Source organism: Eubacterium uniforme (assembly GCF_900167115.1).
GTDB lineage: Bacteria > Bacillota > Clostridia > Lachnospirales > Lachnospiraceae > Eubacterium_S > Eubacterium_S uniforme.
Genome location: NZ_FUXZ01000006.1, coordinates 57672 through 112527, shown reverse-complemented (window position 1 = coordinate 112527; position 54856 = coordinate 57672). Strand labels below are relative to the sequence as shown.

The 54856-nt window shown below is 32.1% G+C and carries 34 protein-coding genes (1 of these 34 running past the window's edge); all 34 read left to right on the top strand.

Annotation, left to right across the window (positions count from 1 at the left end):
• Positions 1-173: 173 nt before the first annotated feature.
• On the top strand, positions 174-1445 hold the full coding sequence (thiH, locus tag B5D16_RS05585) for a 2-iminoacetate synthase ThiH (RefSeq protein ID WP_078765993.1): 1272 nt from the start codon (positions 174-176) through the stop codon (positions 1443-1445).
• Between the two features lie 68 nt (positions 1446-1513).
• Complete coding sequence (locus B5D16_RS05580; protein ID WP_159444294.1) at positions 1514-2230, top strand: thiamine phosphate synthase; 717 nt, start codon at positions 1514-1516, stop codon at positions 2228-2230.
• A gap of 195 nt (positions 2231-2425) precedes the next feature.
• Entirely contained in the window at positions 2426-4213 is a 1788-nt protein-coding gene (locus B5D16_RS05575) for a PP2C family protein-serine/threonine phosphatase (RefSeq protein ID WP_159444293.1), read from the top strand.
• An 8-nt stretch (positions 4214-4221) separates the two neighbouring features.
• Positions 4222-4881: a hypothetical protein gene (locus tag B5D16_RS05570; RefSeq protein WP_078765990.1), complete on the top strand. Its 660-nt coding sequence runs from the start codon at positions 4222-4224 to the stop codon at positions 4879-4881.
• 96 nt (positions 4882-4977) lie between these two features.
• Positions 4978-6084, top strand: a complete 1107-nt coding sequence (locus tag B5D16_RS05565) for a tRNA dihydrouridine synthase (protein WP_159444292.1) — start codon at positions 4978-4980, stop codon at positions 6082-6084.
• 98 nt (positions 6085-6182) lie between these two features.
• Entirely contained in the window at positions 6183-7358 is a 1176-nt protein-coding gene (locus B5D16_RS05560) for an iron-containing alcohol dehydrogenase (RefSeq protein ID WP_078765988.1), read from the top strand.
• A gap of 148 nt (positions 7359-7506) precedes the next feature.
• A complete protein-coding gene (locus B5D16_RS05555) occupies positions 7507-8736 on the top strand; it encodes an RtcB family protein (protein ID WP_078765987.1) in 1230 nt (409 codons plus the stop codon).
• Between the two features lie 109 nt (positions 8737-8845).
• A complete protein-coding gene (locus tag B5D16_RS05550; protein WP_078765986.1) occupies positions 8846-10072 on the top strand; it encodes a WYL domain-containing protein in 1227 nt (408 codons plus the stop codon).
• 14 nt (positions 10073-10086) lie between these two features.
• Positions 10087-10995 carry a WYL domain-containing protein gene (locus tag B5D16_RS05545; protein WP_078765985.1) on the top strand — a complete coding sequence of 303 codons (909 nt, stop codon included), beginning with the start codon at positions 10087-10089 and terminating at the stop codon, positions 10993-10995.
• A gap of 395 nt (positions 10996-11390) precedes the next feature.
• The gene (locus B5D16_RS05540) at positions 11391-13454 is read left to right on the top strand and encodes a hypothetical protein (protein ID WP_078765984.1); all 2064 of its coding nucleotides are present in this window, start codon (positions 11391-11393) and stop codon (positions 13452-13454) included.
• A gap of 357 nt (positions 13455-13811) precedes the next feature.
• Entirely contained in the window at positions 13812-15584 is a 1773-nt protein-coding gene (locus B5D16_RS05535) for a leucine-rich repeat domain-containing protein (protein WP_078765983.1), read from the top strand.
• Between the two features lie 153 nt (positions 15585-15737).
• Positions 15738-16739, top strand: coding sequence for a leucine-rich repeat protein (locus B5D16_RS05530; RefSeq protein WP_078765982.1), 1002 nt, complete (start codon positions 15738-15740; stop codon positions 16737-16739).
• Between the two features lie 466 nt (positions 16740-17205).
• Complete coding sequence (locus tag B5D16_RS05525; protein WP_078765981.1) at positions 17206-18240, top strand: hypothetical protein; 1035 nt, start codon at positions 17206-17208, stop codon at positions 18238-18240.
• Between the two features lie 157 nt (positions 18241-18397).
• Positions 18398-19450 (top strand): hypothetical protein, encoded by a 1053-nt coding sequence (locus B5D16_RS05520; RefSeq protein WP_078765980.1) that lies wholly within the window; start codon positions 18398-18400, stop codon positions 19448-19450.
• 239 nt (positions 19451-19689) lie between these two features.
• Entirely contained in the window at positions 19690-20988 is a 1299-nt protein-coding gene (locus B5D16_RS05515; RefSeq protein ID WP_078765979.1) for a hypothetical protein, read from the top strand.
• A 362-nt stretch (positions 20989-21350) separates the two neighbouring features.
• A complete protein-coding gene (locus B5D16_RS05510; protein WP_078765978.1) occupies positions 21351-22226 on the top strand; it encodes an SPL family radical SAM protein in 876 nt (291 codons plus the stop codon).
• A 31-nt stretch (positions 22227-22257) separates the two neighbouring features.
• Positions 22258-22917, top strand: coding sequence for a GDSL-type esterase/lipase family protein (locus tag B5D16_RS05505; RefSeq protein ID WP_078765977.1), 660 nt, complete (start codon positions 22258-22260; stop codon positions 22915-22917).
• Between the two features lie 217 nt (positions 22918-23134).
• Positions 23135-24436 carry an ATP-binding protein gene (locus B5D16_RS05500; RefSeq protein WP_078765976.1) on the top strand — a complete coding sequence of 434 codons (1302 nt, stop codon included), beginning with the start codon at positions 23135-23137 and terminating at the stop codon, positions 24434-24436.
• A gap of 75 nt (positions 24437-24511) precedes the next feature.
• Positions 24512-25528, top strand: a complete 1017-nt coding sequence (gene rhuM / locus B5D16_RS05495) for a virulence RhuM family protein (protein ID WP_078765975.1) — start codon at positions 24512-24514, stop codon at positions 25526-25528.
• Between the two features lie 57 nt (positions 25529-25585).
• Entirely contained in the window at positions 25586-26092 is a 507-nt protein-coding gene (locus tag B5D16_RS05490) for a GNAT family N-acetyltransferase (RefSeq protein WP_242942995.1), read from the top strand.
• A gap of 50 nt (positions 26093-26142) precedes the next feature.
• Positions 26143-26949, top strand: a complete 807-nt coding sequence (locus B5D16_RS05485; protein ID WP_078765973.1) for a hypothetical protein — start codon at positions 26143-26145, stop codon at positions 26947-26949.
• 212 nt (positions 26950-27161) lie between these two features.
• Positions 27162-28484 (top strand): hypothetical protein, encoded by a 1323-nt coding sequence (locus B5D16_RS12370; protein ID WP_143405049.1) that lies wholly within the window; start codon positions 27162-27164, stop codon positions 28482-28484.
• Between the two features lie 76 nt (positions 28485-28560).
• Positions 28561-31410 carry a DEAD/DEAH box helicase gene (locus B5D16_RS05470; RefSeq protein ID WP_078765971.1) on the top strand — a complete coding sequence of 950 codons (2850 nt, stop codon included), beginning with the start codon at positions 28561-28563 and terminating at the stop codon, positions 31408-31410.
• Position 31411: 1 nt separating this feature from the next.
• Positions 31412-36148: an Eco57I restriction-modification methylase domain-containing protein gene (locus B5D16_RS05465; RefSeq protein WP_242942994.1), complete on the top strand. Its 4737-nt coding sequence runs from the start codon at positions 31412-31414 to the stop codon at positions 36146-36148.
• Positions 36149-36199: 51 nt separating this feature from the next.
• Positions 36200-42550 carry a DEAD/DEAH box helicase gene (locus B5D16_RS05460; protein WP_078765970.1) on the top strand — a complete coding sequence of 2117 codons (6351 nt, stop codon included), beginning with the start codon at positions 36200-36202 and terminating at the stop codon, positions 42548-42550.
• Complete coding sequence (locus tag B5D16_RS05455; protein WP_078765969.1) at positions 42543-44642, top strand: UvrD-helicase domain-containing protein; 2100 nt, start codon at positions 42543-42545, stop codon at positions 44640-44642. The genes B5D16_RS05460 and B5D16_RS05455 overlap by 8 nt, the downstream gene beginning before the upstream one ends.
• A 38-nt stretch (positions 44643-44680) precedes the next feature.
• Entirely contained in the window at positions 44681-46258 is a 1578-nt protein-coding gene (locus B5D16_RS05450) for an ATP-dependent nuclease (protein WP_078765968.1), read from the top strand.
• The gene (locus B5D16_RS05445; protein WP_078765967.1) at positions 46243-47361 is read left to right on the top strand and encodes a UvrD-helicase domain-containing protein; all 1119 of its coding nucleotides are present in this window, start codon (positions 46243-46245) and stop codon (positions 47359-47361) included. Before B5D16_RS05450 ends, B5D16_RS05445 begins: the two co-directional genes overlap by 16 nt.
• A gap of 8 nt (positions 47362-47369) precedes the next feature.
• Entirely contained in the window at positions 47370-47786 is a 417-nt protein-coding gene (locus B5D16_RS05440; protein WP_078765966.1) for a hypothetical protein, read from the top strand.
• Positions 47787-47890: 104 nt separating this feature from the next.
• Complete coding sequence (locus tag B5D16_RS05435) at positions 47891-49933, top strand: hypothetical protein (protein ID WP_078765965.1); 2043 nt, start codon at positions 47891-47893, stop codon at positions 49931-49933.
• Positions 49934-49986: 53 nt separating this feature from the next.
• Complete coding sequence (locus B5D16_RS05430; RefSeq protein WP_078765964.1) at positions 49987-50844, top strand: hypothetical protein; 858 nt, start codon at positions 49987-49989, stop codon at positions 50842-50844.
• A 26-nt stretch (positions 50845-50870) separates the two neighbouring features.
• Positions 50871-52838: an AAA family ATPase gene (locus tag B5D16_RS05425; RefSeq protein ID WP_078766072.1), complete on the top strand. Its 1968-nt coding sequence runs from the start codon at positions 50871-50873 to the stop codon at positions 52836-52838.
• Complete coding sequence (gene mcrC, locus B5D16_RS05420; protein WP_078765963.1) at positions 52831-53898, top strand: 5-methylcytosine-specific restriction endonuclease system specificity protein McrC; 1068 nt, start codon at positions 52831-52833, stop codon at positions 53896-53898. Before B5D16_RS05425 ends, mcrC begins: the two co-directional genes overlap by 8 nt.
• Positions 53899-54012: 114 nt before the next feature.
• Positions 54013-54856 carry the 5' portion of an AAA family ATPase gene (locus B5D16_RS05415; RefSeq protein ID WP_159444291.1) on the top strand. It continues 518 nt past the right edge of the window, so the window shows 844 of its 1362 coding nt (coding positions 1-844); it begins with the start codon at positions 54013-54015; its stop codon lies off the right edge, out of view.

Sequence of the window (54856 nt, the reverse complement as noted above, 5' to 3'; positions counted from 1 at the left end):
AGTGTGGGCTTGAGAATATTCTTACTTTTTTGGAAAAATACTTAAAAAGTAAGAAAAGCAACTTGCTAATGATGAGTAGAGGTCGAGAAAAGCCTACTTTTGAATGAAAACAACCTAAAAGTAGTCAAAACAAATCAAATATAAAAAATAAAACAAAAACGGAAGTAAACAAAATGGAAAATAACAAAAAAGTAGATAATAATTATTTTATAGATTCAGACAAACTATCTGAAAAGGCATTGGAGAAAAAACATAAATTAGAAAATTGTCCTGAGTGTAGAACTAATCATATGGAATACATGGAAGGTATGGAGCGTATAGAGTCAGACATTTATGATAAGGTTTTATCTTCAATGGAAGAATATGATTATGATAAATATACAGCTATAGATGTTAAAAGAGCGCTTGATAAAGATACTTGTTCAATTGAGGATTTTAGAGCACTTTTATCACCGGCGGCAGCACCGTTTTTAGAGTTGATGGCAAAAAAAGCACGACTTGAAACACAGAAACATTTCGGTAATACTGTGTATCTTTTTACGCCACTTTATATAGCGAATTACTGTGAAAATTACTGTGTATACTGTGGCTTTAATTGTTACAATGATATTAACAGGGTTAAGCTTGATATGGAGCATATCGAGCACGAGATGAAGATTATTGCTGATAGCGGTATGGAAGAAATTCTTATTCTTACAGGTGAGAGTAGAGCCATGAGTGATGTTAAGTATATAGGCGAAGCATGTAAAATCGCCAGCAAATACTTCCGTATGGTTGGAGTTGAAATCTACCCTGTAAACACTGATGAATATAAGTATCTTCATGAATGTGGCGTTGATTATGTTACAGTTTTTCAGGAAACATATAATAGTGATAGATATGAAGAGTTACACTTGTTAGGTCATAAGAGAGTATTTCCATATAGATTTGAAGCACAGGAACGTGCGCTTATGGCAGGCATGAGAGGTGTTGCAGGATCCGCACTTTTAGGACTTTCTGATTTTAGAAAGGATGCATACGCAAGTGCACTTCATATGTATTATTTACAGAAGAAGTATCCACATGCAGAGATTTCACTTTCATGTCCAAGACTTCGTCCAATTGTAAATAATGAGGCAATTAATCCACTTGATGTATATGAAAAGGAATTATGCCAGATTCTTTGCGCATATAGAATCTTCCTTCCTTTCTGTGGAATTACAGTTTCTTCAAGAGAAAGTAAGGAATTTAGAAATGGTATAGTTAAAATCGCAGCAACTAAGGTTTCTGCAGGTGTTTCAACAGGTATAGGTGATCATGAGAGCAAATACACTGGAAAGGAAAGTGAAGAAGTAGAAGGCGATGAACAGTTTGAAATAAATGATACAAGATCATTTGCTGATATGTATGAAGATATGTCAAACGAGGGTATGCAGCCAGTACTTAATGACTACTTATATGTGTAGTTGATTTAATTTATTAGATGATAATTTGAAGCATATATGGTAGTGTAAATACAGAAATGGATGTTGATATGTTTAAAATATTTTGTATAACAAATAGAAAATTATGCAAAGATGATTTTGTGCAAACAATTGAAAGAGTTGTTAGTGAATATAAGTCTTTACAAGTGATTGAGAAAGCTCTAGAAAAAGAAATTTCCTTGGGAAAAAATGAATTACTAGTTAGTAGTAATATGAAACTAACTGATGAAGATGGATTGAAAGAATCTACATTTGAAAATATTGGTGAAGGTATGACTAATTCTAATCTTCCAAAGCCTGATATGCTTATCCTACGTGAAAAGGATTTATCAGAAGACGAGTACTATGAACTTGCAAAAAAGATAAAGCCTATGTGTGATAAGGCAGGGGTTGAATTAGTTATTCATACGTATGTAAATGTTGCTAAGAAGCTTGGAGTTAAGAGTATACATCTTCCTCTTGATAAATATATTATGTTAACCGAAGAGGATAAACAACTCTTTGATAATATTGGGACATCAGTGCATTCATTAGATGATTTAGAAAAGGCAATTAGTTTGGGAGCTAATTATGTTTTAGCAGGTCATATATATGATACTGATTGCAAGAAGGGACTTCCAGGTAGAGGACTTGAATTTTTACAGGAAATATGTAGCAATGTTAGGGTACCTGTGATTGCTATTGGTGGTATAAACATGGACAGACTTAAAGAAGTTAAGGATGTTGGTGCTAGTGGCGCTGCGATTATGAGTGGGTATATGAATTAAGGAAAAATTAAATAATGATAGACATAAAAAATAGCTCCGCGTGGGGCTATTTTTTATGTTATTAAATTCTTGTTATATAGATTTTGTTGGAGTATAATAGACACTATAAGAAACGGAAGAATAAATATAAAGGGTAATTCTTTTGCTTCATATGGGGTCTGCAACTAAAAAATGTATTTCACTTGGGGGTGTAATATGAGCAAAATAGAGAAGGGTAAGGAAGTTGTAGTAGCTTCTAATGAATTGGAATTTAAAAAAGTAAAGGGAAGATTAGCCTTAAGGCTGACATTTGGTGTGTTCTTGCTTTCGATGGTATTTGCTGCATTATCTGTTATAGTGTGTACGAGGGTTTATAGAAAAAATCTTTTGGAGCAGATTGCATCGGATAACTGTGTTATAGCACAGGGAATATCAGATTCAATTAGCCAGAAAGTTGATTGTACAGTATACGCGGATAAATTGGTAAGAATTTTTAAGAGTATGACTAAGGAAGAATTGGAGAATCAGTATGCTGAAGGGTATAGAAGTAAGTTCGCGGTATATGAGAATAACGAAGATTTAGAATTTATTAAGACTTCACTTAGAGGATTTAAAAAAGCAACTGATATAAGAGATGCTTATATTTTTACATATGATCCTGAAAGTGAGAATTGTATATATTTAGCGGATCCTGACGTTACGGATAATAGATGTCTAGTTGGAGAACATGAGTATGTTACACCTGAAAACTTTGCAGGATATTTAAAATCAAATGAAAATGATCCTTATACTACCATTTATCATAGTTTAGGTGAAAAGGTTATGACTACTGGAGTTGGTATATATGGTAGTGGTGGACATAAGTGCGTTGTCTTACTTGATGTTACAATTGATAGTATTGATGTAAAAACAAAGAATTTTGCAATTATTTATATGAGTATGATGGTTGTTGTTTCAATAATCATAGCTGTTATAGCTGGATTTGTTGCTACATATAAGCTGGTTCGTCCGATTAATAAAATTGCAAAAGCTTCAATGGAATATGTTAACGACAAGCAGGAGTATATTCAGAATAGAAAGCTTGCTGCTATTAAGAAAAATAAAAATATTAAGGTTGATAAGGTTGGGGAACATTTCTCGAAACTAAAAATTAGAACTGGGGATGAAATTGAAAATCTTGCTAATAGTTTAAAGGTTATGGAGAAAGACCTTAAGACCTATGAAAAAGATTTAAATAAAATTACAGCTGAAAAGGAAAGAATTAGTGCTGAACTTAATCTTGCAACTAACATTCAGGCTGATGCACTTCCCAGCAATTTTCCAGTATTTACTGAGAGAAAAGAATTTGATATTTATGCGAAGATGACACCTGCTAAGGAAGTAGGCGGTGATTTTTATGATTTCTTTTTGATTGATAATGATCATCTTGGACTTGTTATGGCGGATGTTTCAGGCAAGGGAGTCCCAGCTGCTCTCTTTATGATGAATGCAAAGAACCTGATTAAGAATTATGCGATGCTTGGATTTGGACCAGCTGAAACACTTCATCAAGTTAACTTAAGAATATGTGAAAGTAATGATGCAGACCTTTTTGTAACAGTATGGTTTGGTATCTTAGATATTAATACAGGTATTATTACTGCAGCAAATGCAGGGCACGATTATCCAGCTGTTATGCATGAGGGAGGAGCATTTGCTCTAGATGAGAATGTTCATGGTATGGTTGTAGGCCTTATGGATATGGCCAAGTTCACTGATTATGAAATTAAACTTGAGCCAGGAAGCAAGATTTTCCTTTATACGGATGGTGTTCCTGAGGCTACAAGAAATGATAAAAAGATGTACGGTCTTGACCGTATGATTAAGACGCTTTCTCTTAATAGGGAATTGAATCCTGAAAATCTTATTAGAATAGTAAGAGAGGATGTTGATGAGTTCGTAGAGGATGCAGACCAGTTTGATGATATCACAATGCTTTGCGTACATTATAAGGGGATAGAATAAAGGTATATATGATTAAAAGATTTGAAAAAACATATGGAAGATATGTATTAAACGTTAATGGAAGTGATAGATATGCATATTCACATTCTGATAGTAGTGATTTATATGATTTGAAAGAATGGCAAGAATATGGAGGATATCAAGGCTCTATAATAATGATTTATGATTTGCTTACGGGAAAGGTTTATGAACCATTTGCTAAGAAGAAAAATGTGATGTATGGAAATCCAATATTTGTGGATGGCTATTTGTATTTTCTAAAAGCAGATTATGATGAAAAAGAAGTATTTTTATATAAGTGTTTACCAGAAACTTTATTAGAAGTCGTAACAACGCTTAATATTTCGGAAGTTAATCTTTACAATCTTTGTATATGTGGAGAGAAAGTAAATATAATTCATCAGGATTTGAATGAATTTAAGTCTTATTACCCTGATAAATTTTCATTTAAATTTGAGGATGAACATGAGTCGGTTTTTGCTATAAGTGATGGCAAAGTTTATTGTGAGACTTGGGTTGAAGAAGACTGGGATGATGAAAATAATCGAGCAGGTGATAATTATAAATTTTATAACATGGTAAGAGTGAGAGATTTTAATGGAAATTTAATTTCTGAAGAAATAGGCGCGATTCACCAGGCCATGGATGGAACATATTGGATAGTTTGATAAAACATGGAATTTACAGGTTTTTGATAGAACTTTTTTATATTTGTTGTAATAATATGCTAGTGTTTATATCAGAGAGTAAAAAGGATGTGCAGTATGAAGAGGATTTATATGGCGCCGATGGAAGGTGTTACAACATATGTTTATAGAAATGTATATAATAAATATTTTAAAGGTGTGGATAGATATTTCACACCTTTTGTTGCGAGCAGTAAGTTAAAAGGCAGGGAGAAAAGTGAGGTCTCAAGAGAAACTAATAAGTGTGAAAATTTGATTCCTCAGGTACTTACAAATAATGTTAATACTTTTTGCTTGATTGTTAATCAGTTAAAGAATATGGGATATGATGAGGTTAACATAAATCTGGGATGCCCTTCAAAGACAGTTACTGTTAAAGGACGTGGAGCAGGCATGCTTTCAGATACATATGCCTTGGAAAAATTTTTAGATGAAGTATTTGAAAAGACAGATTTAAAGATATCAATTAAAACAAGACTTGGAATATCATCCATGAATGAATGGGAAGATATTTTGAAAGTTTATCAGAAGTTTCCATTAAGTGAACTTATAGTACATGCAAGACTTTTAGATGAATTATATGGAGGAAGCGCTCATATAGATGCATTTAAATTAGCTCAGGATATGATGGAAGTTCCATTGTGTTTTAATGGAGACATTAGAGATGTTGATTCCTTTAAAAGAGTAGTTGATGCGAGTAGCGGAGATTGTAGTGAAGATAGTAATTTTAATGGAAAAAAGAAAACTAATAATTTCAATGCCGTTATGCTAGGTAGAGGGTTTATTGGGAATCCTTGGCTCGCAGAGGAGATTAAGGGAAGTTTCTTGAACTATGATGATAGGTTAGATAATAAATTTAGAGTGGGCGGTAAACTAGATGATTATGAGAATTTAGATAGTTCTAATGATTCTAGTGAACTTACGATATCTAATAGATTGAAAATATTTAAAGATTTTCATGATGATCTTCTTTCTGAATACATTAAAGTTATGCCAGGAGAAACTCCTGTTTTATTTAAGATGAAAGAACTTTGGGCATACTGGTTATTTGAAGGAGAAGAGATTTCTAAGATTCTTCCAGGTATTAATGAAGTATTTAATGGTGATTTAAAGAAAGTAATTAAAGAGATTAGAAAAGCTGATAGTGTTGCTAAGTATAGAAGCGTGGTAGGAATGTTGTTTTAGAAGTTGAATAACCATAACGGTAAATACTTGTTGTGTAAGTACAAAACCATATGATAGAATAATAGCAGAGGGTTTAATACATTATAAAGGAGATATATATGGAGAATTTTGCGTTTTATTCACCTACACAGTTTGTGTTTGGTAAGGACACAGAAAGCGAAGCAGGAAAACTAGTTAAGAGATTCGGAGGAAGTAAAGTATTACTTCATTTTGGTGGTGGAAGTGTTGTTAAATCAGGACTTCTTGATAGAGTTAAAAAATCACTTGATGCTGAAGGAATCTCTTATGTTGAACTTGGCGGAGTTATGCCAAATCCAAGAAGTGGATTAGTTTATGAAGGAATTGATTTATGTAAGAAAGAAGGCGTTGACTTTGTTCTTGCAGTAGGTGGCGGATCTACAATTGATTCTGCTAAGGCAATTGCAGCAGGTGTTGTATACGATGGAGATTTCTGGGATTTCTATAGAGGAAAGCGTATTGAAGAAGCTCTTCCAGTTGGTACAATTCTTACAATTGCAGCAGCAGGTAGTGAAGGTAGTCCAGATTCAGTTATTACATATGAAGATGGTATGTATAAGAGAGGTGCAAGTGGAGATGCTATTAGACCTAAATTTAGTATCTTAAATCCAGCTCTTACACAGACATTACCACCATATCAGACAGCAGCTGGTATTACAGATATTATGGCTCATTTATATGAGAGATATCTAACAAATTCAAAAGATGTTGAAGTTACTGATAGAATGATTGAAGCATTACTTCTTACTATGGTTCATGAAGGACCTAGAGTAATTGAAAATCCTAATAATTATGAGGCAAGAGCTAACATTATGTGGGCTGGAACAATGGCTCATAATAACTGTTGCGGTGTTGGTAGAAGTCAGGATTGGTTAAGTCATACAATCGAGCATGAACTTTCAGCACTTTATGATTGTGCTCATGGTGCAGGTCTTGCAGTAACAATGCCAGCAGTATTTAAATATGAACTTTCACATGATGTAATGAGATTTGCAAAAGTTGCAGTTAGGGTATGGGGATGTCAGATGGATTTTGATCATCCTGAAAGAACAGCCCTTGAGGGTATTAATGCATTTAAGAATTTCTTATCATCAATTGGTATGCCAGTTACATTTGGCGAACTTGGTGCTAAGGAAGAAGATATTCCAAAACTTGTTGATGTACTTTGTAATGGTGATGGAAGAACTGGTTCAATCTCAGGTTTCATTACATTGAACGAAGAAGAATGTGCAAAGATTTATAAGATGATGATGTAATTGTTTTAGCCGCAGGGTATTATCCCTGCGGTTTTTATGATTTCGCAACTTTTTTTCCGTGATATATTTATGCATGTAATATAGAATGTGTGTATGGTATCGATGAGAAGGAAAGGAGAATGGTGAGGTACTCACCACAAATAGGATTATGTTAGAGATTAAAGGTAAATATGCAACAGCAATATGTTATGCGAAAGTTATAGAGGATGAAGCTATTGAACAGATAAAGAGAATGTGTGATTACGAACTTACTGAGGGTAGTGAAATAAGAATTATGCCTGACGTTCACGCTGGTAAGGGATGTACAATTGGTACAACAATGACGATTGCAGGTAAGGCTTGCCCAAATGTGGTTGGTGTTGATATCGGTTGTGGTATGTACACAGTTAAGTTAAAAAATAAAGAACTTGATTTTGAAAAGATTGATGAGGCCTGCCATTTCATTCCATCAGGAATGAATGTATGGGAAGGTAGAATGGAAAGATTTGATTTATCAGACCTTAAATGCTACAGAGCTCTTAGAGATACAAGAAGACTTGAAAAATCCCTTGGAACTCTTGGTGGTGGTAACCACTTTATAGAGGTAGATCAGGCGAACGATGGAACATACTACCTCGTAATTCATTCAGGAAGTAGAAATCTTGGAAAGCAGGTTGCTGAAATATATCAGCAAATAGCCATCGATTTACATTCAGGTAAGGAGCAGTATTATATTGATAGAGATAGAATTATTGAAGAGTATAAGGCTGCTGGCAAAAGAAAAGAGATAGAGGGCGAACTTAAAAAGTTAAAGAAAGAGTATGAGGATAATGCGTTACTTATACCTGCAGATATATGCTGGTTATATGGTAAGTTTTTAGATGATTATTTACATGATGTTAAGATATGCCAGGCATTTGCTAAGAGAAGCAGAGAGCGTATGGCTGAGATTATCTTAGATAGAACTGGAATGGAGGCAGTAGAGAGCTTTCATACAATTCATAACTACATCGATACTGATGAGATGATTTTAAGAAAGGGTGCTATCGCAGCGCATGAGGGTGAGAAAGTTTTAATTCCTATTAACATGAGGGACGGTTCTGTAATTGCAGTCGGTCGCGGATGTAAGGATTGGAACTATTCAGCTCCACATGGCGCAGGTCGTATAATGTCAAGATCAAAAGCTAAGGATTCTCTTAGCATGGATGAGTACAAAGAGACTATGAAGGGTATTTATACTACTTCAGTTAATGAAAGCACACTTGATGAGGCACCTATGGCATATAAGTCTCTTGAGGACATCATTGATGTTATCAGAGATTCTGTAGACATCATTGAGGTTATGAAACCTGTATTTAACTTTAAGGCAAGCGATGACTTACCTTGGAAAAAGAAATAGAGAATCACGCATCTACCCGGATGCGTGGTTCTTTTTGATACGAAAATTGCTATTGCAATGGAGCAAACCGTGTGCCATAATTTTAGTAAATATTTATTGGAGTAAAACAATGGCTTATAGTGAGTTGGTTAAGAATTTTAATAGAATAAGGGAATACATGCGAGAGTTCTACGTTTATGGTTTTAAGAGCCGTGATGAGTATATAAATAAGAGTAGCAGAACTTATGATGATGAAAAGCGTAGAATGGAGAGCATACTTGGAGATTACATGCAGTTTAGAACATCTGCTGAAGGTAAGAATATTTTCTTGTCGATAGATAGTAGGATTTCAGAGCATAATCCTCTTTATAAGGCGTGGAAAACAAAGAGCTTTACGGATGGCGATATTACACTGCATTTTATTGTGATGGACATTTTTAAGGAAGCAGAAGGTGCTCTTACCATGAATGAAATCATGGAGAATATTGATGATTACCTTTGTGAGTTTGAAAATCCGAGAACATATGATGAATCGACAGTTCGAAAAAAGTTAAAAGAATATGTTAGTATCGGATTGCTACTAACTAAGAAAGAAGGAAGAACGGTTCTTTATGAACTAGCCGAAGATGCGGAGGTTTATGATGCTGACATTCTAAATTTCTTTTCAGAGATTATGCCTGTTGGAGTTATAGGTTCATTTATTCTTGATAAGGATGAAGAACAAGAGCAGATATTTAGATTTAAGCATCACTACATAACTGGTTCGCTTGATAGCGAGATTATGTGTAATTTATTCATGGCTATCAGGGATCAGAAAGAGTGCACTATTGAGTTGATTAATAGGAATGGCGATAATATTGGAAAGAAAGAAGTTGTTCCATTAAAGGTTTTAATTAGTGCAGCTACTGGAAGACAGTATGTACTTGTGTATATCGAAGACATAAAGAGGATACAGACATATAGACTTGATTCTATTGTGTCCGTAAAAATTGGAAAAGTTGTTGAAAACTTTGAAGAATATAAGAGCAAGTTAGATGGCATGCTTCCTAATATGTGGGGCGTTAGTACCCAGAGTTTCGATGGTAATCGAATGGAACATGTTGAGTTTACTATTAAGTTTGAAGATGATGAAGAGTATATATTTAATAGATTAGAAAGAGAAAAAAGATGTGGTAATGTTGAAAGAATAGATAATAATACTGCAAAGTTTTCCTGTGATGTTTTTGATTCATCAGAACTTGTTCCATGGATTAGAACATTTATCTGTAGAATTACAGACATTAAGTTTTCAAACAGGAATATAGAAAAAAGATTTCTAAAGGATTTAGAGTGGATGTATGAACAATATGATATATAAGGATGGAAAGATAAATGATTTTTAGTGAGTTATATGGTGCATATTATAATGCAGTAGCAAATATCATAAAAGAAGCACTAGATCATCCTGTTAAAAGTGCGGATATAAGAAGAATAGTTGAAAAGCATGCATACCTTGAAAGTGCACTTAATATTGAGCCTGCACTTCTTGAGGAAAAGTGGCAGCTCCTTAAAAAGGATGGAACAACCATTATTGAAAATGATCCAACCATGCCTCTAACAATTATTCAAAAAAGATTTTTGAAGGCTATTTCAATGGATAAGAGAATTAGGTTGTTCACTGATAAAGTTATTGATTATGATGTAGAACCACTTTTTACAGAGGATGATTACATTGTATTTGACAAGTATTTAGATGGCGATGACTTTGAGGATGAAAACTACATTAAGAATTTTAGAACGATTCTTGATGCAATTCATAATCAGTATTTAATTGAGATTAATACGATTAATCGTAAGGGTAATCCACTTAAGCAGATTATGGTTCCAAAGTATCTTGAATTTTCAGAAAAGGATGATAAGTTCAGGGTTTATGGAAATGGCAGAAGGGGCAGAGTCGTAGCAAATGTCGGTAAAATCATAAGCTGCAAAAAGTATGATGGCGAGTATGAAGTGACTGATAAAGAGATTGTGAATGATAAGTCGGAAGTTATCTTTGAACTTGAAGATAAGAGAAAGGCACTTGATAGAGTTTTACTTCATTTTGCTCACTTTGAAAAGGAAGTTGAAAAAATAGATACAGATAAGTATAGAGTTAAGATAGTTTATAATACTGAAGATGAAACAGAGATGGTTATCAGAATTCTTTCATATGGTCCGATGATTAAGGTTGTTGAGCCTGCACGATTTGTTTTTCTTATTAAGGAAAGACTGATAAGACAAAGGAATTTGATGAAGAAATAATGTAGACAAAATCAAAGAAGGATAAAATAACGAAGATAGAATTAAATAATAATAGAATGAAAATTTTTGCCTTCCTTACTGAAAACAGTAAGGAGGGTATTTTCATATCTTAAATACATCGTAATCTTATTAAATTCTTCGCAACTTTTTTTCCGTGATTAAATTTTAGGAGTTTGTTATCATAAGGCCATAAGATTTGACAGCTAGTTACATTTACTGCTTGTTGGTGTCGTCGGTTCGAATCCGACCAGGTGCAATGCATCTGTAGCTCAGTTGGTAGAGCACAGGAATAATGTGATAATACGTTAAGTCAAATATAGCTAGTCGGGCTTACTTCTAGAGTCCAATATGTTAGGTTACATAGTCCGACAATTACATATTATTTGGAGGGAAACATGAATACTTTATTTATTGATTACTTATTTACAAAAAGAATTTTAGTTAATACTAATGAAAATCAGAATACAAACGAAGATACAAGATTTGAAGCAATGGTTGCACTTGGCCATCTCTTCGGAATTAAGATTGTTTCAGGTATGGAATTAGTTTCAAAGGAAATGATTGAAGATGCTTCAAGAAATCTTGGAGTGGATGTACCAAAGCCATTTTATAGAGGCTTTCCAAAAAGCGTAAGAAAACTTACAAAGCAGAGACTCTTATTTGATCAGATGTTACATTACTTAAAGACATATGGCTTGGGTGATTTTAGTGAAACTGATCATTCAAGATTTGAAGAAGATTATGAGAGAGTGGCATTTGCTGAAGATGTGAAAATCAAAGAGTTTAAGGTTGTAGGTGAAAAGGAAGCTTATGCTTTACTTGGAGAATACGTTGATAATATGCTTGCAGGTACAAGACCACTTAACGATGTTCAGTTTAGCGTTGTGCTTGCTTATATTACTGAAGTTAATGCTGATGTTGAGAGAATTGCATCTAAGAATACATGCGTTAAGTTATTGCTTAACACACGTGATTATAGACTCGCTAAATTCCTTAATTTATCAGATGTTGTAAAACTTGTTGATGAATTAAATTTTGAAGTTTATAAAAATACAAATATTAAGAAGTTAAATTTAAAGAATGTTGATAGAAAATTTATAACTAATGTTATTGATGAGATTATAGCAAATGGCAACTGCGACATTGTAAACTGTTATGAAAAGAAAAAGATTTTCAATGGTTTACTTCATCACATTCATTATGTTCCAAAGACTGAGGATGCAAAGGAATTTGTTGATTGCATGAGAAATGCTGGTAACAATTCTGTGTACTCAAGATTTGAAAAAATGATGGATGAAGGGGACATTAAGAGTGCTGTTGATGTATTGAAGAATGGTAAGGGTAGCGGTGCTATTCTTAGAAATCTTAATTACATTATAAGTAGATGTCAGAATAAGGAAGATGTTGTATATACTCTTGAAAACCTTGATAGCAGAAATGGTTTGGTATTATTGCAGCTTTTATTTAAGTATGTAAATAAGAGTGTGGATGAACTTAATATGAGAAGAGTATTCAAATTTACTAAGTTCAACCTTATGAAGGTTCATAAAGAAACAGAAAATGAATATGCTAAGAGAAAAAGTTTCATTGATGAAGAGAATGCCCGAATCATAGTTTCATATATAGAAAAATTACTTAAAGAAAAGTTTGAAAATAAACTTGGAAAAGTATATATTGATTCAAATATGAAAAACTATGCTTTGCCAATTTCTGAGGCTACTTCAAATTTAGGTTTCGGTGTTCTTACAAGAGGTTCAAGAATAAGTATTGGAAACAGTAAGGTAGTTAGAGCTTTTACATACTGGGAAAAGGTTCATGATATTGACCTTTCAGTTATAGGTTTTGATGAAAATGGTAATGCTACAGAGTTCTCATGGAGAACAATGTGGAATAATCAGTCAGATGCCATAACATACTCAGGAGATGAAACTAGTGGCTACAATGGTGGTTCTGAATACTTTGACATAAACATTAATGCAATGAAGAAATTATATCCAAACATGAGATATATGGTATTCTGCGATAATGTTTTTAGTAACAAGAATTTCTCTAAGTGTTTCTGCAAGGCTGGTTTCATGCAGAGGGACGAAGTGAATTCTGGTGAGATCTATGAACCAAAGACTGTTGAGTCATCATTTCTTATAGATTGCGATAGCAGATTTGCGTACCTTTTTGGAATTGATTTATTAACTAGAGAATTAATCTGGCTTAATATGTCAAGATCAAGTCAGTCTGCAGTTGCTGGAGCGAATGATAATACTTTTATTCTTGAGGCATTTAGAATTACTGATGTCATGAATATGGATAAGTTCTTTAGAATGCTTGCAGCAGAAGTTGTATATAATATTGAGGATGCCGATGTTATTGTAACTGATAAAAAATCTATTTATGTTGATAGTAGCAAAACGATTATAAGAGAGTACGATCATGAAAAAATGATTGCTCTTATGAATGAATAAGAATGTGCAAAAATCTATAAGATGATAATGTAGATTTATCGTCGCAAAGTATATATGATTTTATATACACTTTGCGGCGATTTTTTAGCCATTGCAGGTTGTATATAATAAATACGCTTTGTGGTGGCTTTTTTTATTATAAGAATTTTTAGATAAAGCTTATATAATCGTGGACTTTAGGAAACTAAAAAAAATATTTAGTATTATTTTAGATAAAGGATTTCATATGATTTATAGTATGATATACTGATTAATGAGGTAATTATTTTCCGCATAAGCCATTAAAATATATGGAAGAATCTTGATAGGAGTATAGGGGTTATGGGAAAGTAAAATAATTAATTATTAGGAGGTTTTATGAAAATTAAAAAATTAATGGCAACGGCATTAGCATGTGTTATGACATTAGAATTAGGTGTTGTTAATGATGTAAAAGTTCATGCGGATCCAGTTAAAGTGGCACCTGCTATGAAAATTGTTGCAACACAACCTGCACATGGAAATAAGCCTATTTATAATGGTTATTTTTCTGTTGAAGGAATTGAAGAAGGAGATAAAACATTTGATGGCGCATATTATGTAGATGATAAGGAAACAAAGTGGTATACGTATAAAGGAAACTCAAATGTTGATACAACTAGTATTACTGGATGGAATGTTTCTGATTGGAGAGAAATGACTGAAACTGAAACATTTATTAAGGGTAAAATCTATGCTTCATATGTAAGAGTTGAGTCAAATGCAGGATTTGAAGTTCCAAGTGAAGATGAATACTATTGTACTAACAAGTTTGGTCGTATCTTAGATATTACTTTTTGGAATGATTATGAAGCAGTAGGTATGACAACAGTATATAAATGTGGATCAGCAGTAACAGGTATTTATCTAAATGTTGCAAAGGAACCAGTAGTTGGGAAAACAGCTGGAGAATTAAGTAAATTTTATTTTGATTCAGATCCTGCAGGTGCATTTAAAAAAGATATTTTAGATACTCTTACAGATAGTTCACTAGGAACAGATTCTGATGATTCAATTTGGGAAGTATCTGAAGATGGTAAAGAATATAGAACAATGCTTTGTGGAGAAAAATTTGAATATGGAAAGTATTATAGATATAATCCACTTTTCTTCTTTATGGCAGTATTGATACCAACGGCATTTTTTGACGATGTGGCCGATGAAAATGTAGTAACTAATTTTTCTGAAAATGTAGTGTTATATGTAAATAATGTTCCTTTAGATAAAGATTCTGAAGATTATTTAGTTATGGATTTTGGCCAGTTAAAAGGCACTATTTCTAAGGTTGAAATGAAAGTTAAGGAACCAGTTGCAGGTGAAAAACCAGACTATTCATTAGAATTTGTTGGTGAAGATAAGGATAAATTAGAAGGTTTACTTTTACCTGGTTGGACAAGATCAGTTGAATGGTATGCATATAATGAGACAACTAAAAAATATGATACGAAGATGAAGGAAACTGATACATTTGAAGAAGGTAAACAGTATCAAGTTATAACTTCATATACAGGTAAAAAAGGTTGCGAAATCAAGTCAGGAGCTAAATATTTCATTAATGGAGAGGAAGTAAAATATGATGCAACAGTAGCAATGTTTGGTGTTGCTCGTGTATTTACTGCTAAAAAGAAAGAAGCTCCTAAAACTGAAGTAAAGAAGGATGAAGTTAAGGTTCCTGAAGTAGGTGCAGTTATTTCTGATGGCAAGTGCAGTTATAAGGTTATAACTAAAGCTTCAGCAAATACTCCAGGCGAAGTTGAAATTAGCGAAATCAAAAACAAGAATGCAAAATCAGTTGTCATTTCTGATACAGTTGCTATTGATGGTTTAACATATAAAGTTACATCAATTAAGGCAAAAGCATTCATGAATAACAAGAAACTTAAGAAGGTTGTTATTGGTAAGAATGTTAAGAAGATTGGTGCTAAGGCATTCTTTGGATGTACAAGTCTTAAGAGTGTAAACATTAAATCAAAGATTCTTAAAAAAGTTGGTAAGAAAGCTTTCTACAGAAAGAAGGGAAAGAAGATAACATTCACTGTTCCTAAGAAGAAAAAGAAAGCTTATAAGAAACTTTTAAAGGGTGCAAAGACTAATAAGTATAAAGTAAAATAATAAAAAAATTTCGTCGCAAAGTTATATGTTATATATACTTTGCGGCGTTTTTTATTTAGCGTAAAGTTATATAAAACTTTTACAATATATTAAATGGTGGTATAATGGGCTAGTATTTATTATAGACTAAAATTTTTACTAGGAGGTAGAAAATTGAAAAAAATTATGTCGGTGCTTTTAGCACTTGTGATGATTGTGGAACTTGGTTTTGTAGGTGGAACAGAAGCTTATGCAAAGGGCAATTCAAAAAAGGGAGCTATGTTAAAAAACATATACTTTGAATATCCAAAGAATCCAGTTGCTGGAAAAACTGCAGGAGAACTTAGTGATGTTACTATTACTTCTGACCCAGCAGGAGCATTCAGTGCTACATTCATTGCAGAATTAGAAAAGCAATTGGAAGAATTAAAGAAGGCTAAAGAGTATTCAGCTTGGATGGTTTCAAATGACGGTAAAAAATATACTGTTATGAAACCGGATGAAAAATTTGAAAATGGTAAATATTATGGTTATAATCCAAATATTGTTATTGTTGTTGTTTATTCCATGGTTTTAGATTTTAAGGCAACATGTAATACTAAAGTTGTAGCTGGTTATAATGATGATGCGGCTATATATATTAATGGTTGCTTTATGGATGAGGATTTGATTTTTTCAACTGTTCCTCTAGGAAAACTTGAAGAAGGCAAGGTTTTTGACAATAGCGATTTATTTACAAATGTTGCTGAAGTAGGTTCTACTATTACAGATGGCAAGTATGTATACAAGGTTAAAACAAAAGCTGCTTACAACAAGGTTGGCGAAGTAGAAGTAGTTAAAGCTAAAAAGAAATTTAAGACTATGGATATTGCTGAAACAGTGAAGTTTGGAGGCATTAACTATTCTGTTAACTCAATTGGAGCAAATGCTTTTAAAAACAATAAGAAACTTAGAAAAGTTACTATTAATTCGTATATTAAAACAATTGGTGCTAAGTCATTTTATGGATGTAAGAAGCTTACTAAGGTTGTAATAAAGTCTGATGTACTTACTAAAATTGGTAAGAAGGCATTTGCTACTAAGGGTAAGAAGATTAAATTTACAATTTCAAGTGATAATAAGAAAGCATACAAAAAACTTATTAGAAAATCTGGATTAAAGAAATTCAGTATTTAAGGAAATTTCCAAAAAACATTTAAAGTTTTAATCGTCACAGACGAAGTGTTAAACGCTTTGTTTGTGGCGATTTTTGTTTGTCTAAATTTATGCCTAAATAAATTTATTTAAAAAAATTTAGATTTCCTATGTGACCATTTAGTAAGTTGGTGTGTATTTATAGTGAAGAGGTTAAGGGATACAAAAAAGATTTTATTTAATTTATTTAAATAAATACATGGAAAAATTTGGAACTAGGAAAAGAGCGTTCCTTTTTACGTCGATTGCCGCAGGGGAAGCGCTTTGGCGTGGACTTTGTGGCGATTAATGTAAAAGAAAAAACTAGTAGAAATTGCATAGAGAAAGGAGAAAAGTTAAGAAAAGAAAAATAAGGAGAAAAAGAATTAAAAAAGAGGATTGAATTAGTGTAGAAAAAGAGAAAAAAGCAAAAGAAAATATTAAGAGGAAAAGAAAGGAAAAAGGAAAAATGAGAATTAAAAAAATTAGTACTATGTTCGCAGTTGCGACATTTGGATTATTAATCGGAACAGGAGTTAACAAGGTAGCAGTTAATGCGGCTGATCTTGTAGAAAGAACACCGGTAATTGAATACCAGGATGCAGAGACGGGAGAGAACAAGGTACGTTTTATTAAGAATGGTCATGTTGATGGAGCAACATGGGATGCAAAGACCAAAACTTTAACACTTGATAATTACGAAAACAGAGGAGACATATACTTAGATTATTATAATAAAAAAGATTATAAGAAATACTCTAAGAAACAAGTTAAGAAAGATAAGAAGAATCATTTAAAGGATGTTATTACAGTAAAAGTAAAAGGTAAGTGTAAGTTTGGCGCAGAAATCCATAGTGATTGTAGAATGATTATTGAAGGTGTAGATAAAAAAGCTAAGCTTGTTGCAAACCAAAAGGTTACAAAAGAAAAAAATAATAGTGAATCATGCTGGGTAAATGCTAATAAGATGACTGTAAAGAATATTCAGGTTGAAGATTTTTATTTTGGAGCAAATACAATTACATTTAAAAATGTAAAAGTAGATAGAATGCTTAAACCATACGTGAATGATAAAAATGAAATTTATTATGAGTATTTTGCTAGTGCAAATAAATCAATCGAAATTAATAATTGCGATATGAATATTAGATATGCAACTCCTACAAAAAACCAGTTGAAATCTAATGATGCTTTTACTTCACCAGCTTTTTGGGCACCTAAATTCACTCTTCGAGATTCAGATATTGAATTCTATGGTCGTGAAGCATTTAAGGTTGTTGCAGTTGAACCTTTCTATGGCGCACCAATTAATAAATGTGTACAGGAAAGAACACATATTGGATATAAAGTGGGACAGTACATACATGAAGGAAAGGATATTTATATAATTACAGGAACAAGAAGTAACGGCAGCGTTAAATATAATGGAAATTCAGAGAGTAATAATAGCGAAGCACCAACAGATAAGATCGTAGTCTTTGGATATACTTTTAAGGTTAAATAAAGAATAAAATTTGAGTGATAATCTTTAAATGCCAATCGTCACGGGTAAAGTGCATTAGCATGAACCTGTGACGATTTATGCATAAAAAAATACAAAAGGAAAGGAGAAAAAATAAGAAAAATAAGGGGAGAAAAAAGAAGACGAAAGGAATAAAAAAATGAAAATTTTAAAAATGAGTGCAGTGCTTGCAGTAACAGCAGTAGCTTGCAGCATGATGGTTGGAACTGGAGAAAAAAGTACGAGTGTTAGTGCTTCAGATGGAGTGATTAAGAGGAGACCTGTTATTGAATCTATTGATGAAAAAACTGGCAAACAGAAAATCCAATATATGGATACAGGTTATTTCCGTGGTGTAACTTGGAATGAAGAAAACAAGGTATTAACTTTAGAAAACTTTGATACCGTAGGCGATATTCATCTTGATTATTTCGATGAGTCAAAATACTCAGAGGAAGAAATAAAAAATGAGCGTCACTCTCACCTCACTAGTGAAATTACAGTTAAGGTTAAGGGCGATTTAAAACTTGGTACAAATATGTATTGTGACTGTATTTTAAATATCGAAGGTGATGGAGCAAATGCAAGAATGTGTACAAATTCATATATAGCTAAGAGAAATGCTAATCGTGAATCTTGTAAGATAAACGCACTTGTTAGTGAAAAAATTAAGAATATAAAGCTTAACAATGTATGTTTTGAATCTATTGATATTACATTTGATAATGTTGTAGTTGATAAAACATTCCGTCCGGAAATTTATGATCTTGATAAGAATGGTAGTCTTGATGAACGTAATTATGAAGAATTTGCTATAGCATCTTCACAGGTTAGAATTTTGAATAGTAATATGGCTATGAAATATAGTGGTGCAACTAAATCTCAGTTAAAATTTCCTGATGAAGAATATTCATATTGTTTTAAGGCTAATAGAATGATAGTTAGTAATTCAACTGTTGATTTTACAGGAAATGAAGCATTTAAGAAAACTAAGATTATAGGAATTGATGGAAGAAATCGTTTTGCTAATGTTAATTCAAATATAAATTATAAACTTGGTCAGTATGCAATTGATAAAGAACACATTTATAGAATTACAAATATTGGCGATAATAATGAAGTTGAGTATGTAGAGAATATTAAAGAAAATGCTAGTACTCCAAAGAGTGGTGAGAAGGTATTTCTTTTAGGTTATTATTTCAATATTCGATAGAAATTATACAACTCCAAATTTAGGAAAGATCAACATGGGCGAAACCTTGTGTTGGTCTTTCTGCTTTTATGAATGAAAAACTAATTTAGATTTTTGTTGATTGAAGATTTAATTTGTTAATTTATTAATATGTGACTTTTGGCAAAGTGTAATTGTGTATATAGTGTAGAGATAAAAAAGATAATAATCTATTATAAAAAGGATTATTGTTAAATATATGAAAATAGAAAGGAAAAAGTATGAGATTTAAAAAGATGTGTGCAACTCTTGCGGTATTAGCATGTGGATTAATGATTGGAAATGTTATTACTTGGGCTGAGGAAGTAGCTCAGAACACAACTGTAGATTATTCAGATCTTGGTGTAAGAAGACCGAGAATTTATAATGATTCAAAAGATGTTTATCTTGATACGGGTAAAGTAAAAGGAGCATCATGGAATGCAGATAAAAAGGAATTGACACTTGACAATTTTAAAGGTAAAGGTCATTTGTGTTTGGATTATTATGATGCGAAAAATTATGATTATGAAAAAAATAAAGATAAATATGCAGCTGAACAACAAGCACATAAAAGTGAGACAATAACCCTTGTTGTTAAAGGAGATTGTACTATTGATGGTTATATTGATTGTAGATGTAATTTGAAAATTACTGGTGGTGGAAGTCTTTCGGTTTTAGAAGAAAGTGAAAACTCTAAGAGATATGAGTATGAGCCAGGTTGGTATACCATAAGTACTGGAGAATTTATGGATGAAGAGGATAAGCTTTCTGATTGTGGTGATATCGAAGTATCAAATGTAACAATTAAAGCTGCTATTTTTTATGGCAAAAACATTAAGTTTGATAATGCTAAAGTAAATAGAAAGTTTAGATTAGCAACAATGACATTAGCAGAAGGCACTGATTGTTTCTATGCACCATTTGCTGTATGTGAAACAATATCTGTAAATAATTGTAAAATGAATTTTAGATATGAAGAACCTGCGAAGAATCAGATGAATTATTCTCTTTATGATCAATATTGTTTTAATGCACAGAAGATTATTATTACTGATTCAACAATTAAGTTTAAGGGTAAGGAAAAAGCTTATATGACTTATCCTTCAATGCCATTTGGTGAAATTGAGCTTTCAGCCATTCAGGTTAAAAATAGTAAGATTGGATTTAGAAAAGGTCAGTGCTTTTTAAAGGACGACTATATTTATAGATTTAGTAAGGTAAATAATGGTAAGATTTCAGAAGCAAGTATTCATAAAGTTTATAATGATGGTAAAAAGAAATATATTATTGATAAAACAATTAAAGCTTTTGGAAAGAAATTCAAGATAGTTGGTATTGATAGTAGCTCATTTGATAGTTGTAGAAAAATGAAGACTGTAATAATTAAGGGTAAGAGCATAAGAAGAATTGGAAAGAATGCATTTGTAAGATATCCAGAAGTTAAGAAGTCTATTACATTCAAAGTACCAAAGGCTAAAAAGAAGTTATATACAAGTTTTATTAAGAAGGCAGGAACTAAGAAGTTTGTAGTTAAGTAAGATGAAAATGAAGATGCAGCTTTTAAAAGGTTGATAGGCCTTATTAATTGAATATAAAAAAATACACCAGCGCGAGATTGCTCCCGCGTTGGTGTATTTTTTTTAGGATTATCATGTATAAATTGTGCTGTTGTGAAGGTTTCATGTTTTGCCTTCACATATGGTATACACATAAGGATGGAAAAGTGTGACAAAGTGGTTTTTTGAAAAGACTACTTATGAAAATATTTCATAACCTAAATCTTCCTATTTATCTGTAAGAAACAAGTAAAATGTGGTAAAATATATCTATGTGAGGGTATGGGTAATAGCTAAAAAAATAAAGCTAAATAATTATAAAAATAATCAACAGGGAGAAGACAATGCATGAGGTAGAGGCAAAAGGAATTCTTATAAATAATGGTGGTTTTACGGGAATGAATATTTATCGCGGCTGTACTCACGGCTGCATATACTGCGATAGCAGGAGCACCTGCTACCAGTTCACACATCCATTCACCGACATAGAAGTCAAAAAGAACGCGCCACAGCTTCTTGAGAAGGCTCTTAGGAGCAAGCGCAAGAAGTGCATGATAGGCACAGGTGCGATGTCGGATCCATACATGCATTGCGAAGAAGAACTTGGACTCACGAGAGCATGTCTTGAAATAATCAAGAAGTACGAATTCGGATTAGCAATCCAAACAAAATCAGATAGAATACTTAGGGACATTGACCTACTTGCTGAAATCAATAATCGCAGCAAATGCGTCGTCCAACTGACAATAACCACAATCGACGAAGACCTATGTAAAATTGTCGAGCCTAATGTCTGCACAACAAAAAGAAGATTTGAAGTATTAGAAGAGATGCAAAAACGAGGTATTCCAACTATAGTTTGGCTTACACCTATTTTGCCATACATCAATAATACAGAGGAGAATGTTACAGGCATTATAGATAAGTGCATAGAACTTGGTGTGAAAGGAATAATAGGCTATGACTTTGGATTAACACTAAGAGAAGGCGACAGAGAGTATTATTATGAAGCCCTTGATAAGCACTTTCCAGGGCTAAAGCAAAAGTACATAAAAGAATATGGAAATGCATATCACATCGAAAGTCCAAATGGCAAGGAACTTAGAAAGTTATTTAGAGATAAATGTAAAGAAGCTGGATTACTCATGGATAATCAGTGTTTTGAGTACATGAATGAGTATCCGGAGAAGTATGAACAACTTAGTTTGTTTGAGTTATGAGTTGATAAAAAATAAATAATAAGGAGCGCATATGGATAGTTTAAAGAAATATAGAATCCTCTGCTTTGGGGATTCACTTACATGGGGATTTGACCCAAAAGAGAAAATTAGGATGTCTGATGAAAATAGGTACACAGCCAATTTGCAGCAAATGCTTGGAGATAAGTATATGGTAATCGAAGAAGGCCAGAACGGTAGAACTATTGCAACGGATGATCCGGCAGAAGGTGAGAAGAATGGACTTAAGTACATTGTGCCTTGTATGGAGACACATAATCCAATAGATTTGATAACAGTTATGCTTGGAAGCAATGACCTTAAGAAGAAGTTTGGTTATTCATCTATGGATATAGCAGGCGAGATGCAGATTATGCTTGAAAAGATTCAGACATATAACACATTCAGGATGAATGGTCGTATGAAGGTTTTACTTATTGCACCACCAGCAGTTGCAAAGTCAGCGCTTGATCCATGGTTATCAGAGTGCTTTGATTTGGAGAATGCATCAAGGGTTGCCCGCGAATTACCTGACTGGTATAAGCAGTTATCAGAGATGTACAATCTAGAATTTTTAGATGCCAACGAAGTTGCTAGAGTAAGTGAAATCGACGGAATCCACATGGATGGCGAAAACCAGAGAAAACTTGCTAAAGCAATATACGATAAAGTATGCGAATTACGGGCTAAATAAAGAAAATAGCAAAAAGCTCCGTGAAATGGCTTGAAATATAGGAAAACTCGGAAATGAAGGTTTACATAAAAATAACTTTCCTTCAAAAAAGTGTATCAAAACCATCAACTTTCGTTCAAAAAAATGTCATTTCGAGATGATTTTCGTTCAAAAAAGTGTATCATTTTCTTGATTTTCGTTCAAAAAAGTGTATACTTTAAAATAGGAGGTGACTTGAATGGAAAGAAAAATAATGGAAGATTTATGTTCTTGGAAAAATAAAAAGAGCCGTAAACCCCTTATTTTACAAGGCGCAAGACAGGTTGGTAAAACCTGGATTATGAAGGAATTTGGAAAAAGATATTATAAAAATATAGCATATATCAACTTGGATGAAAATGAGCAGATGAAAAAATCTTTTGATGTTGATTTTGATGTTAAAAGAATAATTGAAGATATAACTATAGTTTCTGGCGAGAAAATTGAACCAGAAGAAACACTAATAATAATAGATGAAGTACAAGAATCCCCGAAGGCTATAACTGCGTTAAAATATTTCTGTGAAAATGCAAGTGAATATCACATTATAGTAGCGGGGTCTTTTTTAGGTGTTGCAATGCACAAAGGGATATCTTATCCCGTTGGAAAAGTAAATATATTAACGATGTATCCATTATCATATTATGAATTCTTATTAGCTTGTGGAGAAGATGATTTAGCCAAGTATGTTAATAAGGCTGAAAATAATAAAAATCAGGTATTTAGAGAAAAATATATAAGATATTTAAAATTGTATTATTATGTTGGTGGTATGCCAGAGGCAGTAAGTTGCTACGTGGATGATAAGGATATAAATGAAGTACGAAATATACAAAAAGAGATAGTTAGTCTTTATGAAAAAGATTTTAGTAAGCATATAGATAATAAAAGTGAACTTGAAAGAACTAGAATGGTATGGGATTCTATTCCTTTACAACTTGCAAAAGAAAATAAGAAATTTTTCTTTGGTCAGATAAAAAAAGGAGCAAGATCAGCTCAATATGAGGTTTCAATACAGTGGCTTATAGATTGTGGTTTGTGTTATAAAGTACATATGGTTAATAAACCAGCAATGCCACTAAAATCATATAAGGAACCTCAAGCATATAAGTTATTTATGATAGATGTTGGCCTTCTTGGCGCCATGTCAGATTTGGATATAAATAGCATACTAGGAGATGATGAGTTATTTGTTGAGTTTAAGGGTGCACTTACGGAACAATATGTTTTGCAGCAAATAATTTCAACAACTGAGATGGTACCATGCTATTATTCAAATACAAATTCACGAAATGAAATAGACTTTTTAATGCAGATAAAATCTGATATTGTACCGATAGAGGTTAAAGCAGAAGAAAACTTGAAATCAAAAAGTTTAAAAGCATATATAGATAAATATGATCCTAAATATGCTATTAGATTTTCAATGAAAGATTATATTAAGCAGGAAGTTATTATAAATATTCCACTTTGGAATATTAGTGCAATAGGAGAAATATAAAAGAGAAACAGGATGTGACTAAATAATAGCTGAAAGTCCTAATGGCAAGGAACTTAGAAAGATATTTAGAGAGAAATGTATATTATTGGAGATATTGAAAAAATGAGTAATGAGAACAATAAATCAGAAATAATTATTTATAACACGGAAGATGGTAAATGCAAAGTGGATGTAAGGCTTGAAGAGGATACAGTATGGCTGACTCAGGAGCAAATGTCCGAATTATTTCAAAAAGCTAAATCTACAATCAATGAGCATATTCAGAATATCTATACTGATGGGGAATTAATGCGTGAGAACACATTGAGAAAATTCGGAATTTCCGAATTTTCTACTAAGCCAACCAATTATTATAATTTGGATATGATTATATCTGTTGGGTATAGAGTGAAATCACAAAGGGGTGTTCAATTTAGAATATGGGCAAGTTCAATTCTTAAGGAATATCTCAAAAAGGGTTTTGCAATAGATGATGAACGTCTAAAAAAACTTGGAGGTGGTGGATACTTTAAAGAGTTGCTGGAAAGAATTAGAGATATTCGTGCTTCTGAAAAAGTATTCTATCGACAAATATTGGAGATATATGCAACTAGTATCGATTATGACCCTAAAGTTGAAGAATCTATAATCTTCTTTAAAAAGGTTCAGAACAAGATTCATTATGCAGTTTCTGGTGAGACTGCAGCAGAAGTAATTTATAGCAGGGCAGATGCTGAAAAAGAATTCATGGGATTGACTACATTTTCTGGTAATCAACCAACTTTATCAGAAGCAAAAATCGCTAAAAATTATTTATCAGAAAAAGAACTACGTGCTATGGGGCAAATTGTCTCAGGGTATTTAGATTTTGCAGAACGTCAAGCCGAAAGGGAGATACCGATGACAATGTCTGATTGGTCTAAACATTTGGATGGTATATTAACATCAACAGGTGAGCAGTTGCTGGTTGGCAATGGAACAATTTCACATGCGCAAGCAATGAAAAAAGCTGAGAATGAGTATAAAAAGTATAAACAAAAAACTCTTAGTGATGTAGAGAAGGATTATTTCAACAGCATTGAAGAAATTAGTGCTAAATATATTAGGAAGTAGATGTAAGCGGAATATTGATAGGATTCTGATATATGATCCAAGGCATATTGAGATTCAGTGGAAACATTAAAACCTAGAGTAATAAAAAAATATATAAGGGAAAAACACATGATTAAATTAATAACAGACAAGGAACAGAAGAAAGTAATAGCTAGGTCTATCCTAGAAAGTTTAACAGAATGGTTTGAAGTAGAGGAATCAAGAGAACAGTATATAGCAGAGAGCCCTGATAGGATAATGGTTGCAGCAGAAGAAGATGGCAAAATCGTGGGCTTTTTAAACTTGAAAGAAACTGGCAAGGAAACAGTGGAACTTGCAGTTATGGGAGTTCTAAAAGAGTATCACAGAAGTGGGCTTGGAAGACAGCTAGTTGAAGAAGCTAAGAAAATAGCGAAGGAAAAAGGCTATGAATTCATGCAGGTTAAAACAGTAGAGATGGGCATGTATGAAGACTACGATATAACTAATAGATTCTACATAAGTTGTGGCTTTAAGGAGTTTGAAGTGATTAGACACTACTGGGATGAAGCTAATCCATGCCAGATATATGTGATGGGATTATAAGGAAGTTGTGAGAGCATTTGCTCCACATCGAAAGAAAAAAGGGGTAACGTATGGCACAGATTCTAGATAATGACAAGAAGTCGGCAGAACTATCTTGTCTTAAAAAGACAATAGAATACATCCAGACCAAGTCCAACCAGAGAGTGGCAAAGTACATAAACTCGGTTATTCCAGTGGGCGAAATCATGGATAATGTTGTGCTTGATGAAGTGCCGGACTTTATAGTAAATACAAGCAAGGGGATATATGCAATAGAACATTTCAAAACAGATTTCTGCAATAATGGCGATAAGAACAATCAGTCCATAAGCCAGTTATCGCAAAAAGAAATGTGGGACATATATTATAAATATCATGATGAAGAAGAAGCAATAAAAGACTCGGACATAGAACCCGCAACAGAAGATGTTAAAAACTTCATCAATAAACTTAACACTACAGCAAATGCTTTCGAATACAAGAGATTTGTTGAAGGCTTCAAAAAGCCATACGCTAAGCACTATGCCAAAGTGGATGCATATCGTGAAAACAAACACCTACAGGGCAAGGATGTAAAGTTTGGCTTCTTAATAGAATTCCAATGCCAGACATTAGGCATTAGAGCTAAGAAGCACAACATGATAAAGTTCTTTAGGCATTCGGGGAACATACAATTTCCACTAACAAAACCGATAGTGGAAGCATTTGCTGCAGCAAATGCCCTCGATTTCATAATATTAGCTCAGTATGAGGAAGGCTTCATGACAGAATCCAAATCCGTCCTCCTATTCGAACCAGCTAATATAGAAGAATCAATACGAAAACAGCATTTGAAAGTATATGATAGCGTGTACTTCCCGAAGGGAAGAATATGGTAAGTGAAGTTAGTAGCGAAGTGGTACTAAGTAATGATATGATTCTAGGTGGTATTCGCTTTATGGTGAAATAATTGTAGAAGGTATGTTGGAGTATGGAAATAAAAGACAATATAGATAATGAAAATGATAATAAGATTATATGGAAATCACATTATGAATGTGATTATAAAGATGTATATATAAAAATGAACTGTATTTATGATAAAACAGTTATGAGAGCAAAAAAATACGTAAGATGTAAAGGGAAAAATGGAAAAATAATAGTTTTTCCAATATATAAATGTGAAAAATGTGGTAGATTATATACATTTAATTATATGTATTCTGAAGGGCAAAAAATAAGGATAGATGAAATAGTTTATATAAATTTATTACCTCAAAAAAATAGTACAGATTATGAAAACGTGGATAGTATTAAAGTTCAAAAAATAAAAGATGCAAATTTTTATATTTATTGGAAAAAAATAAATGCATGTAAAAATGAAAATTGTAATAATAATAGATTATTAGAATCAATTTATGCTCATTATATGTTGAAAAATGGCGACATAGTTGCATATAAAACAAAGAGATGTAGAAAATGTGAACTGTACTATCTAAAATATAGTTTATTTAGAAATTTAGATTTTCAGTATAACATCATTAATGAAGAAAAAATTAAAATATTTGAAGATAGACAAGAAAAGAGTACGAAAAACAAAGAAGAAAAAGAAAAACAAAAAATAAGAGAGCAACAAGAAAAGAAAAAACAAATTGATAAAGAAATAGAAGAATACAGGAAAAAATATGAAAAGATAAAAGAAAAAAATAGTCAAAAGAAAAAAGATAGTAATCAGAAAAGGGAAGATGTAAATAAAAAAAAGAAGAATAAAAAAGGAAAGAATGATTGGCTTGAAAAAGCTAGACAAACAAGTTTAGTAGAACCTGATTATTATTTGAAACAAGAAAAAATGCGCAATAGAAAAACGGCTGATGAAATTCCGATTATAAATTATAGGGATTTTGTTGTTAGAAGTAATATTTTTAAATGCATACATAATAATCATACGATTATGGATATTATTGCTAGTATATCTATTATAGACAAAGATGACAAAGAACGTGTTGTAAAAGTAAATGCTGGATATTGTCAAGAGTGTGGTACATACTTTATCTTAGAAAGTACATATAAATATTTGAAACGATTAGGTATAATTCTTTGTCGAATAAGTGATGAGAAAAACTATTTAGGTGGAACAAATGGAAAAGATATGAAACTTGCTAGTGAATCTATATTAATGCAGTATGGATATAATGTTAATCAGGAAAAGGGACTTTCTGAATTGAATAGGCATAAAATATTGGCTGTATTAATAGATAGACATATCATGAGCAAAAATGAGATTATAAGTTATATTGATTTCTTTATAAATCAAAGAAAGTCTAATTCTAAATTCCAAGTGGCTATTGGAAAATGGGAAGCAGATAGAAGTTTCGTTGAAGAATATAAAGTTGGAAAGTATAAAGAAATAGGCGTATTAGGATTGCGTCGATAATATTTGAATATATCTGAATTTTGATGCTAGGAATATTATCGAAGTAAAGTAGAAATAATAGATGGAGAAAAGTATTATGGAGAAAAATAAAACAAAATATGCTCCAGGAATGAGAATCATTGTTCGTGGTGAAGAATGGATGGTTAAAAAAGTTGAGACAAATAGTTTAGGAAATCAAACTTTATATGTTATAGGTTTGTCTCAGCTTGTAAAGGATTATGAGTCAATGTTTCTTGTGGATATAGAAGATGATATAGAGATTGTTGATCCGGCTAAGGTTACTCTTGTGCCGGATGATTCTGCTTTTTTTAGAAAATCTAAGGTATATATAGAAAGTCAGTGGAGAGGAAAAATTCCAACTGATAATAAGATTCATATTGGGAACAAAGCTGCAATGGATTTAATGGCTTATCAGCTTGAACCAGCGCAGCAGGCATTAAACAAAACTAGACAGAGAATTCTTATCGCAGATACTGTTGGTCTTGGTAAGACATTAGAAGCAGGAATTCTTATGTCAGAGCTTATTGCACGAGGTAAGGGCAAGAGAATACTTGTCGTAACAGTAAAGAGTATGATGACACAGTTTCAAAAAGAAATGTGGAATCGCTTTACTATTCCACTAGTACGATTAGATTCAGCGAGAATACAAAGTGTAAGAGCAAAGCTTCCAACGAATTATAATCCTTTTTTTTATTATGATAAAACTATTATTTCAGTAGATACGTTAAAAAATGATCTTGATTATCGTACTCACCTTGAGAATGCATGGTGGGATATTATTGTTATTGATGAAGCACATAATGTTGCAAAAAGAGGAGATAGAGGATCTCAAAGAAGTAAGCTTGCTTCTCTTCTTGCTAATCGTTCCGATACTCTTATTATGCTTACAGCTACTCCTCATGATGGTAAGGGACAATCGGTAGCATCACTTATGAATATGTTAGATCCTACGGCAATAGCAGATGAGGAAAATTATACAAAAGACGATATTGAAGGACTTTTGATTAGACGTTTTAAAAAAGATATCCAAGATCAAGTATCAGGTGCCTTCAAAGAACGTGTGATAACAATAGAACGATGTGCAGCATCAGCATGTGAAGAAGCTGCATATGATATTTTTGCAAATATGAAACTTCAAATGGATGAATCTAGGACTAAAGGTAAAGGAATTCTTTTTAAAACTAGTCTTGAAAAATCATTATTTTCTTCTCCAGCAGCATGTATTAAAAGTATAGATGCAAGAATAAGAAAACTTGAAAAGAAATATCCAGAGAGTGATATGCCAGATATTGCAGTATTAACAGAGTTAAAAGATGCTTTAGAATTAATTAGTCCAACTGATTTTTCAAGATATGCTAAATTGTTGGAACTTTTGAATAGTAATGAATATGGATGGTCTCCATCAAAGAATAATGATCGTCTCGTTATTTTTACTGAGCGAATTGAAACTATGCGATACCTTGCAGAAAATCTTAAGAAAGACCTTAAATTAAAGGATAAACAGCTTGAAGTAATGCATGGTGGGATGAGTGATAAAGAACTTCAAAGAATAGTTGACGAATTTGGTAGAGCTGAGTCGCCTATTCGTATTATTGTTGCATCCGATGTGGCTTCCGAAGGTATAAATTTACATTATCTGTCGCATAGACTAATTCATTTTGATATTCCTTGGTCTCTTATGGTATTCCAGCAGAGAAATGGTCGTGTAGATAGATATGGTCAGACTGAACAACCAGATATCAGATATATGCTTATTGATAGTGATAATCCTAAAATTAAGGGCGATGCTCGTATCATGGAAATCCTCGTAAAGAAAGAGGAGCAGGCTCTTAAAAATATTGGAGATCCTGCAATGTTATTTGGTAAATATAATCAGGAGGAAGAGGAAGAAGAAACTGCAAAAGCTATTGAAAGTGGTGTCGGAGCAGAAGCTTTTGAAAAACAACTTGATTCTGATGAAGAGGAATTTGACCCATTGGAATTTTTAATGGGCCTTGGTGATGAGAAAGAAGTTAAAGTTGAATATAGTGATGAAGAAACTTTGTTTTCCGATATTGAGTATTTAAAGAATGCATTAGATATTTTTACTGATACAGAGGAAATTAGATATGCTGATTTATCGGGAACTCAAGGAGTGGAAATAAAACTTACGGATAATGTGAAAAAGCGTATTAAAAAGCTTATTCCACCGGAAGCTATGCCGTCAGATGATTATTTAAGATTATCTCCAGATAGGGAGTATTGCTTAAATGATATGAAGCGTTGTATGCAGAATGATTTGGCTGAAGTGGCATGGCCTGCAACTCAGTATTTATGGAAACTTCATCCCGTTTTTAATTGGATAGAGGATAAAGCTGGAGTTTTTTATAAAAGAAGTGAAGTACCAGTCATAGGTTTAACAAATAGTATAGATGCAGAGGAAATGTTGTTTATTGTAGCAGGTCTTATACCAAATAGAAAATCAACAACAGTTGTTGATGAATGGTTTGGTGTGCTTTATAAAAATAATCAGTTTGATAGTATACTTACGATGAGTGAGGTGTTACAAAAAACTCATTTGAATGTAAAAGTGGCAAATACTCAAGAAGTGTCTGATGAACAACTATCAAGGGGACAGAGTCTTCTTGAGGATGTAGTAAAACGTGCTCAAATGATTATGAGTGAGAAGTGTAAGGAATACAAAGAAAAGGTAGATCCATATATTTATGAAGAAATGGAAAGATTAGAGCAACTAGAACAAAGACATAAAGCTGCTCAACTCACGGTTTTTGATTTAGGAGTTACTGGAATGGAACGTAAAAAATCAGAGAAAGAACGAGAAATAGAAGCAATCTTTACAAATTTTATGGATTGGGAAAGGGATACTCTTGAAATTGAAGAGAATCCATACATTAGGATTATTGCTGTTGTAGCAGGAGTGAAATAATATGGAAATGATTTTAACAGGTATTGAAAATAAAAATGAATACTATACAAACCATTACTTTACCTCCATTTTTCAAGATAATGCTGAAGATACAATAAAGAAATGGAAACAGAAAGAAAAGGAAGAAGAGATACTACTACCATGGAAAAAACTCCGTGATATAAGAACACAATATTATAATATTCGAGATAAATATCTCCGCTCAAAAAATGAAGAAGTAAGTAAACCGATGATTCAGGAACTTGCAACTTTATATTTAGAGGCTCTTGGGTATGAATCTGTTAATAGTGTTTCAGAAGAAGTGGAGGATGGATTAATTGTTCCTATTTTTCACGAGGTTACAAAAACAAATGGAGCACCATTATTATGGGCATTTTTGTCTGTCGCAGAAGAACGTGAAGATGATATTCTTAAGGGGTATATTTTTGAAAAGAGTGATGATGAGGATGAAAAAGGGGATTCAGTTGCTATTGTAAACGATGAGCTTCTTGCAAAATTATTTTTTGCGGGAGAAGAAGCTCCAAGATTTATTTTATTATTTGGAATCAATCAAATTGCTTTAATTGATAGAAATAAATGGAATGAGAAGAGATATCTTCAATTTATGATGGAAGATATCTATAGTAGACATGAAGAATCGACATTTATGGCTATGACTGTTCTTCTTCATAAAGAGAGTCTTTGCCCTAGTGATGGAGCAATTGTACTTGATAGTTTAGATGAAAACTCTCATAAACATAGTGCTGGTGTTTCTGATGCACTCAAATATGCTCTTAGAGAAAGTATAGAGATACTTGGAAATGAAGTTATTTATGATATGAAAACAAGACAGGGAATCAATCTTGAAGATAATCCTGTGGATGCATCTGAACTTACTTTGGAATGTCTTAGATATATGTATCGTTTTCTATTTATGCTTTTTATAGAGGCTAGACCGGAACTTGGTTATGCGCCAATGAAGTCTCAGACATATGTACAGGGGTATTCTCTTGAAGGACTTCGTGATGTTTGTGATCAAGTTAAAGAAGATAGTGAAGTATTGGCGGAGGGGTATTATATCGATGATACTCTTAAAAAACTTTTTCATATGACATATTTTGGATATCCAGAAGATTTAGAAGAGTATAAGAGAGCTATTGAGATAGAAAAAACATCAATGCATGATGCATTCACAATTGAAGCATTAAAGGCACATATTTTTGATCCTGAATATACGAAATTTATTACTAAAGCAAGACTTAGAAACAGTGCTATGCTTCAGATTGTTGATTTGATGAGTATATCAAGACCAACTAATTCAAGAGAAAGAAAAGGAAGAATATCTTATTCTGCTCTTGGTATTAACCAGATGGGTGCAGTATATGAAGCACTTCTTAGTTATAGAGGGTTTATAGCAGAAGAAGATTTATATGAAGTAAAAAGAGCTGGAGATAAATTTAATGAATTAGATGTTGGGTATTTTGTAAAAGAGAATGAATTAGTTAATTATGATGAGAAGACAGAGCGTGTTCGTTATGAGTCTGGAGAAAAGAAGGGACAACTTCGAATGTATGAGAAGGGAACCTTTATTTATAGACTTGCTGGAAGAGAACGTGAGAAGTCAGCATCATACTATACTCCTGAAGTTCTTACAAAATGCTTGGTTAAGTATGCTTTGAAGGAATTGTTAAAAGATAAAACTGCTGATGAAATACTACATCTAACTGTATGTGAGCCGGCCATGGGAAGTGCTGCATTCTTGAATGAAGCAATTAATCAGTTAGCGGAAGCATATCTTACAAAGAAACAGGAAGAACTAGGAGAAACTATTAGTTATGATAAGCGTTTCGAAGAATTGCAAAAAGTAAAAATGTTTATCGCAGATAGAAATGTATATGGTTGCGATTTAAATCCGGTAGCTGTTGAGTTAGCGGAGGTTTCACTATGGCTTAATACAATTTATAAAGGCGCATATGTTCCTTGGTTTGGTACGCAGCTTGTGAATGGCAATTCTCTTATTGGAGCAAGAAGGCAAGTGTACTCGCAGTCTGTTCTAGAGGCAGGCAAATGGTATGATAAGGCACCTAGAAGAGTTTTGCCTGGAGAAGAACGAACTAGGAAAGGACAACATGAACATACTAAAGAAATATATCATTTTCTTCTTGGAGATCCAGGCATGGCTAATTATACAGATAAAGTTATCAAGAGCCTTGAACCAGAGAATATTAAAAAGTTAAAAGATTGGAATAAGAGATTTACTGCCAAGTTTGAAGAAGATGAATTAAAGACAGTTCTTAGATTGTCTGATAGTATCGATAAATTGTGGAAGCTTACAGCAAATGAGCGAAAAGAGATTGAAGAAGAAACATTAGAGCCATTAAGTATTTATGGGCATGAAGAAGTAGGTGAAGGCTCTCATAAGACTATTAGAGAAAAAGATGCTATTTATCATAAAAAATTTAAATCTGAAAGAGCAAAGAATGCAGGTCCATATGCACGATTAAAAGCTGCTATGGATTATTGGTGCGCGCTTTGGTTCTGGCCAATAGATAAAGCTGATTTGTTACCATCAAGACAAGAGTTTTTCTTTGATATGTCTTTAATACTTGAAGGAAATATACGTGCAGTTAATGTAAACACAAATGCACAAATTAGTTTTGCGGAGGATGATGATGGTTCGATTAAATTTTTTACAGAAGCTGAACAGATGACTCTTGATGTTATGCATCAGTATCAAGATTTAGGAGAAGTGTGTTTGGATGACTTAAGAGAACGAAGTGAAAGACTTGAAATAGCAAATCAAATAGCTTTAAAACAAAGATTCCATCATTGGGAATTAGAGTTTGCAGATGTATTTGAACAAAACGGAGGATTTGATTTAGTTGTGGGAAATCCACCGTGGATTAAAGTAGAATGGAACGAACAGGGGGTTATATCTGAACATCAACCAATGATTGTTATAAGAAAGATAAATGCGGCTCAGACTTCGAAAATTAGAGAAGAAGTTTTGGTAGATAAACAGGTATATGATGAATATATTAGTGAATATACATTAATGGAGGGAGAAAAAAACTATTTAAATGTGATACAAAATTATGAATTGCTATCTGGGCAGAAGGCAAATTTATATAAGTGTTTTTTGCCGTTGGCATGGTATATAGGAACTAGCGTTAGTGCATATATTCATCCGGAAGGTGTTTATGATGATCCTAAAGGTGGTGCACTTCGTGAGCAACTGTATTCTCGGTTACGCAAACATTTTATGTTTGCTAACGAGAGAAAGTTGTTCCACGAAGTGCACCACCATACACAATTTAGTTTAAATGTGTATGGTGGTCCACAGGATCCTAAATTTGATAGTATATCAATGGTATTTATACCTCAGACTATTGAGGAATGTTATTCCTTTGATGAAAGTGCTAGAATACCAAAGTTAAAAGATGAAAATGGTAATTGGAACGTATCGGGACATCCGCATAGAATTATCTCTGTAGATAAAAATGAACTTGCATTATTTGCAAAACTATTTGATGATTCGGAAAAATGGAAAGAAGCGAAATTACCAACTATTTTTGTTAGAGAACAAATTGAGGTGTTGGAATTATTTAGTAGAATTGAAACAAGATTAGGAAATTATAAAGGGCAGATTTATACAACTACTATGTGGAATGAAACGAATGCTTTAAATGAGGGTTCGCTAAAAGAGGAAATATTTTTTCCTGAAGATAATAGAGATGTATTATTTGTGGGACCATATTGTAATGTTTCAAATCCGTTATTTCAAACAGTAAAACAACAATACAGGGTTAATAGCGATTATGATCATATAGATCTTCTTCATATTAAAGAAGACTATAAACCAAGGGCTAAGTATAGGGTAAAACTTCAACAAGATGAAAAATATAATAAACTTCCAAAGACTCCATGGGGAAAATTAGCAAATGAGTATTATATGCTTGTAAATAGAGAGTTCGTAGGGAATACATCTGAAAGAACACTCGCTTCATGTATTATTCCACCGAGGAGTATGTTTTTATATACATTATTTGGAGTCATAATGCCTAAAATAGAAGATATGTTATTACTAAGCGCATATGAATCTAGTTTGCCGTATGATTTTTTTGTAAAAATATTAGGCAAGAATCATATAAATTATGGTGTTAATATGTTATTTCCGTTTATGCATTCTAAATTTGATGATGCGTTATCAATAAGGGAAATGTTGCTTAATTCTTTAACGGTTGATTATTCTGATTTGTGGGAAGAGAATTGGAAAGAGAGTTATAAAGAAGAGATGTGGGCAAAAAATGATAAAAGACTTAGTAATAGTTCTTTTAAAAAACTTGAAAAAGAGTGGAAATGGGAAACTTCATTAAGAACAGATTTTGAGCGTAGAGAAGCACTTGTTGAGATTGATGTTTTAACAGCTATGTCAATAGGAATGTCTTTAAATCAGCTTGAAACGATATATGAAATGCAATTTCCGGTTCTTCAATCATATGAAGATGATACCTGGTATGATTCAAATGGAAGAATTATTTTTACAAATAATAGAAGTATGGTAGGGGTAGGTCTATCTCGTACAGAATTTGAATTAATTAAAGATATGCGTACAGGTATATACAAAAAAACTATTATTGACGATACAATTCCGGAAGGTCCAGTAGAAAGAATAATTGAATATTTGGCGCCATTTGATAAATGTGATCGAATAAAGGACTATGAAGAAATCTGGAAAAATTTTGAGCAGAGATTTTAAATTAGCGATTTTTAAGGATGAAAATTCTATAAAAATAAGGAGGTAAGCTAGATGTTACCATCAATTCTTGCAAGACAATATCAGGAAGGTTTGATAGATTATATTGATACGTCATTTCCTATAACAAACCATATATTTAAAGGGTCTATTAGGAATATGCTTAATACAAAAGATGCGGTTTTTCATGAACCGTATGTTGCAGTGCGCTTACCTTTTCGTGTTTATGAAGGAGAAAAAAATTATTTTGAGTCGATTCATCAGTTATTTAGTCCATATGTTCATCAGCAAAGAGCTTTTGAACGTCTTACGGGCGAAGATGGTAGGTCGACGTTAATTGCCACAGGTACGGGTTCTGGTAAAACTGAGTGTTTTCTTTATCCTATTCTAGAGTATTGCTATAAACATTGTGGTGAAAAAGGAATTAAGGCTTTAATCATTTACCCAATGAATGCTTTAGCATCGGATCAGGCAAAGCGTATTGCAGAACTTGTTGATAGAAGTCCTGAACTTAAATCAGCGAATGTTCGTGTTGGAATGTATGTAGGAGGACAGGAGCATTCATCTGCAAAGATGATGCTTCCAGATAAGGTTATTACGGACCATGAAACTCTTCTTGCAGCACCACCTGATATCCTTATGACTAACTATAAGATGTTGGATTATCTTTTGGTTAGACCTAAGGATGCTGAACTATGGAAGAATAACCTTCCAGATACATTGAAATATATTGCTGTTGATGAACTTCATACTTTTGATGGAGCTCAGGGTACAGATTTGGCATGCCTTATTAGAAGATTAAAAGCACGTCTTAATGTATTGCCTGGACAGATTTGTTGTATCGGAACTTCTGCAACAATGGGTGCAAAAGATAGTGCAAAGAGCATACGTGAATATGCATCGGATGTTTTTGGTGAAATATTTGATGAAGATGCGGTTGTTACTGAAGATCGTTTGTCTTCAGATGAATTTTTTAGTGGTTATGATGTTTCTGATTATAAGATACCATCAAGGGAAGAAGCACTTAAAGTAAAAGATTTATCTTCTGGAGAAGATGAAAAAGAGTATTTATATGCTGCATTAGATTGTTGGCTAGATGATACTTCATTATTAGATGATATTATGAGTGATGATGCTAGAGTCGAACTTGGTAAGAAGCTTATGCATCATAATTTTACTCAGAGTATTATTGCTGAAGCGGAAGGCTCTTATATGCAAAATTCATTTGTATATGAGAACTTAATTAAGAGATTTCCATTGTTGAGCAAGTTAGGAGAAGAGCTAGCAAGTATTGTTATCGATGCTCTTTATGCATTGATTTCTCATGCAAGAATAAGAACTTCTTCAGGCAAATTGCGTCCGTTTTTAAATGTTCAAGTTCAGGTATGGATGCGAGAATTAAGAAGACTTGTTGGTGAAGTTGCTGAGAAGGATATTAAATATGCTCTTTCAACAGATTTAAATGAAAAACAGGCAAAGCATTATCTTCCTGTAATAAATTGTCGTGAGTGTGGACAGACTGGTTGGGCATCCGTGGAGGATAATGGAAGTGTAGAGATAAGAGATATTAGAGCATTTTATAATGCTTTCTTTTCTGGTGATTCCAAAGTGAGAATTATGTTCCCACATAAGGAGGGAGAAGAAGCATTTAATATAAGTAATCGTATGAGATTATGTCCTGAGTGTATGGAGATTATGTTTGATGAACCAAATAAAACTCTTTGTTCAAATGGACATAAAACTATTCCTATTTGGGTTCCAGATTTGAAGACTGAAGGAAGAAATAATTCTAAGGCTTATAAATGTCCTTTCTGTAATGGCAAAGGAACAATGTCTCTTATAGGTTTAAGAAGTGCGACTGCTATAAGTGCGGGAATATCGGAATTATATGCATCAAAGTTTAATGATGATAAGAAACTTTTAGCATTTACAGATAATGTTCAAGATGCTGCTCATCATGCAGGATTTTATAATTCAAGGACTTGGAAGTTTGGACTTAGAACTGCAATAACTCATTTTATTAATATTGATTCAGAAGAGTATTCTTTAGATGAGTTTATTCAGAGAGTCGTTGCTTATTGGAAAAACTATCTTGGTGATGATTATTTTGTTGCTAATTTTATACCTTCAAATCTTACGTGGATGCGTGCATATGAAAGAATGTGTAACGAAGGTACACTTAGAAATGATGAGGATGCAGCTACACTATTAAGTTTTGTTGAGCAAAGATTTAAATATGAAATACTTATGGAGTACGGAATACTTTCAAGAATCGGAAGAACTCTTGAAAAAGCTGGGTGTTCAGTGCTTTCTTTTGAGTATGAAAAAGCAATTCCTAGAATAATGGAAAGAGTTTCAAATGAAGTTGGAAGATTGCAGAGTGCAGATGTAGATACATTTACAAGAATGGTAATAGGTGTTTTGCATCATATGAAATCTAATGGTGCATTTACTTACTATGCCTTTGAACAGTTTATAAGTAATGGTGCAGATTATTATCATCTTTCTAATGATCGTAAAAGATGGCTTCCTGGTGTAAATAGAGGGCTTAATGTTCCGAAGTTTGTTGCTATAAACCGGGGACCTAAGAGAAATAAAAATTTTGATAGCATAGATGCTAAATCATGGTATGCTAAGTGGATTAATAAGTACCTTCCGATGTTCTCACTAGAATCAGATGCTACTGATATTATGAAGATTATCCTTGAGGAACTTACCAGAACAGGATTTTTAAATAAGATAGAGACTAGGGATAGTGTTGATGTATGGTCAATTGATCCAGAAAAGTGTAAAGTTACAAGTAAGGTAAAGCAACTTATTTGTGATGAGTGTGGTACACAAATATCTATGTCGGAATCTGATGCAAAATTATTTGAAGGTGCTTGTTGTACAAGACATGATTGTAATGGTCATATGCATATTGCAGAAGATAAAGGATTAGATTTTTACGGTAAATTGTATAGTCAAGGAGAACTTGTACGTATTGTAGCGAAGGAACATACAGGGTTGCTCGAACGAGATGATAGAGAAAATTTAGAACGAGAATTCAAAAAATCTAAGGATAAACATAAGCCATGGGATCCAAATCTTTTGTCTTGTACACCAACTTTGGAAATGGGTATTGATATAGGAGATTTATCTACAGTAATACTTAGTTCAATACCGCCTGCTCAAGCAAATTATGCCCAAAGAGCAGGACGTGGGGGGCGTAAAGATGGTAATGCATTGACAGTTGCAATTGCAAATTCTAAACCTCATGATCTATATTTTTATCAGGACCCAATGGAAATGATAGCAGGAGCTGTTGAACCACCAAAGGTATTCCTTAAGGCTTCGGCAGTATTGGCAAGACAGTTTACAGCATATTGTATGGATTGTTGGGTAAAATCTGGAACAGCGTCAGTTCCAGATAAAGTTAGCCAATGTTTAGCTAAACTGGATGAAAATTCAAAGGATAGATTCCCAAACAATTTCCTTTATTTTGTTCAGAATAATATGGCAAAACTTGTAAGAATGTTTATTCAGACATTTTCTGTAAATCCGGGAAATGGTGAAGGTCTTGATGAAAACTCAATTAGGGATATTAAGAAATTTGCTATGGGTGAAGGTACAACTAATAGTCCTATGCATATAAAAATCTATAATGAGTTTTATGATTTGAAGAAGCAACGAGATGGTATTCAAAGTAGTATTAAAGAACTTACAAAGATGATTAAGGCTCTTGAAAATAAGCCTGAGGATTCGTCTTATGATGAACAAATAAAAGAATTAAAAGCAGAGCGTGTTGCATGGACAAGTGTTGTTACAAAGATTAATGATAAGAATGTTTTTAATTTCCTATCGGATGTAGGATTATTGCCAAATTATGCATTCCCTGAAGCAGGTATTGTATTAAAGGCGGTTCTTACGAGAGTTGAAAAAGACGAGTATGATAGAGAAAAAAATAAGTATGAGAGTACGACCTATGAATACAATAGGTCTGCTTCGTCTGCAATTAGTGAATTTGCACCTTTAAATAGTTTTTATGCTGGTGGACATAAGCTTACAATTGATCAGGTAGATATTAATACAGCTAAATCCGAACCATGGAGATTATGTCCAAATTGTTCACATGCTTCAATCGAAGACTCAAGTACACCTGTACATGTATGTCCAAAATGTGGCAGCCCAGGATGGGCAGATGCTGGACAAGTTCGTCCTATGTTTAAAGTACAGATGGTTTATTCTAATATGAAGGTAGAGGATAGTCAGATTGGTGATGATAGTGAAGATAGAGCATCTATGTTTTATGACAAAGAATTACTCGTAGAAGTGGATGAAGATAAGGATGTTATCCAAGCATATGAGATGGACAACAAAGAGTTTAAGTGGGGATATGAATTTCTTCAGAAAGCAACTATGCGTGAGATTAACTTTGGTGAACAATCAATTACTGGGGATAAGTTGCTTGTTGCTGGTCATGAAGGTGTAAGAAAAGGTTTTACTATCTGTAAGTATTGTGGAAAGATTCAAGTACAGGGAGAAAAACCAAAACATTCTAGATTCTGTAAAATGGTAAAGGATAATGCTATGGTTATGGATCCATTTGAGGAGTGTCTTTTCTTATACAGAGAATTTGAAACAGAAGCTTTACGTCTTTTGATTCCAGCTACAACAATGGATTCTTCAAATGTAAGAGTGGAATCATTTGTAGCAGCATTTATGCTTGGAATGAAGAAGAAGTTTGGTAATGTTGATCATTTAAGAGCAACTGTAAGTGAAGTTCCAGTTCCTGAGGCTGATTATAGGAAACAATATTTAGTTATTTATGATTCTGTACCTGGAGGAACAGGATATCTAAAGCAGCTTATGAATGAAGAAAATGGTATTATAGATGTTTTCGAAGGTGCATTGGAGATGATGGAGCATTGTAGCTGTAATGATGATCCTCAAAAAGATGGATGTTATAAGTGTTTGTATGCATATAGACAGAGTCAACATATTGGTGAGATATCAAGAAACTCAGCAATACATATATTAAAGACCATTTTAAGTGGTAAAGAAAATAAAACAGAAATAAAAAAGCTTTCACAAGTAGATACAAATCATTTATTTGATAGTGAATTAGAAAGAGAATTTGTCGGTGCTTTTAAAAAGATGAGTACATCAGAAAGACCAATAAAAGTAAATAAGGCATTGGTAAATGATAAAGAAGGTTATTCTTTACAGGTTGGTAATAATCTATGGACAATTGAGCCACAGGTTGATTTTGATGCCTCTATGGGAATATCTGTAAAATCTCGTCCGGATTTTGTTATAAGACCAAAGAGAACAACAGGAAACCAAAAACCTATAGCTATATTTACAGATGGCTATTATTATCATAAGGATATTGTCGAGGACGATACATTAAAACGTATGGCCATTATGCTTTCTGGAATATATAGAGTATGGTCGCTTACATATAAAGACGTACACAATGTATTTAAAAGTCAAGGTGATTATAGAACAGAAACTTTGAAATCTGTGAAGATGCCGTCTGGAAAAGTATATAAACCTGCTATAAAGAATGAAAATGCTGAAGCAATTAATCCAGAAAACGAAAATGCTTTTGAATTATTGATTGATTATTTATCTATTTCAAATGCGGAGGATTTATTTACATCACACGCTAAAGCATTTGCAATGTCGATACTAGAAGCAAAACAGATGAGTAATCAGGTTTTATATGGAGAGTGGAGTAGTAAATGGAAATCTGTATTAAAATCTAGTGGCTCTTTAGATGATGTGGATGATTTTGGACAGGCAATATTTGGAACTTGGCGTCCACGTCAAGATATGGGAAATATAGATGTGATGGCTGAAATTTCTTTGGCTGAAATGACAGATATGAAGATGGGGGCACCATTAAAAATTGTGGCGATTATTGATGATAATCCTGATTCAAGAACGGACAAATATGAGGCGGATTGGAATGGTTTCTGGCATTTCGTAAATGTTATGCAGTTTAATAGTACAGCAATCTTTTTATCTAAGCTTGGAATGAGTAAGGCTATATATAGTAATCTTGGAATGATTATTTCTGAGGATGAGACAATAGATATGACGATAAGTACAGACATTGTTGTTGATGAGAAATGGGATGATATAATGGATGAATTTATTGATGATATCGCTATAACATGTGCAACTGAGATGAGAAACAATGGAGTTCCAGCACCAGATGTAGTTGGTTTTGAATTATCAGATAAATCATCTGGAGCTACTATAGCTGAAGCCGAAATGTCATGGACAGATAAAAGAATAGTTTGGCTTTTACCAGAACAAGAAAGTTATGCTGACGTATTTAAGAACGAAAACTGGACTGTACTGCTAAGCAGTGAAGTAATAAATAATGATGTATTTGGAGGACATATAAATGAATAATAAGCCAACAGTAGCAATTTCATCTGATTTTTTAACTGCATATGCAGCATTACCAAGACAGAAACAAGGAAAAGTAACTGAGTTTTTTAATAAATTTAAGAATGACCCTATGCATCCTGGGATTAATTTTGAAAAGATTAATGATGGAATAGATAAAAATATTTATTCTGTAAGAATCGATGATACTTACAGAGGAATTATTGTTCGTGAACCAAAAAATAATGTTTATATTTTGCTATGGGTAGATCATCATGATGAGGCTTATGATTGGGCGAAAAGAAAAAAATGTTCAATAAATAAGATTACAGGAAGCGTGCAAATTTTTGAAGTACAAGAAGTTATTGAAGAACAAAGTGTAATTGATGAACCTGTTTTGTTTTCAAATATTACAGATGACATATTTGAAAAAATTGGTCTTCCAGAAGAACAATTACCAATGATTAAAGCTATTAAAACTTTAGATGGTTTATATGCATTAAAAGATGCAATTCCAGAGGATGCATTTGAAGGACTTGAATGGCTTGGAAATGGTTTTACGGTAGAAGAAGTTTTATCTACATTGTATCCAGAGACAGAGCATGTTGAAATTAAAGAGGATGACTTTGTGGCAGCACTTCAAACAGATACGAGTAAGAAGAGTTTCGTTATAGTTGAAGGAGAAGAAGAACTTCAAGCTATTATGCAAGAACCACTTGAAAAATGGAGAATTTTCCTTCATCCAACACAACGTAAAGTTGTTGGAAAGAATTTTAATGGACCTGCAAGAGTATTAGGAGGAGCAGGAACTGGTAAAACAGTAGTTGCGATGCATAGAGCAAAAATGTTATCAGCTAATTTAGAAGATGATGGAAAGATTCTATTTACTACTTATACAAAAAACTTGGCAGAAGATATAAAGGAAAACCTTAGAAAAATTTGTTCTGTTGAGGAAATGAAAAGAATAGATATTATTAATCTTGACGCGTGGGTTTCTAATTTTTTGCATAGACAGGGATATGAGTATCAAATTGTGTATGATGAAGAAGTTGATAAGGCTTGGAGAGAGGCTATTGCTATAGCAGGTGGAGATTTGAGTTTTGTAGAAAATTTCTATAAGGACGAGTGGATTAAGGTTGTTCAGTCCCAGGAAGTATATGATAAAGTGTCATACTGTAAAGCATCTAGAATTGGTAGAGGTGTACGTCTCGACAGAAAAGTTCGTATGCAAATATGGGATGTGTTTGATGAATACCAAAATATAATGAACGAAAGAATGCAACGAGATGTTGAGACTGCAATGTATGAATGCCGAAAGATTCTTGAAAGTAAGAATCTTATAGGTCAATATACATCCATTATTGTTGATGAAGGTCAGGATCTTAGTCCAAGTGCATTCAGATTGCTTAGAGCATTAGCAGGTGATGAACATCAAAATGATATTTTTATTGTAGGTGATTCACATCAGAGAATATATAGAAATAAAGCAGTTCTTTCTAAATGTGGAATTAATATACGCGGTAGAAGTAGTTATTTAAGGATTAATTATAGAACAACTGAGGAAATTCGAAAATTTGCATTTGGTTTGCTTAATGGAGTTTCATTTGATGATTTGGATGAAGATTACGATAATGGTAAGGGTTGCCAATCTCTTACACATGGAGATAAACCTGAAATAAAAGAATTTTCAACACCGGAAGAAGAATTGGATTATTTGGTTAATAGAATTCATGAACTTGAAAATGTTGGAGTAGAACAGAAGAATATTTGTATCGTTGCAAGAACACATAAATTGCTTGATAATTATATTGCTGGACTACAGAGAGCTGGTATTAAGTCTTTTGAAATTAAAGCTAATAAGACGGATGATCGTTCTTTTGAAGGAGTGAGAATAGCAACTATGCATAGAGTAAAAGGACTTGAATTTGATCATGTTTTCGCAGTAGCAGTTAACAAAAAAGTTCTTCCATTTGGAACAAGAGCAGATTTTGAAGATGATATTTCTCTTGAAGAATTTAGAACAGGCGAGAAATGTTTACTTTATGTTGCGCTTACTAGAGCAAGGAAGAGCGCATGCGTTTCTTGTTATGGCGGATTGAGTGAATTGATTGTGTAGGATTATCCTTTTAGAACATTTAAGATTGGAGACTTGAAATGGGATATGTAAAGAATTTATATATTGATGGTTTAAAGCGTTTTGAACATTTTGAGATAGAGTTTAATGAATGCTTGAGTATATTAGTGGGAGAAAACGAAGCGGGTAAAAGTACAATACTAGAGGCTATTCGGATTGTACTTAATCAGCAGTATTGTAATGCAGATAAATCTGTATTACAAGATTTATTTAATTTGGAAAATGTTGGTATTTTTAAAAATATTCCTAGTGTAGATACATTGCCAAAAATAATTATTGAAGTAGATTTGGAACTTGATAATACACCGCGAAGTATCGATTTTTATGGAGAAAACCATATAAATGGTAATCGTGGTGAAGAAAAGTATGGGATTAGATTTGAATGTAAATTTGATGAGGATTTTTCTGAGGAATTAGCAGAATCAATTAATGATGGGAAAATACCATATGAGTATTATTCTTTGACATGGCAGACATATGCAAATTTACCATATAAGATGGCTAAGAGACCAATAAAGAATTTATTTATTGATACGTCAGAAACTTCAAAATCGTCAGCATTTAACTTTTTTAATAGATCGCTTTTTTCAAATATTTATAGTAATGATACTAAACTCAAAGCTAAGAATGCATTTAGAGAAAAACTAAATACATCTTTTGAGGATGTAAATCTTCCTGATATTGATACTAGAAGACGATTTGGAATAGATAATAAGAAAGTTGTGTTAGAAAGCATTTTATCGGTGTATGAAGATTCTATTCCATTGGAGAATAAAGGAAGTGGAATGGAAAGTTTAGTAAAAACACAAATAGCACTTAATCGTGAAGATAATATTGATACGATTTTGATTGAGGAACCTGAAAATCACTTGTGTTTCACAAATTTAAAGCAAATGCTCCAACAAATAATGGATCATGAAGAAGACTCTCAAATTATTCTGACTACGCATAGTAATATGATTGCTAGTAGGCTAAATCTTGGAAATGTAATTTGGATTTCAGAAAATCGCTTTTTATCATTAAAAAATGTTGATTCGCAAACATCAGCTTTCTTCGAAAAGGCAGATGATAATGGTTGTCTACAACTTTTATTATCAAAAAAAGTAATTCTTGTAGAAGGAGCTACAGAGTATTTGTTGTTACCGAAATTTTACGAAAAGAAAACTGGAAGAACTATTGAAAAAGATGGAATCTCAATAATATCTTGTGATGGTATTTCTTATAAGAGATATTTGGAGATTGCAAGTAAAACGGATAAAAGAATAGCTGTAATAACAGACAATGATCATGACCAAACTAAAATTGATGATGCAAGTAAATTCAATCAGCGTAATGAAAAACAACATATTTTTATGGGGACTACAATTGATGATTGGACTTGGGAAGCATGTGTTTATAACTGTAATAAAGAAAAACTTGATGATATGATTCCTGTTCAAAAAGATGCTAAATATTTATTTCATAAGAAAGATTATGGACAGGTGTTAGGAAAGATGCTTGCAAACAAGGTGGATACGGCATATCAGATGCTCATTTCGGAAAGAGAATTTAACATTCCTTTGTATGTGGAGGAGGCAATTGAATGGCTAAACAAGTAATACTAGCGGTTGCAGGTGCAGGAAAGACGTATCATATTTGCCATGAAATACAGCCTGATAAGAGAAATTTAATAGTAGCATTTACGCATGCAAATATTAAAAATATCCAAAACGAATTAATAAAAGCATATGGTAAGATTCCGGACTTGACTAGAGTTATGACGTTTGATACGTTTGTTTATCATATGCTTATTCGACCATATGAAGCTGCTATATTTGATTTTTTTGGTGAAGATTATAGTTATGATGAAACGAGCATAACTATAAAAAAGCCGCCTGAACAGAGAATAAAAGTTGATAGTCACTATGTGATTAACAAAAAATATAGAAAAAAAGACTGTATTTGGCATTATATGGATGAAAAAAAACAATACTATTGTGAAACGTTGTCCGAATTAGCTATGTATATTAAGCAGGGACGGAATTCACTTGTTCGAACAGCGGCTATGAGGTTGAATCGTTTCTTTGATAATGTAATGATAGATGAGTTTCAGGACTTTAGAGAATATGATTATGAGTTGATAGTGAAATTATCAAAATATCTAACAAATATTTTTTTGGTAGGAGATTATTATCAACATTCTGTATCGGGACAAAACAATTCTGGTAAACCTTTTAAAATGGGGAAAACATATATTTGTTATGATGATTTTATCGAGAAATTGCAAGGAGAGAGATTTGACGTTGATGAAACATCTTTGATTTATTCAAGACGTTGTTCTGAAGAAATATGTTCATTCGTTAGGAAAAAGTTAGGAATCAGAATATATTCTGCAGAAGTAAATTCAGGAGCAATAATAAGACCTTTAGATGTGAAAAAGATAATTGATGATAAGAATATAAAAAAACTTGTATTTGATAATTCTTCAAAGTATTCTTTTAATGCAATCAATTGGTCATATTCAAAGGGGGATACATATGAATCAGCTTGTGTTATTTTAAATGGAAGTACGGAGGAACTAATGGATGATAATTTTTCTTCTTCTAAATTAAAAACTGTAACATTAAATAAGCTATATGTCGCGTTAACTCGTTCGAAAGGGGATCTTTATATTATTACGAAAAAAGAGTTTGATGTACTTAAAGAAATATATATGAAGTAGGACTGTTTATGGAGAAAATTTGTATGGGTGGTTGGATATTTTATATATCCAGTGAGGTTGATTATTTTGAAAAAGATAAAGTTGGAAAATGGATGTACTTTTTTGAAGATGAAGAAAGAGTAGATTATTTGTGCAGAAAAGCTGTTGAAGATGGTATAGTCGTAGAAGCAAAACACTCGGATTCATCAGAAGGTGTTTCTTGCTTTTATCTTAATATGGATGATTATGAAGGACATAGAAGAGTAATTGAATTCTTTATTGAGAATGATATGATTCGAAGAACGAAAGCAGGAAGATTGTATAATATTTCTTTTAAGTTGGACGCACAGACAAGAGCAGGAGAATATGGAGAGAATTTTAATGCTGAATTAAAACTTGAAAATTTAGTAAATCTTATGACTGGAGAATGGATATATAATAAATGATTATTTTGAAAAAATAGGATTATAAGATGCTAATATTAACATTGAGATTGTATATGTGATTAATGTGAAGAAAAGAGCTTTTTTATAAAAGGAGAGTAATAGTTATGAATTTTACTATGAATTTAACTGGACAGATTAATCAAATTAAATTACCTAAGTCTAAAGCATTATGGCCATTATTTGAAACTATAGTAAATTCTATTCAATCGATAGAAGATACAAAAAATTGTTTTGAACCAATGGTTATAATAAAGGCAATAAGAGATTTGAATGGACAGATTAATATTGATGGTGATGAGGAAAAGACTCATTTTGAAGAATTTATTATTATAGATAATGGAGAAGGATTCACTGAAAGGAATTATAAATCTTTTTTAGAAGCTTATTCAACATATAAAGTAAAAAAAGGGTGTAAAGGAATTGGAAGATTTTTATGGCTAAAAGCATTTAGCAAAGTAGAGATAAAAAGCGTATACATTGAAGATAATATTTGGTATAAGCGAGAATTTAGTTTTTCATTAAAAAATTCAATAGAACCAGAAAATAACAAAAAGCAACTATCAGATTTAGATGAGAAAAAACAAATAACTGAGATTAAACTCATTGGTTTTAAATCAGAATATAGGGATGAAGTGGCATTATCATTAGAAAGTCTTGTAAAAAAAATAATAGAACATTGTATACCATATTTTATTATTGAGGGTTGTCCAGTTATTACATTGGAAGATAATTTAGGAGAAAAGATAAATATTAATCAGTATTATAAGGAAAAATACAATGATGTTTTGCATCAAGATAAAATTTTAATAAAGAATAAAGAATTTATTTTGTATCATATGATGTTGGAATCAGGTGCAGATAAGCATGAATTGCATTTATGTGCCAACAATAGAGAAGTTAAATCGTATGATTTATCTACTAAAATTCCAAATTTGACAAAAAAAATAGTAAGTGATAATCAGTCATATTATTATGTGGCATACATGTCAGGAGGATATCTTGATGATTTGGTTAATACAGAACGATATGAATTTGAGTTTGTTGATTTGCCTATTGTAGATACTATTAGTGAAAAAGAAATTTTAGAACATGCTGTTGAATATATTAAAAGTTATTTGATAGATGATTTAGAAAAGATTAAAGATGACAAACAGAAACGTATAGATGAGTTCGTAAAAAATAAAAAACCGCAGTATAGATATCTTTTAAATCAACGAGATGATGTTTATGATAAAATACCAGTTGGTTTGTCGGATGAAAAATTAGATTTAGAACTTTATAAGCAAGAACAAGAATGGGAATTAGATATAGCAAAACAAAAGTGTAAGATAGAAGAAAGAAAAAATACGATGGATTCATATGATTATATGGAATTGTTTAATGAGTATTGTTCAAGTATTACTCAGTTAAGTCAAGCAAGTTTGGCAGAATATATCGTCAGACGTAAATCGGTGATTGAATTGTTGGAAAAATCTTTAGAAATAAATGTTGATGGTAATTATAACAAAGAATCACAAGTTCATTCAATTATTTGTCCGATGAAAATTACTTCTGATAATGTTCGATGTGAAGATATGAATTTATGGTTAATTGATGATAGATTAGCATATCATCAGTTTTTGGCTTCGGATATTCCAATGAAAAAAATTCCTGTGATTGATAGAGATAGTTTAAAAAGAATGGACATTGCAATATTTAATAAAGCAATTTCTTTTTCGTCAGATATAGATAATATAAATTCAGTAACTATTGTTGAATTAAAAAAACCACAAAGAAATGATTATGATTCAGATGATAATAACCCAATTAATCAAGTTTTAGAATATGTTGCAGATATTAAATCTGGTAAAATGAAAAAAAGCAATGGACGAGATTTTGGGTATATGAATAATGTTGCATTTTATTGTTATGTAATTGCGGATATGACTGAAAAACTAGTAAAAGATTCAGAAAATGCAGGATTAATTAGAACACCTGATGGGGAAGGCTTCTTTGGATATAATTCATCAAGAGGAGCATATATTGAAGTGATATCATACAATAAATTAGTTAAAGATGCTAAAAAGAGGAATGAAGTTTTATTTGAAAAATTGTTCAATCCTAAATCTAAAGATTTGTTATATTTTGGTAAGGTAGACAATAATTAATAACCATAAGATTTTTTGGGGATTCAAAATATTAGGAGGAGGAAAAAGTAATAATGTCAAAACTTATAAGTGCAAAAAAGATAAGTTTAAAGAATCATCCGGAGATTAGAGAGGATGCAATTCAGAAATTTATATTTGATAATCCGAATGTATTAGGATTGGGTGAATTGGAACCAATAAGAAGAGAAAAAATACAAGTTAGTGGTGGACGATTAGATATATTATTAGCTGATGATAATGGTACAAGATACGAAGTAGAAATACAATTGGGTGCAACAGATCCTAGCCATATTATTAGAACAATAGAGTATTGGGATAATGAAAGGAAAAGATATCCTCAATATGATCATTGTGCTGTAATTGTAGCTGAAGAAATAACCGGAAGATTTATGAATGTTATCCAATTGTTTAATGGTGCAATTCCATTAATAGCAATGCAAATTCAGGCAGTAAAAGTTGGGGATGATATTCAGTTGAGTTTTGTTAAAGTGTTAGATAGAGTTAGTTATGCAGTAGATGAGGAAGATGAGGTTGAACCTACTGATAGAAATTATTGGAATAAAAAGAGCGATGTTATAAAATATGTTGATGAAATTTTTGAAGACGTTATTGAGTATGCTCCAGGGTTTGAGCTTAATTATAATAAGTATTATATTGGCGTTAGAAAAAATGGTATTTCACAAAACTTTATATCTTTTAAACCAAAGAAAAAATTTATATATTTAAATGTAAAATGCGGTGATGATTCAAATTATATTGAAGAATTGAATGAAGCTGGTGTTGAGTATACATATGATTCAAGGGGAAGAGGATTAAGATTAAAAATAAGTAAAATGGAAGAATATAAGGTAAATAAAGCAGTTTTCGAAAAAGTAATTAAAGAGGCAATGGAACGAAAAAATATTGAATGAGATTAAATGTATTGGAGAAGGATAATATGTTTGATGTAAAAAAACTAAATGATGTTATTGAAGGGTATAAGAAAAGATTTCCTTTGCAATGGAAAGAGGAAAACTTTAAGTGGGAAGCTATCAAGTGGTTTAAGGATAATTGGGACATAGAGGCTGAAGATTTTCATTCTATGTTTATGAAAGCAACTGAAAAAACATATAGTATTCTTGTGAGTGCTGGTAACTTTCCCAGAAAGATGATTGATGTTTTTTCTTCAGAAGAACCAGAAACAGTTAGAGAAATGTTTAGAGTTTTATATGATGAGTCTAGAGATTTATCTGAAAGATTTTTATATTTTCAAAATCAGGCTGAAGAATTAAGAACAAAATACAATGATGGTACATGGAAGAATCATTATCAAAGAGATAATGTTCTTTCTGTTTACTTATGGTTACGTTATCCAGATAAATACTATATTTATAAATATTCTGTTGTTAGAGCTTTTACAAAAGCTATAGGTAATGATTTTATACCAACAAAAGGTGATGGAATTAATAATGTTATCCAATCAAAGATATTTCACGATGAAGTTAAGGAATACATTAAGGATAATTCTGAGTTGAATGAATTATTAAATACTTCATTAGATGAGATGAAGTATTCTGATCCGGAAAGAGTAACTTTAGTTTTAGATATTGAATTATATGTGGCTAGACATTTTGTAGAGGAAAATAGTTGGGGACCAGTTGGTTATTCGCCTAATATTACAGTTGATAAATGGAGAGAATTATTAGAAGATAAAGAAGTTTTTACTAAGGATAGTTTTAAGGTACTAAAGAGAATTTTAGATAACGGTGGAATTGCTTCTTGTACTGAATTATCTAATAAATATGGAGAAACAAAGAATTATTATAATACTAATGTTTCAAGTCTAGGAAAAAGAATTTATGAAAAGATAGGTTGTCCTTTGTGTAATGAACCAGATTGTAAATATTGGACAATTCCTTTTGTTGGACGAAAAGCAGAAAAAAATAGAGAAGGAAGCTATGCTTGGAAGTTAAGAGAAGAATTAAAAGAAGCATTATTGAAAGTAGATATGTCGGATGTATCTTTGTATAGTGTAAAGGATGAAGTACATGTTGATGCTACTTTAGAGGAATATACAAAGGAAGACTTTTTAAGTGAAGTATTTGTTGATAAAGATAAATATAAAGATTTAGTTAATCTTCTAAAAAATAAAAAGAATATTATCTTGCAAGGCGCACCAGGTGTTGGTAAGACTTATGCAGCTAAGAGATTAGCATATTCTTTAATTGGAAAGAAGGATGATTCTAAAATTGAATTTATTCAGTTTCATCAGAATTATTCTTATGAAGATTTTATCATGGGATATAAGCCTACAGCTAATGGCTTTGAGTTAAGAAAAGGTGTGTTTTATAAGTTCTGTAAGAAGGCAGAGGCTGATCCTGATAATAACTATTATTTTATTATTGATGAAATAAATCGTGGTAATATGAGCAAGATATTTGGTGAATTATTGATGCTTATAGAAAAGGATTATAGAGGCAGTGAAAACGCATTGAAATTAGCATATAGTGACGAGGCATTTGCTGTACCAAAGAATCTTTATATTATAGGCATGATGAATACGGCAGATAGAAGTCTTGCTATGATTGATTACGCACTTAGAAGAAGATTTAGTTTTGTAAATATTGAGCCAGGTTTTTCTTCTGAAGGTTTTAAGAAGTATCAAGAAAGCCTTAATAATGATACATTTGATACACTTATAAATAAAGTTATGGAATTGAATAGATATATAGCTAATGATTCATCTTTAGGGTCAGGCTTTTGCATTGGTCATAGTTATTTCTGCAATCAGAATGAATGTACTGATGAATGGATGAGTTCAGTTATTAGTTATGATATTATTCCTACCTTGGAAGAGTATTGGTTTGATAATAAATCAGAAGTTGATAAGTGGTTTAATGAATTGACTGGGGTAATAAATGATTAAAGATAAGAGTATTTATATAAGAAATATATATTATATGTTATCTTATGCATTCTCTGTACTTAAGCAAAAGAATTATGAAAGTATTGCTTCGGAGAATTTTGAAGATGTTACTGATTTATGTGCTGCTATTTTAGCATGCGGAACGGCACAACAGTTAAAGCAAGGTCTTTATCGAGAGTATGTTACTTTTAATGATAATTTATCTGTGATGAGAGGTAAATTGGATATAAATGGTACGATTAAAAATCAGATTCAGAATAAAAGAGTGTTAGCTTGTGAATATGATGAATTGTCGGTTGATAATATCTACAATCAAATTATTAAATGTACGATTAATTATTTATTGAAGAGTAAAACTGTTAAGAAGGAAAGGAAAGATAGTCTTAAAAAGGTAAATTTATTCTTTGATGAAATATCGGATATTGATATTAGTTCTATTAGATGGGATAGACTTATGTATCAGCGTAATAACAAAAATTATGAGATGTTAATTAATCTTTGTTATTTTGTATTTAATAGTTTGATTCAGACAACGTGGCAAGGTAAGTATCAAATGACTACTTTTTCTGATGAACATATGAATGTGCTATTTGAGAAATTTGTTCTAGCATATTATAAGAAGCATCATGGTGATTTGAATGTTGTGAAATCTGCTGAAATAAAGTGGAATATTTCTGATGACGCTGACAATAATATGATTAGATTTTTACCTAAAATGCAATCGGATATTTATTTGAAAGTTGGAGAACGTGTATTGATTATTGATACAAAATATTATACGCATACATTGCAGGTACAATTTGATAAGCATACTATTCATTCTAATAATTTGTATCAGATTTTTACATATGTAAAAAATGAGGATGTAGATAATAGTGGTAATGTATCTGGAGTTATATTATATGCAAAAACAGATGAAGACATAACACCGGATTGTGAGTTTATGATGGGTAATAATAAGATTGGTGTTAAAACTTTGGATTTGAATGCGGATTTTTCGTATATTAGAATGCAGTTGGATAAAGTGGCGGATGAGTTTTTGTATCAATGTTTCGAGTGAAAAAATCACGAAAAGAGCACCGCGGACGGGTGAAAATGCAAATAATTGGTTGACAAATGTGAAAATATCACGATATAATTGTAAATGGGAATATGTTGGGAAAGAGGAATAATTATGTTAGTAGGATTTTCAGTAGGAAACTATAAATCATTTAAAAATAGACAAAGTATATCATTTGAAGCTAGTAAAATTGTAAGGCATAAAAACCATGTTTCGATAGAAAGTAATAAAAGATTATTAAAAAGTGCATTGATATTTGGTGCTAATGCAAGCGGAAAGAGTAATTTTATTGAGGCTATTGATATTTCACGTTTGATGATAATAGGTGGATTAGATAGGATTAATTTGAATAAATGTCATTTTCGTATTTCAAAGGAAATGTATAATCAACCAGCTATATTTGAGTATAGAATGATAATAGATGAAGTAGAATATTCTTATGGTATAGTGATTTCATATGTTAATAAAAGTATAATTAGTGAATGGCTTGTTAGGTTTGAAAAAAATGGAAAGGAAACATATATATTTAATAGGGAAGTAGATTCTAATAATGTATGTAAATCAATAACGGAATTAAAGTTTACTAATGACAAGCAAAAAGAAAGAATGGATTTTTTCTTAGAGGGTTTTTCGGAAAATATTTCGGATTCGTATAAAAGAAAAACTATTTTAAGTGATATAGCGTTAAGAGTAAATGATGATGATGGGATTTTTTTCGAAATTAAGAAAGTATTTGAATGGTTTGATAAAATAATCGTTATTTTTCCTGAAACAAAATATAATTATAGTGATGTAGCAACAGATGAGATAAAAAAGATACATCTTTCGGAGTGGATGAAACATTTTGATACAGGTATAGAAAAAGTGATATTTGAAAAACAGCATATGGATTTTGAAAAGATATTTCATAATGATCCAAGCATTGAAGCAATTAGGAAAAAAATTGATATTTCTAATG

Coding starts and splice junctions, on each gene's coding strand:
- thiH (WP_078765993.1), top strand. CDS start 174: ATGGAAAATAACAAAAAAGTAGATAATAATTATTTTATAGATTCAGAC.
- B5D16_RS05580 (WP_159444294.1), top strand. CDS start 1,514: ATGTTTAAAATATTTTGTATAACAAATAGAAAATTATGCAAAGATGAT.
- B5D16_RS05575 (WP_159444293.1), top strand. CDS start 2,426: ATGAGCAAAATAGAGAAGGGTAAGGAAGTTGTAGTAGCTTCTAATGAA.
- B5D16_RS05570 (WP_078765990.1), top strand. CDS start 4,222: ATGATTAAAAGATTTGAAAAAACATATGGAAGATATGTATTAAACGTT.
- B5D16_RS05565 (WP_159444292.1), top strand. CDS start 4,978: ATGAAGAGGATTTATATGGCGCCGATGGAAGGTGTTACAACATATGTT.
- B5D16_RS05560 (WP_078765988.1), top strand. CDS start 6,183: ATGGAGAATTTTGCGTTTTATTCACCTACACAGTTTGTGTTTGGTAAG.
- B5D16_RS05555 (WP_078765987.1), top strand. CDS start 7,507: ATGTTAGAGATTAAAGGTAAATATGCAACAGCAATATGTTATGCGAAA.
- B5D16_RS05550 (WP_078765986.1), top strand. CDS start 8,846: ATGGCTTATAGTGAGTTGGTTAAGAATTTTAATAGAATAAGGGAATAC.
- B5D16_RS05545 (WP_078765985.1), top strand. CDS start 10,087: ATGATTTTTAGTGAGTTATATGGTGCATATTATAATGCAGTAGCAAAT.
- B5D16_RS05540 (WP_078765984.1), top strand. CDS start 11,391: ATGAATACTTTATTTATTGATTACTTATTTACAAAAAGAATTTTAGTT.
- B5D16_RS05535 (WP_078765983.1), top strand. CDS start 13,812: ATGAAAATTAAAAAATTAATGGCAACGGCATTAGCATGTGTTATGACA.
- B5D16_RS05525 (WP_078765981.1), top strand. CDS start 17,206: ATGAGAATTAAAAAAATTAGTACTATGTTCGCAGTTGCGACATTTGGA.
- B5D16_RS05520 (WP_078765980.1), top strand. CDS start 18,398: ATGAAAATTTTAAAAATGAGTGCAGTGCTTGCAGTAACAGCAGTAGCT.
- B5D16_RS05515 (WP_078765979.1), top strand. CDS start 19,690: ATGAGATTTAAAAAGATGTGTGCAACTCTTGCGGTATTAGCATGTGGA.
- B5D16_RS05510 (WP_078765978.1), top strand. CDS start 21,351: ATGCATGAGGTAGAGGCAAAAGGAATTCTTATAAATAATGGTGGTTTT.
- B5D16_RS05505 (WP_078765977.1), top strand. CDS start 22,258: ATGGATAGTTTAAAGAAATATAGAATCCTCTGCTTTGGGGATTCACTT.
- B5D16_RS05500 (WP_078765976.1), top strand. CDS start 23,135: ATGGAAAGAAAAATAATGGAAGATTTATGTTCTTGGAAAAATAAAAAG.
- rhuM (WP_078765975.1), top strand. CDS start 24,512: ATGTATATTATTGGAGATATTGAAAAAATGAGTAATGAGAACAATAAA.
- B5D16_RS05485 (WP_078765973.1), top strand. CDS start 26,143: ATGGCACAGATTCTAGATAATGACAAGAAGTCGGCAGAACTATCTTGT.
- B5D16_RS12370 (WP_143405049.1), top strand. CDS start 27,162: ATGAGAGCAAAAAAATACGTAAGATGTAAAGGGAAAAATGGAAAAATA.
- B5D16_RS05470 (WP_078765971.1), top strand. CDS start 28,561: ATGGAGAAAAATAAAACAAAATATGCTCCAGGAATGAGAATCATTGTT.
- B5D16_RS05465 (WP_242942994.1), top strand. CDS start 31,412: ATGGAAATGATTTTAACAGGTATTGAAAATAAAAATGAATACTATACA.
- B5D16_RS05460 (WP_078765970.1), top strand. CDS start 36,200: ATGTTACCATCAATTCTTGCAAGACAATATCAGGAAGGTTTGATAGAT.
- B5D16_RS05455 (WP_078765969.1), top strand. CDS start 42,543: ATGAATAATAAGCCAACAGTAGCAATTTCATCTGATTTTTTAACTGCA.
- B5D16_RS05450 (WP_078765968.1), top strand. CDS start 44,681: ATGGGATATGTAAAGAATTTATATATTGATGGTTTAAAGCGTTTTGAA.
- B5D16_RS05445 (WP_078765967.1), top strand. CDS start 46,243: ATGGCTAAACAAGTAATACTAGCGGTTGCAGGTGCAGGAAAGACGTAT.
- B5D16_RS05440 (WP_078765966.1), top strand. CDS start 47,370: ATGGAGAAAATTTGTATGGGTGGTTGGATATTTTATATATCCAGTGAG.
- B5D16_RS05435 (WP_078765965.1), top strand. CDS start 47,891: ATGAATTTTACTATGAATTTAACTGGACAGATTAATCAAATTAAATTA.
- B5D16_RS05430 (WP_078765964.1), top strand. CDS start 49,987: ATGTCAAAACTTATAAGTGCAAAAAAGATAAGTTTAAAGAATCATCCG.
- B5D16_RS05425 (WP_078766072.1), top strand. CDS start 50,871: ATGTTTGATGTAAAAAAACTAAATGATGTTATTGAAGGGTATAAGAAA.
- mcrC (WP_078765963.1), top strand. CDS start 52,831: ATGATTAAAGATAAGAGTATTTATATAAGAAATATATATTATATGTTA.